Below are 57671 nucleotides of genomic sequence, written 5' to 3'. Positions count from 1 at the left end.
CGACGCCAGCCCGCTCACCATCGATGTGAGTCAGATCGCCGATATCGTGTCCGTGACTTCGGGCGTGCCGGTGTCCTCGCTTACCGAAAGCGAGAGCCGTCGCCTGCTGCAGGCCGAAAGCGTGCTCAAGACGCGCATTATCGGTCAGGATGAGGCTGTCGAGGCCGTTGCCAAGGCCGTGCGCCGCAGCCGCTCGCCGCTCAAGGATCCGCGTCGCCCCGGCGGCAGCTTTATCTTCTTGGGTCCCACCGGCACGGGCAAGACCGAGCTCGCCAAGACGCTCGCCGAGTACCTCTTTGGCAGCAAGGACGCACTCATCAGCTTCGACATGTCCGAGTTCGGTAGCGAGTTCGAGGTCTCCAAGCTCATCGGCAGCCCTCCGGGTTACGTCGGTCACGATGAGGGCGGCCAGCTCACCAAGGCCGTTCGTCGCCACCCGTACTCGGTCGTGCTGTTCGACGAGATCGAGAAGGCGCACCCCGATATCTTTAACATCCTGCTGCAGGTGCTGGAGGAGGGCCGCCTGACTGATAGCCAGGGCAAGACGGTCGACTTCCGCAATACCGTGATCATCATGACGTCCAACGTGGGCGCCCGCGAGATCGCACAGGATGCGAGCGTTGGCTTTGGCACCACCGGCGAGCAGGGTCTCACGTCGAGTGAGATCCGCGGCCGCGCGATGGGCGAGCTCAAGCGCCTGTTCCGCCCCGAGCTGCTCAACCGTATCGACGATATTGTGGTGTTCCAGAAGCTCTCGGGCGAGAATCTCACCAAGATCGCGCACCTGCTGGTGGACGATCTGCGCCAGCGCCTGATCGCTAACGGCATGAATATCAAGCTCACCGATGCGGCCTATGACAAGATCGTGGCCGAGGGCACCGACCTCACCAACGGTGCGCGTCCGCTGCGCCGTGCTATTCAAAAGCTCATCGAGGACCCGCTGTCCGAGGAGCTGCTGGCCGGCGAGTGGGGCGAGGGCGATACCGTCCTGTGCGACGTGGCCGATGGCAAGTTTGTCTTTAGCCACGGCACGGGCGAGATCCCGGCACCGCGTCCGGCGGGCACGCTCGGTGGTGATACCGCCCCGGCGGCACCGCACACTGGCAACGCCGCGCCCGTGAGCGGCGGCGTGACCTCGGGCCCCGGCGGCATGATGCAAGCCGGTTCCGGCGCGCTGTAGGGATTGAATATAACCTTGCATGATGGGGGCGTTTCCGATGGAGGTGCGCCCCTTTTCTTGTAGAGAAGAGTTTCCGGTAACGATAAAATAATTGAAAAAGTTCTGCTGGATTGCAAAAGGAGTTACTATGGCGAATAGCGCTCAAAGAATTGAGATGTCGTTCGATAACATGAGAAAAATCGGAATGGTTCTTTGTGCCGTGCTGGTACTTATTGCCATCGCTACCATCGCCGTCTTTGGTTCGGCATTTGTTGTTGCATGCCAAAGTATTTTGAACGGCGCAGTGGTAATCGAGGGGGTCGTTGAGCTTGGTAAGGGCGGCAGCATCGCGCTCCCAAACTTGGCGCTATGGGCGGTTTTGCTCCTTGCAGGGGAGTTCACATTGTTAAGCATCAGCTTCGATGTCGCCCGTCGTCAATCGCCTTTTACTATTCGACATGCACGGATGATTACCGTTATTGCTTGCCTATTTGCAATCAATGCCGTGATGGGCTCTCTACAGATTGGTAGCGATTTAAAAATAATGATGGGCAATTGTATGTTGAGCTGTCGTATGAATTCCGCTCTCCTTCAGATTGGTGACTCAGGCATCACGTTGGATGTGGGATCCATCATTGCAATGATGGTCGCTTTCGCTTTGTCAATCTTCTGGCGCTATGGGGCGCTTTTGCAGTCCCAGTCTGATGATTTGGTCTAGGTGATTGACCATGGATTATCTCATTATTGAGGTTGAGACACTTTTGCTTAAGACCGGGAAAACAAATGCCGATCTAATAAGAGCGACTGGGCATACGCCAGCTAACATTTCTAAAATCCGTAATGCAAAAATTAAGGCTATACGCTTGAAGACATTGCTCGATATCTGTGTTGAGTTGGATTGTCAGCCGGGAGATTTGATCCGTCGCGTGAGTGAAATAGAACTTGAGGAACTTACCATCGCGCGTGCGCGGAATAAGATTTTGCAAAGACGCAATCCCGACCCTTCCGAGATATTGCCTACAGAGGTTTACGTAGTAGATCTTTCTAAGGAATAACAAAACAGAATAAGAAGACAAGAAGACAAATACGTATGCATGCAAGGCTCCTACCGCAAACGATCGGTAGGAGCCTTAATTTATTTAGAAAAAAAAGTTCTTGAAATCATAAGGTTATCGATATACGATAACGGAGTATTAAAACAGACGATAAATCGAAAGTAGGTAATTATGAACTGGGTAATCGATCCGTGTAGCAACGTGCAGGGTGGCGGTGGTGGCTGCCGCAATTACCACCCGTGTTCGCGCTGTAGCTGTTTTGGCGTATATGTTCATTTCTAGCAACGCGAACGTTAATGCTGGTTAAGACAGCAGAGGGCAAGCAGCGTGGTCGATAACTGCCATCCATCGGCCGCGCTGCCTTTTAATGAGGTTCATGAAACATGGGTAATGTGATTTCAATCAAGGATCTATCAAAACGCTACGGCAAAAGTTGGGCGTTGTCTGATGTTTCATTTGATATAGATGAGGGCGAAGTGTGCGCTCTCGTTGGGGAGAACGGCGCGGGGAAGAGTACGTTGATTGATATTCTCCTCGGTTTGCTTAAGGCAACGAAAGGCTCAATCAGTTTTTTCGGCGAGTCTGGGAGAACAGGTCTGGCAAGAGCACGCAGAAATATCGGATTCGTCCCCGACGGCTGTGGGGCATTCTTGAACTTAACCGGTCGAGAAAACTTGATCTCACGCTGTATCGAGTGGGGGTTGCCGAAAAGTGAAGTTAATCGAGTGCTCACTGCCGTTGGCCTAGAAAATGCGGCGGATGCATCGGTAAAACAATACTCGCTCGGCATGAAGCGTCGTCTGGATATCGGAACGGCTCTTCTGGGCAACCCGCAGCTACTCATCATGGATGAACCCATAAACGGGCTCGATCCAGTGGGTGTGATTGAGGTGCGTGATCTCCTACTGTCGTTGAAGGACAAACGGGATAAAACGGTGCTCATCTCAAGCCATAACCTAGATGAATTGGAGAAAGTTGCGACATCTTTTGCTTTTCTCCATCAAGGCAGACTTCTCGTTAAGGAAGAAAACTCCTACAAAGACAGAAGTCTGGAAAAGCGGTTTTTGGATTTGATCGGGGAGGCAGATAATGCAACTTCTGCGACTGATTAGATGCGAAGCCCGTCGGTTGCTCAGAAATCCAGCCTTTTTCGTGTTGTTGATCTGGGGAATTTGGATTGTTAAAGATGTCTGTAATCCAAATATGTATGGGACTTATGGAACATCTGATTTAGGGGGAGTCAGCAAACAGATTGGTTTCTTTGCAAACATCCTCGACAAGACTGACCCGGCTGGTTCGGCGGTTCGGACGGCACTATTCATGACCTACGAGTGGTTTTTCGTTCTAGTCGGATGCATTGTTATTTCCTGCGCCATGGATTATCAAAGCAGGTCTTCTGAAGTGACGTATGCAAAAGGGACGGGTGTAGCAAAGGCCGTTGTCGCAAAGTGGCTTGTTCTGACGATTGCAACTTCAACAGCGTTCAACCTGTTTTCGGGATTCACTCTCTTCAAATCTCCGCTTGGCTGCTATGTGGATGGGCGGGTGTTTCTTGATAGATACTTGCCCGTGTTGCTTTTGATTGATGCTATTTTGGCTGCATTAGTAGCTCAGTCGATGGCAGTTTTCTATTTACTTAGAAATGCACCGCTTAGCATTATGTTGGTGTTGGTCGGGACGCTGCTCGCCTCCGATGAATATACGCTGGTGGTCTTTTCCAATCACGCATCGACGCTAATTCCCTGGTGGCTCTCAGTCGGACCATACTTACGCCATCTTGGAAATCTGTGCTTTCAAGGCCTAGCCATTAACCAGATCATTCTTTTCTCTGTTATTTGCACCGTTGTTTCGTTGCAGCTCGGGGTCATGGGAATCAAAGCGAGGAGGGGGTAGAAATGCGCTGCGAAGATATGATTAAGGCTGAAGCCTATCGAGTTATGAAGAGCAAAGCGCCTCTTCTGCTGATTGCGGCAGGTTTCGTACTCGCATTGCTTTATTCTGTGTCTTATGAACCATGGAGAGCCTACGGAACGAGCGATTGGCTTGGCGACGGTGTTATGGGCTTCTTTCCAAACCCACAATATGGTTTCGGGGGAATTCCGGGAGACCTCGTTAAAGATGGAGCTCGCTACCTTTCCGCTGTGGCACCGCTTGCCCATTCTCTGTTCTTTCCTATTGTTGCTGTTCTCGTCATCGGCTATGCGTTTCGAACTCCGATAACGGGATCTCAATGGCTTGTTTCCTATGCAAGGGGAATGAAAACAGTACAGTTGTTGGTTGCAAGGACTCTTGTCTCGATTGTCACGCTTGTCGGTGGTTTTGTTCTCTTTTCGATACTCGTTGGTGCGGTCCAAAGCGCGAGTGGCACAGGAATGACGATGGATATGATCGGAGAGTTTCTTCTTCGGCTGTCTCTTGCTGCCTTGATTTGCGCAACGTTATGCCTGCTGCTCGTCTTGGCCATCTCGCTCTTTGGAAATGGCGCGTTTGTTCTATCGTTCATCATCCTGCTGCTTTATTTGGGGTACGGGAATCCAAATATGCCACTGCACTTGACATGGCTGGCGACCCTTGCGTCCCCGCGGCCAATTCAATTCATCGTACCGGGGACGTTGCTATTTGTAGCGCTGGCAACAGTCGTTCCCATTGTCATCCTCGGACTTTGTTGGGCTATCAAGGGTGCTATCAGAAAACGGAGCATATAAATGAAAGAGTCTGAATTTAACGTTATTGAAGAGAATGATGTGAACGGTATCACTATCTACAATACCCAGTCTGGTGGCGTTCTCGACCTTGACGCCGCGCACACGAATGAGCTGAATTTATATCGCAAGGGTGCCGCCGCCTTGGATGGTGATTTCGAAGAGGCCCTTAAGATGGGTGGCATGTTGGTAGATGACGATGTTGACGAGCGGCGAATGTTGATGCTTGAGAGTTTGTCGGCAAGGTTTGCAAATGACTATTTAGGACTGACGATTGCTCCAACGCTGGCATGCAATTTTAGGTGTCCCTACTGCTATGAAAAGGGCTGCTCGCGCCCCACTATGTCAGAAGAGACAATGACGGATATCGCAGAATTCGTGCGTTCCGGCTATCCCGGGATCAACGATCTTCACGTTGACTGGTATGGAGGCGAACCCCTGCTCTGTGTGGACATGATCGAGCGACTGACAAAAGAACTGAGAGGGGTGATTAGGCCAGGCGCTACTTATTCTGCCGGAATGGTAACGAACGGATATCTCCTGACGCGAGAAATTGCTCAGAAGCTTGCTGATTGTCAGGTCGGTTCGGTTCAAATCACTATCGATGGCTCAAAGAGGGATCATGATTCGCGGAGGGTCCCGGCCGACGGTCGTCCGACATATGATGCCATTATCGACAATATAATCTCATGTGCCGATGTTCTTCAGATTACCATTCGCGTGAATGTCGATGAGTCCAATAGCAAAGAGGTCGATGCGTTGATTGACGAGCTTGACGCTAAAGGGCTTCGCGGTAAAGTCGCGATTTATCTTGCTGCGGTCGACAATGTTAACGAGACTTGCTCAAATGACATTCATTGTTTTTCTCAGCGTGGGTTCTCTCAAGTTGAAACGTTCTTTATGGATAAAGCTAGCGAGCGCGGATTCAACGTTATTCCGTTTACGCCGTATGAACCAGGTGTCTGCTGTGCGGTTTCCCTTAATTCGTTTGTCATCGATCCGCTTGGTAGACTTTTTAAATGTTGGGATGAGGTTGGCAAGGGCGAGTGCGCCGTTGGAAATGTTCGAGAAGGTGTGAAAGCCAATTCGAACTATTTGAAATGGATGGAGTATTTACCAAACGACCCAGTATGTGGCGAGTGTGTAATGTTTCCGGCTTGTATGGGCGGATGTCCCCACGCCGCGATGGAGGGTCAGAGAAAATGCGCGAGCGTTAAATTCAATGCTAGGCAGAGAATGCGGTTGGCTTGTAATTATCAGTATTCGCATGGGGCAAATCACGATGTTTAGATTTTGGAAGATATATCTCCTCCATAAGCCAAGGCTTTATGTCTATCTGTTTCTCGATGTCTTGTCTCAGCTTTGCAGCCTTGCTGAACCATATTTGTTGGGACTGACTGTAAATGTGCTGGCTGCAAAAAATGTCCTCGGTATTAGTTTGCGGACGCTAGCCTTATGTATTTTCGCGATTGGCGTGGTCGCCATTGTGGGGTCGGTGTTGGCCTATTGGACTTCCCTAATCTATGTCGACCTTCAAGCGCATGCGGGATATCAACTTAACGCTGACACACTTGAACACGTCAAGCGTTTGCCCCGGAAGTTTTTCATCGGATTTGATGCGGGCTATTATAATCAGCAAATCAATCACGATTCAAACGATCTCATAATATTCGGAATAACATCGGCGTCAAATATCATTGGCGGTGTTGCAACGATTATTTGTTCCTTGATTATGTTGATGAATATAAACATTGCGATGGCGATTGCTTGTCTAGCCTGCATCGTTACGGGGGCAATAGTTTATCGATTGTTTAGTGGGCTGCTGTTCAATCGAGGCTTTGAGTTTCAAGAAAAGACCGCTGCTTTCTATGGGACTCTCCAGAGCCAGCTGGAGAGCGTCTCCTTTCTTCGTCGCCATTCATTATTCGATTTCTATTCCTTGAGGCTGCAGAAGGCTTTTGATGGTCTTTATCCAGCTATATTGGCTAACCAAAAAGCCGGATCACGGTTCGAACTTGCGAATCAGTTGATTTTTTCCTTTGCGCAGTTCTGTTTGCTTGCGATTGGAGGCTGTGAGATTGTCGCAGGCAAAATGCCGGTTGGTTTTCTGCTGACGGCATTGAGCTATTACTCGAGCGCCAATTCTGCTCTGGTGAACTTGCTTTCTTGGGGCAAAAGCTACCAGGCGAGCAAGGTGAGCGCCCAACGCCTTAAGCGCCTTTGGGCAATGGATGAAGAGGCGAACGGTTCTGTCCGCATTGGTTCTCCTGTTTCACTTGTGTGCAAGGGCCTGTCGATTTGTCGCCCTGATACCGATCGAATCATAGATTATCCAGAGCTCATCTCGCTTAATCGAGGAGTCTTATACGGCGTGTCGGGTGCAAACGGAAGCGGGAAAAGCACGCTTCTCGATGGCATGGCTGGTCTATATCCCGATGATTGCGTTGGGACTATTGCTTATGACGAGGTTGATTTGAGCCAGATTGATTCTATAAATCTACGCTCGTATGTCGTTGGTATTGCCGAGCAAGAACCTGATATCGTTAACGGAACACTCAGAGAGAATCTGACGCTACTCGCGGGCGATAGTTGTCCAATTCTTGAAGTCGGGCGACTTGTAGACCAGTTTGGTCTGACCAAACTGGTCTCAACACTTCCCAATGGTCTTGATGGGGTGCTGGACGAGCAAAACCATAATATATCGGGTGGTGAGAAGCAGAAGATTGCGATTATTCGTGTATTGCTTAAGGACTCACCCGTCATGTTATTCGATGAACCGACGTCGGCTCTTGACGGAGCGAGTAGGGCAGCGTTCATTGATATTCTGCAACAGAAGAAAGAAGATCATATAGTGGTTGTTGTCTCGCATGATCCCGAGTTGCTTGAGGCTTGCGACGAAGTGATTGAACTGTAAAAGCTTGTGCATGGCGCTTCGTTGCGGGGCTTATTGCCTGTGGATAGCGAATTGCAGCTGATGTGGGCAGTTATCCCAAACATGTATCAGCTTATTTTATTGACTAATTCTACAACGGCAAAACCGGTCCAATAAGTGCTTCTGTGTCGAGACATCCAGTTGCTTGACAACTTGCTATACTTAATTCAAGAGGTTTGTATAGCACACAAGGAGGCAAGGTTATGGCAACGGCGTTGCTCGACAGACATTCCGCCCAGATGAATGTGCGCCTCGATTCTCAACTCAAGGAGGCGGGAGATGCGGTGCTTGCAAGCCTCGGCATGACGCCGTCCCAAGCGGTGAGGGAGCTGTGGCAGTACTTGACCGAGAACGGTCATATGCCCATCGCAAAAAGGAACAATGACGAAGTTCCGCCCGATGACATACGGTCGAAGGCGAGTTCGTCCCATGTCTCGGAAGGGGCTGCGTTAGTTTCGAATTATTACGAGCGGTTCTCGATTCAGAGGCCGAGCGCCGATGAAGCCTTCGATTACGACGAGCTATACGACCAAATGATGAGCGAGAGATTCAGCGATTGGATCGAATCATGAGCGGCGTCAGAGCGAAACGCACACTCAAACTGCTAATCGACACGAACGTCTGGCTCGACTACTTTCTCGGCTGCACGAATGCGACCGAGTCAATTGTCGAGCTCTTTTCTCGTGCGGCAGAAGCGGAAGATATCGTTCTCTTCTCGTCCTCCCTGTCTGTCAAAGATGTCTATTACATCTTGGGGAGGACGATGAAGGCCGACGCCCACCGCGTGGGAGCTCTCACTCCCGAAGCCATCGCCGCTGCCGACGAGACGGCGTGGGCGTGCGTTCGCCTGATTCGGCAAAAGTCGATTATCGCCTCGGTCGGAGCGGACGAGGTGTTCGATTCCTTTGTGTTCAAGCATCATCACAATGACTTTGAGGACGATCTTATATTGGGTGTCGCCAATCGTATTGATGCCGATTATGTGGTGACAGAGGATAAAAACCTAATCAAACATACCAACGGCGTATGCATTGACGCGCACCAAGCGCTGAGGTTAGTTGGAGAGGCCAGCGGACCTTCTACGATGCCCATCTAACCTACTTCATCTTGATAAAGTAGCGTTTCCCCGCCGTTAGCCGATGATGCGAGGGCGCTCGGCGTTTTCGACTGGTTTATGCACGCAAAGTCTGGGAATATACAAGTCGCATGTCTTACTGTCTAACCAGTTGCGCCAAGGAGGCACCATGGATTACAAGATCACCGGCTACGAGCCCGCCCAGCTGTTCCATTTCTTTGAGGAGGTCAGCGCGATCCCTCGTGGGTCTGGCAACGAGAAGGGCATCAGCGATTTCCTGGTTGCGTTTGCCAAGGAGCGCGGCCTCGATGTGTACCAGGACGAGGTCTACAACGTCATCATTCGCAAGCCGGCTTCTGCCGGCGCCGAGAATGCTCCGACCGTGATGCTGCAGGGCCACATCGATATGGTGTGCGACAAGTTGGGCTCTGTTGCGCACGACTTTACGACCGACGGTATCGACCTGGTCGTCAAGGACGGCGTCCTCACCGCTAACGGCACCACCCTGGGCGCCGACAACGGTATCGCCGTCGCTCTGATGCTCACTGTTCTCGATGACGATTCGATCGTTCACCCCGCCCTCGAGTGCGTATTCACCACCGACGAGGAGACTGGCCTGGTCGGCGCCGAGACGCTCGACAAGTCCCAGATTAGCGCCCGCACCATGATTAACCTTGACTCCGAGGAAGAGGGCGTTGCCACCGTCAGCTGCGCCGGCGGCGTCGTTGTTACCTACACCTGCCCCATCGTGCGCGAGCACAAGACCGGCAGCACCCTCACGCTCGACATCTCCGGCCTACTGGGTGGTCATTCCGGCAACGATATCAACCTGGAGCGCGGCAACGGCAACCTCATCATGGCCCGCATCATCGACCGCCTGATGGTCGCCGGCGAGCCCGCCATCGTCAGCTTTAACGGCGGCACTAAGGACAACGCCATCAACCGTGAGTGCAAGGCCGAGCTGGTTTACGCCGATCACGCTGCCGCCGAGGCCGCGGCCCAGATCGCAAAGGACATCATCGCCGACGTCACTGCCGAGCTCGAGGTCTTCGACCCCGGCTTTACCTGCAACGTCGAGATTGCCGACGACGCCGAGGTCGAGGCCATGGGCCAGAAGTCCGCGCTTGCCCTCATCCGCGCCCTGCGTCTTGCCCCTAACGGCGTGATTCGCCGCAACGTCGCCACCGATGGCTCCGTCGAGGTTTCCTCCAACATCGGCGTGGTTGCCACTTCTGACGACGAGGTCAAGATCATGCTGTCCCCGCGCTCCTCGATCACCTCGCTGCAGAACGAGTTCAAGGACCGCCTGCAGACGCTGGCCGATGTCTTGGGCTTCGACGCCAAGTTCGAGTTCGAGTATCCCGGCTGGAGCTATGCCGAGCATTCGCCGGTCCGCGACGTCTTTGTCGAGAGCTATCGCGAGCTCTTTGGCTCCGAGCTGCGCATCGAGTCCATTCACGCCGGCCTTGAGTGCGGCCTGTTTGCCGAGGCCCTGCACGGCCTGGACGCCATCGCCGTGGGCCCGACGCTCTCCGATGTCCACACCCCGGACGAGAGCATGGAGCTCGCTTCTGCCGAGCGCTTCTACGAGCTGCTCATCGACGTCCTCAAGCGCCTCGCTGCGTAAAGGTCGCCTTGGTTAAGCCGCTCTAAAACGGCTGGCTATGAAAACGGCCGCCTGGCGTAATGCTGGGCGGCCGTTATTCGTTACAGCGCCAAAATCCCCAGATGCTCAAGCAAGATCTTAAGCCCGATGAGGATGAGCACGACGCCGCCCACGATGGTGGCGGGCTTTTCGTATCGCGCGCCAAAGGTATGGCCAATTGCCACGCCGGCAACGGAGAAGATAAACGTTGTGACGCCGATAAGCGATACGGCGGGAACGATGTCGACCGAGAGCGCGGCAAATGAGATGCCAACGGCTAGGGCGTCGATTGAGGTGGCGATGGCGAGGATCATGTACTCGCCCAGGTCAATCTTTTCGGCATCCTTGCCGTCGCCTTCATCCTCGTCCTCGGTAAAGGCTTCCCACAGCATTTTGCCGCCGATAAAGGCCAAAAGGATAAAGGCAATCCAGTGGTCGATGGGGCCGATGATACCCATAAACTGGCTGCCAAGCGCCCATCCGATCACGGGCATGCCGGCCTGGAAGCCGCCAAAGAACAGGCCGAGCACCACGGCGACCTTAAGGTTGATCTTCTTCATGCCAAGGCCCTTGCAGATGGAAACGGCAAAGGCGTCCATCGAAAGGCCAATGGCGAGCAGCACGAGCTCTACGAGTCCCATAGTCTGGCTCCCTCTCTGCGGGCAGGCCCGCGTGTACCTCTTGGGGGAGCAACAAAAAGACTAACCTTGGCACATGGTTGATTGGGTAGTCAAAAGAGCCCGTCCCAAATTAGCTATCTTAGCGGTGTTCGCTCATTCTGTAAGCATCGGATTTCGCGAGCGCCGCGGGGACAAACCGTGAGAAACTATTTAGCGTTTATGGAGCGTATACGATGGGAGCGATGCTTTGGATAAGAACGAGCTGCAAAAGCGTATGGAACAGGCCATCCGCCTGACGGCACCTGGTCAGCCGATCCGCACCGCCCTCGACATGATCATCGCCGGTCACCTGGGCGCACTTATCTGCGTTGGCGACACCGAAAACGTGCTTGCTGCCGGCAACGACGGCTTCCCGCTCAACATTTCGTTCACCTCGAACCGTCTGTTCGAGCTCTCCAAGATGGACGGTGCCATCGTCATCGACGGCGACCTCACCCAGATCCTGCGCGCCAACTTCCACCTCAATCCCGATCCCTCGCTCGCCACGAGTGAGACGGGCATGCGTCACCGCACCGCCGCTCGCATGTCGGTGCTCACCGACGCCATCGTGATCTCGGTCTCGGCCCGTCGTGCCGTCGTCAACGTGTACGTTCACGGCAAGAGCTACGAGATCCAGCCCGTCACCACCATCATGAGCTCGGTCAACCAGCTAGTCGCCACGCTCCAGACCACCCGTCAGTCGCTCGACCGCTCCCTGCTGCGCCTGACAGCCCTCGAGCTCGACGATTACGTTACGCTCGCCGACATTACCGGTATCTTCTCGAGCTTCGAGATCATGCAGCAGGCAAAGACCGAGCTTAAGGATTGCATCGTCAAGCTGGGTAACCAGGGCAAGCTCGTGCAGATGCAGCTCGAGCAGCTCGCCGGCTCCAGCATGGATACCGAGTACGACCTGATGATCCGCGACTACGCGAGCGATTCTTCCGAGGCCAATGCCGAAAAGATCCGCGCCAACCTGAGCCGTATGACGCCCAAGGACTTGTCCGACCCGCAGCATGTGGCGGCGGTTCTGGGTTACGACGACCTGGACGAGGACTCCGTCATGACACCGCTGGGCCTGCGCACGCTTTCGCGCGTGTCCGTCGTGCGCGACGGCGTGGCCGAGAAAATCGTCGACGAGTATGGATCGCTGCAGGAGCTCATGGACGACATCAGCGAGGATCCGGAGCGCCTGGGCGACTTTGGCGTCAACAACCCTGCCATTCTTGCGGATTCCCTGTACCGCATGAAGGGCACCAAACAGGGGAACGCATAATGGCGCCCGTATGCGCCGTGGTCGTTGCCGGTGGCAGCGGCCAGCGCTTTGGTAACCCCGGTGGTAAGCAGCTCGTCAATGTAGCGGGCCGTCCGCTTATGAGCTGGTCCATCCGCGCATTTGACCGTAGCAATAAGGTCGGCCACATCGTCGTGGTTTGCCCTGCCGAGCGTCGTGCCGAGATGCGCCGCCTGGCCATCAGCCCGTATTCGTATAGCACGCCCATCAGCTTTGCCGATGCCGGCGAGACCCGCCAGGATTCCACCCGCGCCGGCGTGCACGCGGTGCCGGCGGGCTTTGAATATGTCGCCATCCACGATGGCGCCCGTCCGCTCATTACGACCGAGGCTATCGACCACGCTATCGACGCGCTCGTGAGCGACCGTGCCCTCGACGGTGTCGTGTGCGGTCAGCCCGCGATCGATACGCTCAAGATCGTCGATGGCGACAACATCGTCGAGACGCCGCCGCGCGAGCTCTATTGGGCCGCGCAGACGCCGCAGATCTTTAGCGTCGACGCCATGAAGCGCGCTCACGCCGCTGCTATCGCCGAGGGCTTTATCGGTACCGACGATTCATCGCTGGTCGAGCGCATGGGTGGGCGCGTCCGCTGCGTCCAGAGCCCACGCGACAACCTAAAGGTGACGGTGCCCGAGGACCTTCGTCCCGTAACCGCGATTCTGCTTGGCCGTATGGCCGAGGGAGAGGACCTTCCCCATGTTCAGTAACCTGCGCATTGGCCATGGCTACGACGTCCACCGTCTGGTGGAGGGGCGTCGATGTATCATCGGCGGTGTTGACATTCCCTACGAGCGCGGCCTGCTGGGCCACTCGGATGCCGATGTGCTCGCGCACGCCTTGGCCGACGCCATTCTGGGCGCCTGCCGCGGGGGAGACATCGGCAAGCTATTCCCCGATACCGACCCCGCCTATGAGGGTGCCGATTCGATGGTGCTGCTCGCTCGCGTGATGGACTATGCGCGCGAGCTGGGCTTTGAGTTTGTCGATGCCGATTGCACCATTGCCTGTCAGCAACCCAAGATCACTCCGCACCGCGATGCCATGCGCGCCAACCTTGCCCATGCCCTGGGCGTCGACGTCGAAAACGTGGGCGTCGCCGCCACCACGACCGAAAAGCTCGGTTGGGAAGGCCAAGGCGAGGGAATTGGCGCCTGGGCCGTCTGCCTGCTACAGAAAACCGTTAAGGAGTAACGAATGCGTATCTACAACAGCGCTACCCATAAAAAGGAAGAGTTCCAGCCCATCGAGTCCGGCAAGGTCCGCATGTACGTGTGCGGCCCCACGGTCTACGACAACATCCACATCGGCAATGCCCGCACGTTCATCAGCTTTGACGTGATTCGTCGCTGGCTCATCGCGAGCGGCTACGAGGTCACGTTCGCCCAGAACCTCACCGATGTCGATGACAAGATCATCAAGCGCGCCAACGAGCAGGGCCGTACGGCTGCCGAGGTCGCGACGGAGTTCTCCGACAAGTTCATCGGCGTCATGCGTGCCGCCAACGTGCTCGATCCCGATGTGCGCCCCCGCGCCACCAAGGAGATCGGCCCCATGATCGCTATGATCAAGACGCTTATCGAGCAGGGCCATGCCTACGCCGCCGATAACGGCGACGTGTACTTTGCCGTGCGCAGCGATCCCAACTATGGTCAGGTCTCGGGTCGCAACATCGACGATCTGATGGTTGGCGCGCGCATCGAGGAGAACGAGGACAAGAACGACCCGCTCGACTTTGCCCTGTGGAAGGCCGCCAAGCCCGGCGAGCCCAGCTGGCCGAGCCCCTGGGGCGAAGGCCGTCCCGGTTGGCACACCGAGTGCGCCGCCATGGTGCATCGCTACCTGGGCACCCCGATCGACATCCACGGCGGCGGCTCCGACCTTGCCTTCCCGCATCACGAGAACGAGTGCGCCCAGGCCACCTGCGCCTGGCACCAGGGTTTCTCCAACACCTGGATGCACACGGGCATGCTGCTGGTCGACGGCGAGAAGATGTCCAAGTCGCTCGGAAATTTCTTTACGCTGGCCGAGGTGCTCGAACAGCACTCTGCCGCGGCCCTGCGCCTGCTAATGCTGCAGACGAGCTATCGCTCGCCGCTTGACTTCTCCTGGGAGCGCCTGGATGGTGCCGAGAACTCGCTCACGCGTATCGCCGGTACGGTCGAGAACCTGCGCTGGGCCGCGAACCATGCGACGGCTGATGCCGACGAGGCGGCATCCGAGGCGTTTGCCGCCAAGGCCGCCGAGACCCGTGCCACCTTTAAGGAGTGCATGGACGACGACTTTAATACCGCCGGTGCCATGGGCGCCGTCTTTGGCTTTGTGACCGAGTGCAACCAGTACCTGGAGCAGGCGGGCGACGCTGCCGACAAGGCCGCCGCGCTTGCTGCCGCCGATACGCTGGTTGAGTTGCTCGACACATTTGGCGTCGAGCTTCCCGAGCCCAAGGTCGAGCTGCCGCTGGGACTGCTAGGCGTTGCCGCCGGCCTGGTCGCCTACACGGGCGACGACGTGGACGAGGCCGCTGCCAAGATTCTCGAGGCTCGTGCCGAGGCCCGTGCCGCCAAGAACTGGGATCTGGCTGATGCCATCCGCGATCAGCTCAAGGACCTGGGCCTGACGATCGAGGATACCGCCGCCGGCACCCGTATCAAGTCTCTCTAATCCTTACGGGTTTCCCAAGCACCCGACCTTGCCGTTCAAACCGTCGCTCGCGTACTCAAGTACGCGTCGCTCCTCTTTCACGGCAATCTCGGGCACTTGGAAAACCCGTACCGACCGCTTGAGCTATTCGTCTTAAGCGGTCGCTTCTTTTATCTTGTTTGAAAAATGTTTTTAAGGAGGCCGTCTTATGGCCGACAATCGCAAGCGTGCACCGCGTGGAGGCAAGCAGACTGCTTCTGGCTCGCGTCCGATTCGCCGCAACGACCGCGCTGCCACTCCCAAGGGCCAGCGCGAGCGATCACAGGCTGTTCGCCCGCAGCGCGAGCGTAGCCGCGATAACGTCCAGGTTCCCAAGGGCGAGTTTATCGAAGGTCGCCGTGCCGCCGCCGAGGCGCTGCGTACCGGCTTTCCCGTCAAGTGCGCGCTCATCGCCGAGGGCGGGGAGCGCGATGCCGCCCTGTCTCGTCTGGTCGATGACCTCAACGCCGCGGGCGTCCGCATTAAGTATGTGCCGCGCGCGCAGCTCGATGCGCTGTCGAGCCATGGCGCTCACCAGGGCATCGCGCTCGAGGTGGGTAATTTCCCCTATGCCGATGTCGCCGATATCCTCGATCGCGCGGGTGACGGACCGGCGCTCGTCGTCGTGCTCGACCATGTGACCGACGATGGCAACTTTGGTGCGATCGTGCGCTCCGCCGAGGTCGTGGGCGCGGCGGGCGTCATCATTGCCAACAAGCGCGCCGCCGGTGTGACCGTGGGCAGCTACAAAACCTCTGCTGGTGCCGTTATGCATCTGCCCATCGCACAGGTTCCCAACATCGCTCGAGCGCTCGACGACCTCAAGGCCGCCGGCTTTTGGGTGGGCGGTGCTTCCGAGCACGCCGAGGGCAGCTGCTGGGATGCTCCCTTCGAGGGCCGCGTTGCGCTCGTCATGGGCTCCGAGGGCGACGGCATCTCGCGCCTGGTGCTTGAGAAATGCGACTTTTTGACCAAGCTTCCCCAGCGCGGCATGACCGAGAGTCTCAATGTTGCCCAGGCGACCACCGCGCTGTGCTTTGAGTGGCTGCGCCGCAATGCCGGCGAGCTCATGGGGGAGGAGTAGCGCATGTCCAAGAAGAACCGCGCCAAGTCCAAGGCCAAGCGCTTTGGCGAGGGCTCGGCCAAGCCGATTGTTTCGGCCGCGACCTATGGCGTGGGCGGCAATGCGTTTGCGCAGGCCATCGCCGATCCGGTCTCGACGGTGCACTCCAATAAGCCTGAGCTTTTGGTGGTCGACGGCTACAACGTGATCCACTGCACGCCGCGCTACGAAAAGCTCGTGTACGACCATTCCGACGATCCGTATTCCAGCGACGTCCACGATATGGCGCGCACGGCGCTCATTAATGACGTAGCTGCGTTTGCCCAGGGCCGTTACGAGGCCGTGATCGTGTTTGACGGTGCGGGTAATATCTCCAGCGAGCGCCCCAACCTGCCAGCTCGCGGCGTGCGCATTGAGTTTTCGCCGACGGGCGTCTCTGCCGATACCGTGGTGCAGAAGCTCTGCATCGAGGCACGTGAGGAGGGCCGCGCGTGCTCCGTGGTATCGAGTGACGGCACAATTCAAGCCGTCGTCATGGGCAAGGGCGTTACGCGCATCTCGAGCCGTATGCTGGTGGACGAGATCAAACAGATCGATAACGACGTTCACGAGGCAGAGGAAGCTCCGCAGATCAAGATGACTCTGGGCAGCCGCCTGAGTCCCGATGCCCTGGCCAAGCTCAAGGCCCTGCGCGGGAGGTAGGTAACCCTTCTATGGGGAGTTGCTTTCTCGATTGACCAGCCAACTGGTTTGTAATCAGTGGGTTGCAGGTCGGTCTCGCCAAAACGAATAGTTTTTTGTTTTGGCGAACAGATAAAACTATTCGTTCTGGCGAATAGTTTTGAGATGTGGTCGGTCGAAGGGTCTGTTGCGCCCCGTCCGTAATTCCTTTATTCTTAACTGGCTTCGCGCGAAAGCGCCAAGTGTGCCAGTGTGGCGCAACGGTAGCGCAACTGATTTGTAATCAGTGGGTTGCAGGTTCGATTCCTGTCACTGGCTCCATGAAAGTTTCGGGCTCTGTCTCTATATGGGACAGGGCCCGTTTCTTTTTTGTCGATAAGTCAGCGGGTTTGGCGCCAACCATGCTTCAGGTTTGTCTCGATCTGTAACACGGGCGGGCTGAAAACCCTCCTTATAGTTACAGATCGAGACAATGCCAAGGGATGGTCGATAACATCTCGATCTATAACACGAAGAGGCTGAAAGCCGTTCTTGCTGTTATAGATTTAGATAAACAGACAAGCCGCCAGGGAAACATCTCGATCTGTAACAGATAGAGGAGGAATAACCCTCTTACTGTTACAGATCGAGACAGAAGCCAGGGCGAGGTTGGTCATCGTCATCGAGCGAGGATTTTCGGACACACGAGAGTGGAAAATCTCCCGCCTGGAGAATGAGCGTGGATAATCTGCCACTTTGGCCTTGGGGCCATGCCAAAAGTGGGAGATTATCCACGCTCGATTTCAAACGGGAGAAAATCCACGCTCGAATTTGCCGCGGAAGCCCGATCTCGACCTATATATAGGTGCAAATAGGCTGTTATCGAAGTAATAATCCGCAGGCTTACTCCACTATGCCAAAGTGTTCCCTTGGGAAATGTCACCGCTACATGCAAATCCACCATCCTTCATATCCAAACTCAACAAAACCGCAGGTCAAAAGAATATAGATACGCCCGGCACCGTGTATCTAGAGGTTTTCGTTGACAGCCCCCAAGGTGGCATCGTATTATCTTCTTCGTTCGCGGGGGCGGCGGTCCAAAAGACCAAAGAACCTGCGGATACTTGAACGATTGGGAGTTTGCCCGAGTGGTTAATGGGGACGGGCTGTAAACCCGTTGGCTCTGCCTACATAGGTTCGAATCCTATAGCTCCCACCCGTCAAGTGCCTGTATAGCTCAGTCGGTAGAGCACTTCGTTGGTAACGAAGAGGTCACCAGTTCAAGTCTGGTTGCAGGCTCCATCCGGCGGTGTAGCTCAGTTGGTTAGAGCACACGGTTCATACCCGTGGCGTCACTGGTTCGAATCCAGTCACCGCTACCATAGGTAACACGGTGGCTTCTCAATAGTATGTTGAGAGGCCACTATGGTATAAAGGCAAAGTCCCGTCCGGGGACGACCTGTTTAGAGGAGGGCTTTATGGCCAAAGAGAAGTTTGAGCGCACTAAGCCGCATGTTAACATCGGCACCATTGGTCACGTCGACCACGGCAAGACCACGCTGACCGCTGCCATCACCAAGGTTCTCTCCGAGACCGAGGGCTGCAAGGCTGACTTCACTGCGTTCGAGAACATCGACAAGGCTCCCGAGGAGCGCGAGCGCGGCATTACGATCTCCGTCTCCCACGTCGAGTACGAGACTGCTGCCCGTCACTACGCTCACGTTGACTGCCCGGGCCACGCTGACTACGTCAAGAACATGATCTCCGGTGCTGCTCAGATGGACGGCGCTATCCTGGTCATCGCCGCTACCGACGGCCCCATGGCTCAGACCCGCGAGCACATCCTGCTCGCCCGTCAGGTCGGCGTTCCCTACATCGTCGTCTTCCTGAACAAGTGCGACATGGTCGACGATGACGAGCTCATCGACCTCGTCGAGATGGAGACCCGTGAGCTCCTCTCCGAGTACGATTTCCCCGGCGACGACATCCCCGTCATCCGTGGTTCCGCTCTGGGCGCTCTCGAGGGCGACGCCAAGTGGATGGACGCCATTCGCGAGCTCATGAACGCTGTCGACGAGTACATCCCGACGCCTGCTCGTAACAACGACCTCCCGTTCCTGATGGCCGTTGAGGACGTTATGACCATCTCCGGCCGTGGTACCGTTGCTACCGGTCGTGTCGAGCGCGGTGAGCTCAAGCTCAACGAGCCCGTCGAGATCGTCGGCATCAAGGATACCCAGAACACCGTCGTTACCGGTATCGAGATGTTCCGTAAGTCCATGGACTTCTGCGAGGCTGGCGACAACGTCGGTCTGCTGCTCCGCGGCATCAAGCGCGAGGACATCGAGCGCGGCCAGGTTCTCTGCAAGCCCGGTTCGGTTACCCCGCACACCAAGTTCACCGGTGAGATCTACGTTCTGACCAAGGAGGAGGGCGGCCGTCACACCCCGTTCTTCGATGGTTATCGTCCTCAGTTCTACTTCCGTACCACCGACGTTACCGGTACGGTCAAGCTCCCCGAGGGCACCGAGATGGCTATGCCTGGTGACCACATCACCATCGAGGGCGACCTCATCCACCCGATCGCCATGGAGGAGGGCCTGCGCTTCGCTATCCGTGAGGGCGGCCACACCGTCGGTTCGGGCATCGTCTCCACGATCATTGAGTAAATTAGCTCTTTGATATAGCTGACTTAGAGAACCCGGCACTTATATGGGTGCCGGGTTCTTTTCTGCAATGGATGTTGAGCCGTTGCTGGTGTCGAGAGGATCGATAATGGTCCTGGATGCACCGTCGATTAGCTCTCGATGGCTTCATTGATGTGTTCCAAATATGAATGGATCCACCGAGAACCAATTGACTCGAGGTTTTCATTGACAGCACTTACGTGGAGCTGATAAAGTAACAACTCGTGCCCGTACGGGGCGGAAATGAAAGGTTCAGGATACATGCGTACTCTAGTTACTCTTGCGTGCACTGAGTGCAAGCGCCGCAACTATACGACCACCAAGAACAAGTCGACCATGCCTGATCGTATGGAGATCAAGAAGTATTGCCCCTGGTGCCGTCACCACACGCTGCACAAAGAGACTCGCTAGTCTCTAGTCACATACGCCAGTAGTTCAATTGGTAGAGCATCGGTCTCCAAAACCGAGTGTTGAGGGTTCGAGTCCTTCCTGGCGTGCCAGTCATTATTCCGTAAGCTCCCACTTGGGGGCTTACGGTTTACTCATGTATAAGCGCATTGCGCGGAGGTAACCCAAATGGCCAACAAGAAGAACAAGAAGAAGGCACAGCAGCCGGCACCTGCCAACAACGCTGCCGCCAACTCCAAGGTTGAGGCCAAGAAGGCCGTTGCCAAGAAGAACGAGAAGGCTGCGAAGTCCAAGAAGAACGAGAAGCCTGGTTTCTTCGCCCGCACCAAGAAGTATTTCGCCTCGGTCAAGTCCGAGATGAAGCGTGTCACGTGGCCCGATAAGAAGGAGCTCGTGAACTACTCGGTCGTCGTTTGCGCTTCTCTGATCGTCGTCGGCGTCGTCATCGCTCTGCTCGATGCTGGCTTTAGCGAGGCTCTTGCTCTGTTCTCTGGATTGAGGGGCTAAACCATGTCTAAGCGTTGGTACGTCGTTCACACTTACTCTGGATACGAGAACCGCGTTAAGTCCGATCTCGAGCATCGCATCGAGACCATGGGCATGCAGGACCGTATCTTTGATATCGAGATTCCTATGGAGCGCGTCACCGAGATCAAAGAGGGTGGCAAGCGCGAGACCAAGGATTCCAAGATCTTCCCGGGTTATGTCCTGGTCCGCATGGAGATGGATGACGATGCTTGGACGTGTGTTCGCAACACGCCCGGCGTCACCGGTTTCCTAGGCGGCAACGGCAAGCCCGCTCCGCTTTCCCGCGACGAGTACAACAAGATGACTCGTCGTCCCGGTAAGGGCGATTCGCCCAAGCGCACCTCGGTTGATATTCAGGTCGGCACGTCCGTCCGCGTCACCGATGGCCCGCTTACCGACTTTGATGGCAAGGTCTCCGAGGTTAACACCGAGGCTGGCAAGCTCAAGGTCACGCTGATGATCTTTGGCCGCGAGACGCCGGTCGAGCTCGACTTTAACCAGGTCGCTGTCATCGCTTAAGTTTTCGTCCGTTCGCGCGAGCGTGCTTCTTCTGTGACTGCTCATCTCAGGAGTGCTTCTAACACGTGCGTGCTTACGATATAGCAAGTACTTCACACTCGTGATTCGAAAGGAATGACCATGGCTGAGAAGAAGGTTGCCAACGTCATTAAGCTCCAGATTCCTGCTGGTGCCGCTAACCCCGCTCCTCCCGTCGGCCCCGCCCTGGGCGCTGCTGGCGTGAACATCATGCAGTTCTGCCAGGCCTTTAACGCCGAGACGCAGGACAAGAAGGGTGACATCATCCCCGTTGAGATTTCTGTCTACGAGGATAAGTCCTTCTCCTTCATCACCAAGACCCCGCCGGCGGCTCACCTCATCAAGAAGGAGCTGAACCTCAAGTCTGGTTCCGCTAAGCCCCAGGCCGACAAGGTCGGTCAGCTCTCCCAGGAGCAGCTCACCAAGATCGCCGAGATCAAGATGCCGGACCTCAATGCCAACGACATTGACGCCGCTAAGAAGATCATCGCCGGTACCGCCCGCTCCATGGGCGTCACCATCGCTGAGTAGCGATTTCTTTAGGTAATGACGGGTGCTCCGACCGGGGTGCCCGTTATATGTGTGCAATAGGGCACACGATACGATGTGGGAGGGCTCACGCCCGTTTAACCACAGGAGGTAATGCACATGGCTAAGCATGGTAAGAGCTATAACGCCGCTGCCGAGAAGATCGACCGCGCCACGCTCTACACCCCCCTTCAGGCTGCCAAGCTCATCAAGGAGCTCGACACCGCCAAGTTCGACGAGACCGTCGAGGCCCACTTCCGTCTGGGCATCGATACTCGTAAGGCTGACCAGAACATTCGTGGTTCCATCTCCCTGCCCCACGGCACCGGCAAGACCGTTCGTGTTGCCGTCTTCGCCGAGGGCGAGAAGGCCCGCGAGGCCGAAGCCGCCGGCGCCGACATCATCGGTTCCGACGAGCTCGTCGCCCAGATCCAGAAGGGCGAGATCAACTTCGACGCTGCTATCGCAACGCCGAACATGATGGCCAAGGTTGGCCGCATCGGTAAGATCCTTGGTCCCCGTGGCCTCATGCCGAACCCCAAGCTCGGCACCGTGACCATGGACGTCGCCAAGATGGTCTCCGAGCTCAAGGCTGGCCGCGTTGAGTACCGCGCCGACCGTTACGGCATCTGCCACGTGCCCCTGGGCAAGAAGTCCTTCTCTGAGCAGCAGCTCGTTGAGAACTACGCTGCCCTGTACACCGAGATCCTGCGCGTCAAGCCCTCTTCTGCTAAGGGCAAGTACGTCAAGTCCATCTCCGTGTCTTCCACCATGGGCCCTGGCGTCAAGGTCGATCCCGCTGTCCAGCGCGACTTCCTGGCTGAGTAACTTTTAGTTACTGCCTGAGCAAAGCAAGCATTGCTAAAGAAACCCGGTTCTGCCTCGTGCAGGACCGGGTTTCTTGCTATCTCGGGGTAAAACCACCCCAAAGGGGAAAGTGACCTCTTTGAGGTGGTTACCAGGGTGTTCTGGCGGTAGAGGACTCGATGGCCTCGTGGCGTTTGAGCTCGCGGCGCATGGTTTGCGAGTTGAGCCAGGCTGCCTGCCAGCCACGGATGGGGTAGCGCGTCTGGTCGAGCTCAAACTGCGTATAGCCGCAGGCGTTGATGATCGTCGTTCCACACACATGCTGCCGCTCGCGCTGAAAATCGTAACCGTAGCTTTGGTGTACATGCCCATGCACCATGTAGTCGGCCCCCCAGGACTCAAGCGCTGTGTTAAAGCACTCAAACCCTCGATGCGGCAGATCATCCAGATCACCCATACCGGCGGCGGGTGCATGGGTAAGCAGAATGTCGCACCCGCCGACCATCCTAACCTTACGCGACAGCTTACGCATGCGCTTGGACATCTCGCGTTCGGTGTACATGTTGGCGCCGTCGCGATAACGCATGGACCCGCCAAGGCCCGCAATGCGAATCCCTCGGTACGTGTACACGCTGTCTTCCACGCAGATACATCCGCCCGGTGCATGACGTGCGTAGCGGTCGTCGTGGTTGCCGCGAACGTAGATGAGCGGTTTGTTGATGACGGTGACCAAAAACTCAAGATAGTCCGGGTCCAGATCGCCGGCAGACAGAATCAGGTCGACACCCTCAAAGCGCTCCTTGCGAAAGCACTCCCAAAGGCATCGTTCTTCGGTATCTGCTATGGCAAGGATCTTCATAGGGCGGTAACTCCCGGCTCATCGTCGAGCTGCGGAATGGTGCCTACCACGTTGTCCGCCAGCCAATTCATCTCGACAATCTGCGCGCTCGGCAGTGGGGGAAAGCCCTCGATCTGCACCACGCCGTCTTGGCTATGAAGCTCGCCGCCAAAGGGATTGATGGAGCCCTCGACGATGCCATTGCGGAGCAGCTGCACCAGTTTGCGCGTCTGATAGGGCAGGCCCGGAGCGTAGCGAATGTCGATGACGCCCGAGCTCATGCCATACCAGTAGTTGACGGCGCGAACCTGGCTGTCGTCACTGGTCTCATCCCAGGTGCCATGCAGCAGGCTTCGCACGATAAGCTCGTAGTAACGGCCCCAGTTCCATACGGGCATGGCGATGCCGGCGACTTTGCCGTCGACTAGGCGGTGGAGTCCGTAGGCCGTAGGGTCTACGAGCGACTTTGACATGTCGGCGCCGGTCATGACGCTCACGCCTTCGCGGCACATGGCCTCGGCAAGGCCTCCGGCGGGCACATCGCCCCAGGTCAGGATAATTTGCGCACGGGGGTCGAGCAGCGAGGCGCCAATCGCAAAGGCGTTGATCTCGCTGAGTGCGCCCGAGGCGAAGACCGACGCGTGGTAGCCGATACGGTGGTTGTCCGCCATACTGGCGGCAAGGGCGCCCAGGAGGAACTTGGCCTCGTACATCTTGCCAAAGTACGAACGGACGCTTTGGTGGGGAAGGCCGATAGAGCAGTTAAGGAACCGCACCTGGGGATACTCAACGGCAGCTCTGAGCGTGTATTCCATCAGGCGGTGCGAGGTCGAGAAGATGACGTTAGCTCCATGTTTGACAGCCGTTTCCACGGCGGCGTAGAACACGTCCGGATTGTGACAGTCCTCGAACGCCTCGGTGCGCACGATACCGCCAAAATGCTCATCGAGATACTGACGCCCTTGGTCGTGCAGGCTGTCCCAGCTCGACGTCGCACAGGGGAACTCATGGATAAAGGCGATGCGCAGGGGGTTGGCCGCCGAGTAGACGGTCTTGCCCATAAAGAAGTTGAGCACGCCGGAGGTGGACTTGGCGGGCGCCTCTTCCTCATCGACACTCGGCGCCTCGACAAGATCGACCTTGTCCTCGTCACTTTTGCCGGCAATGACCAGCTCGCGCCAAATCTTGCACAGGCGGTTTACGACGATGTCCGTCGGCGTATCCAGCAGACGGTCCTGGTTGTACACGTTGAGGTAGACGAGCATGGCGTCGGCGGGCGTAATGTCCAGGTGGTCGCCGCCTGCGCGAAGGTAGGCGCGCTTAAAGAGTAGGAAGGTGTGGCGCAGGTAGTCGACCTTTTTCTGTGGCCACTTTTCGACAAGGTCCTGGCCGAGCATCTTGGCGAGCGTCTCGTAGCTTCCCTCGCGCGAGAACTCGATCTCGTATAGGGGGCAGACGCGCCAAAACGCGCAGAACTCGCCGTATAGGCGACTTTCGACGGAATCCCATGTGCCGGGGTAGAGACGGGTGACCTTGGCTGAAACCGTCGGGGCGTCCAGGAATTTGAGGACGCTGACGCGCTTGTTGCCCTCCTGGACGTAGAACCGATGCATGAACTCGGTGACGATGATGGGGTCGCGATAGCCCTCGGTCACCTGGATGTCGTAGAGGTTGGACCACTTGCGGGCGAACTCGGTGTTAAACGGCAACAAGGGCATAAAGTTACACGAAAAGGCGGACTGACGGCCCTTGGTGACCGTGCCGACGACCATTTCGAGCGGAATATCCCGCAGGCCGACGCTCTCTCGCTGACCTAAGGGGAGCTGAGCAACCAAACTGTCGAGGTCCGTGAGGTACGGATGCTCGCTTTGGCTGATGGCGCGACGGCGTCCCTGCTCGCCGCGCTTGCGTGCTTGACGATAGGCCTCTTCCATGGTGTCTACTCCCTTAGTCGTTTAAACAACGATATGAACCATGGTACCACGATGCGAAACCACCACAAAGGTGCCTGTCCCCTTTGTGGTGGTCTAGGCGATGATGGGGGCGATGGCACGAATGCAGGCGTCGGCTGCCGTAAAAGTGGTGCTATCGTCGCTGACGATAAAGATGATTTTGCCCTTGACGCCAAAGTCGCCGATCTCGCTAAAGAGCACGTACGGCTCCTTGTCAAAGCCAGAGATGGGAAGCACCGCGGCCTTGGTGGCGTCGGTAAGCTCATCTGCCAGCGCGTCCAGCGAGGCCCACTTAGACGTGTCCTTTACGGCAACGGGCACGGCCACGCGCCCAAAGGGCATCAGATGCACGAGCGTGTTCTTGGAGATGTTGGAGTTGGGCACAATGATGGTCTGCCCGCAGGCGTCCTCGATGGTCGTGTGACGCCAGGTGATATCTTGGACCACGCCCGACACGCCGCCGACCTCGATATTGTCGCCGGGTTTGATAATGCCCATAAAGGTCACCTGCATACCGCCGATAAGGTTCGACAGCGTGTCCTGAAAGCCGAGCGAGATGGCGATGCCGCCGACGCCAAGAGCGGCGACGAGGGCGTTTGCATTAATGCCAAAACAGTTGTCGAGGATAAAGCTGCCGCCGATCATCCAGATGACGGCGCGCGCGATGTTGATGAAGATGCTCGATGCTGGGAGCGGGTTATCATCGCGGTTAAGCAGGTGGTGCAGGGTCTTGGACGCGATTTTGGCGGCAACGGCGGTGCCGATGGCCAAGATACCGGCCCAGATGATGTTGTGGACCCATCGTTGTGCAAAGAAATGAAGAATTGGCTCAAACAATTCCATGTAGGGAAACCTCCTCATGATCATCCAACCATGATACCCACCAAGAAGCCCGTCCGATCAAATTCGGACGGGCTTCTGTGCTCGATATAAGGTTTACGCGGCGGGGCTGCAAGGCCCGGCGGTGTAGCTTAGCGTCGACGCTTCCAGATAATGCCGAGAATGATGATGACGATGCCGCCGATGAGGCATGCGCCGATCACGGCTAGCGTGCGGTCTCCCGTTGCGGCGAGCTTGCCGGTCGTCTTCTTGGTGATGACCTTCGTGGTCGTCGCGTCCGTCTTAGGCGAGGGTTCAGGCGTCGGGGCCGGTGTGGGCGTGGGGTCCACGGCAGCGGATCCAAAGCTGATGGTGCCCGCGAGCGAGGCCATCTTGCTCTCCCAGCCGTTCTGCCCAATTAGCGCCCTTAGCGCTGACTCGCAGGTACCCCACTCGGTGTGCTTGGTGGCGTTTGCGAAGGTGGGGAAGTCGGTCGTGTTGGTGATGATGTAGTTGTTGGTGGCGACGGTATAGGTCTTGGCGGGGTCGAGCGTGCTGCCATCCTTGGTGAGCGTGGCGCTCACGATGCGCTTGCCTTCGGGCTGCGTCCAATCGATTGTCACGTTGATTCCGCCGAAGGAAAGGACGCTGCCGGAGTCGTCGCGCCACTTGTACATGTCTTGCGCCTCCTGCTCGGTGTGGCCGGCCGCTACGTAGGCTTGCTGAAGCTCGTAGCTGTGATTGCACTCGTCGCTGATCTGCAGCGAGTGCTCGAGCGCTGCCAGGAAGTCCGCACCGGTCATGGTCCAGGTCTCCACGGTGTTGCCGTAGGGCGAGATAGCGATGACGTTGCCGGCGGTCACATCGCCCGCAGCGATGCCGCCGCGGATGCCGCCCGCGTTCTCGATGGCAAGGTCCGCGCCCGTCAGGTCAAGATAGGAGCCGCAGATCACATGTCCGATGGTCTGGGCCTTGGTGGTGTCGCCCTCCTTGCTAGGGCGGAAATCGGTGGTGCGCACCATCTCCCAGCCGTGCGTGCCAGATGCGTTCTCGCCGTAGAAATAATTGGTAGAGCTCGTGCCGAGCACCTCGCTCGATGCGGCGCTAAAGGCATCGTCGAGCGGCTTGATCTTGTTGTCGTGGACCTCATCAAGGATGCTCTGATAGGTGGAGCCCTTGTTGGTGTCGGTCAAAAGAACGTTTACGTCCTTGGCGGTATAGAGCTTCTCGTCGCTTTTGTCTGCGTATACCGCCACCGTGTCATCGTCGGTGCTTTCGGTGCCCTTGGTGTCGTACTCGTAGGGGACGGAAAGCAGTCCCACTTCGGCAAAGGCGCTGCCCGCCTCGACAACGTGGATTGTCTTGCCGTCGGCTCCCGTCACCTTCTCGTTAAGGTTGATGTGCTCGTGGCCTGCGATAAGGGCATCGACGCCACGGAGCCGCGTGGCAAAGGTCTTGGCGTCGAGTGTGTGCGCGATACACACAACAACATCGCAGCCCTCCTTGCGCAGCTGCTCTGCCTCGGCATTGATGGCGTTCGCGGCACTCGAGAAGCTGGTGCCCGCGACCAGGTCCGCGCGCAGCGAGGATTCCAGCGACTCATCCATGGCACCCACGACGCCGACCTTGATTTTGTAGTCGAATGTGGAGTGATCTTCGCTATCCTCCCAGGTGCGATCGAGCGTCTTGGTGATACTCGAGCTCCATACGCCGCTCGTAGACTTCGCGTTCGCGCAGAGCATGGCGAAGGGCGTGCCGGTGGGGCTGTAGCCGGTCATGGTGCGGAGCTTGTCCGCGCCGTAGCTCCAGTCGTGGTTGCCCGGCGTGGTCGCGTCGTAGCCGTCTGCATAGAAGGTGTCCATGAGCTCGGCGATGCTCTTGCCCTCGCTCATGGTGGCAAAGGACTGCCCGTGGAAGGTATCGCCCGCATCGAGCAAAAGATCGGGGGCGCTGCTTTGGGCGCTATAGAGAACCGCCAGTCCGTCAAAGCCCACAGTGCCGGTGCCCTTGCTTGCGTTGTAGCTGTACTTGTAGCTGCCGTGGATATCGTTGGTGTGCATGACGGCCACGGAGCCGTCAATAGCGGCGGGCAGGTTCCCCGCGAAAGCGAGGCTTGGGATGCCTGCGAGCGAGCCGGCAAACAACGCGGCGGCTAACGCAAGGCGGGGGAGTCTTTTCATGGCAGTTTCCTTAGTCCTTAGCCAGAAAGTCTGGTTGAATATCGGATTATCGACATAATATGCGAAAACCGCCGCAAGGGCGTCTGTCCCTTTGCGGCGGTTTTGACGTTTGCGCAGATAAAACCTGCCAAAATAAACCTGTCCCTTTTTGGTAGGTTTAGCTCAGCAGCATGCGGTCGTTGGCGAGCTCGCCGCCCGAGACCTCCTCGAACTTCTGCAGCAGGTCGGCTACGGTGAGCGACTTCTTCTCGTCGCCGGCCACGTCGTAGATCACATGGCCCTCGTGCATCATGATCAGACGGTTGCCCAGACGGATAGCGTCATTCATGTTGTGCGTAACCATGAGCGTGGTCAGATGGTTTTCGTCGACGATCTCCTCGGTCAGGTTGAGCACCTTAGAGGCCGTCTTGGGGTCGAGGGCCGCGGTGTGCTCGTCGAGCAGTAGCAGGCGCGGCCTGGTGAGCGTGGCCATCAGCAGGGTGAGTGCCTGGCGCTGGCCGCCCGAGAGCAGGCCGACCTTGGCGTTGAGACGCGTGTCCAGACCAAGGTCCAGGCGCTTGAGCAGCTCAACGTACTCATCTTTCTCGGCCTTGGTGACGCCCCACGAAAGGCCGCGACGCTGGCCGCGACGCTTGGCGAGGGCCAGGTTCTCGGCGATCTGCATGTCGGCAGCGGTACCGCGCATGGGGTCCTGAAACACGCGGCCCAGGTACTTGGCGCGCTGCGACTCGCTCAGGCGCGAGATGTCGGTGCCGTCGAGCTCAATAACGCCCGAATCGAGCGGGTACACGCCGGCGATCATGTTGAGCAGCGTGGACTTGCCGGCGCCGTTGCCGCCGATCACGGTTACAAAGTCGCCGTCATTCAGGGTGAGGTCGACGCCGGTGAGCGCGCGCTTCTCGGTGACGGTGCCCTTGTTAAAGGTCTTCTTGACGTGCGAGAGCTTAAGCATCTGCCTCATCCCCCTTCGTGTAGGAGCTGCGGAGCTTATAGCGCTCCCAAACCACGGGCACGCACAGGGCCACAGCGACAATTACGGCGGAGAGCAGCTTCATGTCGTTGGCGTCCATGCCCAACTGCAGCACGATGGCGCGGATAAGGAAGTACACCACGGAGCCAAAGACGGCGGAGGCAAGGCGGACGCTAAACTGCGTGAGGCCGCCGGGCAGCAGACGGCCGAGCACCTCACCGATAACAATGGCGGCAAGACCGATAACGATGGCACCGGTGCCCATACCAATGTCGGCATACTTTTGGCTCTGGCAGATGAGCGCGCCCGAAAGGCCGATGAGGGCGTTGGAGAGCACGAGGGCGATCATCTTGGTGGAGTTGGTGTTGACGCCCAGAGCGCGGATCATGTACTCGTTATTGCCGGTGGCGCGCAGCGCCGAGCCGATCTCGGTGCCAAAGAACCAATACAGGATGGCAACGATAGCCACGGCGAGCAGGATGCCCAAGATGATGGCAACGGTGGACTGCGGCAGACCGGTCATATTGCTGACGGCCGAGAACACGGTGCCCTTGGCAAGAATGGGCGTATTGGACTTGCCCATGATGCGCAGGTTGATGGACCACAGACTGATCTGGGTAAGGATTCCGGCGAGGATTGCAGGAATCTCAAAAACGGTGGTCAAGATGCCCGTGACAGCGCCCGCGATGGCGCCGGCGCACATGCCAGCCAGCACGGCGAGCAAGGGGTCGACGTTATTGTTGACGATGAGCACGGCGCAGACGCAGCCGCCGAGGGCAAAGCTGCCGTCGCAGGTCATATCGGGGATGTCGAGCAGGCGGAACGTGATAAACACGCCAAGTACCATAATGCCCCAGAGGACGCCCTGCGAAACGGCGCCCTGCAATGCAATGAGCATGCTTCATACCTCCTAGGATAGGGTGGACACGTGAGTCACCATGATAGCGGTAACAATGCATAAAAGAGCTGCGGCCGGATGTTTTGTCTCATCCGTAACAAGCAGGGCGAACGCCGGTCTTTTGCGTTCGCCCCTGTGGCTCAGATATTGAATAACACGGCAACGGCGCGAGTGCGTGCCCTAGACGCGCTACCGCGCATGGCGCTACTCGTCCAGAGCGGAAAGGTCGATGCCTAGGGCCTCGGCCATCTCGTCGTTCTTGACGACGACCAGGTCCTTGCTCGAGAGGTGCTTGATCGGCATATCCTCGGGCTTGGCCTCGCCCTTCAGGATCTTAACGGCCATCTCGCCCGCGGCGTAGCCCAGGTCCTTATAGTTGATGGAGAGGGTGAACAGGCCGCCGGCCATGCACATACCCTCCTCGCCGGTCACGAAGGGGAGCTTATTCTCCTTGCAGATCTGGCCGACCTGCGAAGCGCCCGCGGCGATGGTGTTGTCAGTGGGGGAGTACAGCGCGTCGACCTTGCCCACGGCAGACTCGACGACGGACTGAATCTCGTTGGAGCTCGAGACGGTGAAGTCAGTGTACTCGAGGCCCAGCTTGTCGAGTTCCTTCTTGGCGGCCTTGATCTGGACGTCGGAGTTGGACTCGGCGGTGCAGTAGAGCAGGCCGACCTTTTTAACGTCGGGCAGGACCTTCTGCATCATCTCGAGCTGCTCGGCGACCGGGGTGAGGTCGGAAGCGCCCGTGACGTTGGTGCCGGGCTTGTCGTTGTCCTGGACCAGGCCGGAGGCGGCGTAGTCGGTGATGGCACAGCCCACGATGGGGATATCGGCGGTGGCGCCAGCGGCGGCCTGCGCGGCGGGCGTGGCGATGGCATAGATCAGATCGACGCCATCGCCTACGAACTTGTCGGCAATGGACTTACACGTGGACTGGTCGTTCTGGGCGTTCTTCTGGTCGATCTTGACCTTAAGGCCGCTCTCCTTGATGGCCTTGACAAAGCCATCGTTGGCGGCGTCGAGTGCGGAGTGCTCGGTGAGCTGCAGAACGCCGATGGTGTAGTCGGAACCGGCGGCAGCAGAGCCGGAACCAGAGTTGCCGCCGCATCCGGCGAGCGGGGCGAGCGCGAGCAGGCCGGCGGAGACCAGAAGGCTCCTGCGGCTGATGGTGATGTCCTTCATATCATTACCCCCAGTATAAAAATGGCTGGAAACACTGCACTGGGACAAAGTGCAAGTGGGACTATAGTAGCGCTGATGTCCATTTTTACAACAGCCTGGCGGGTTTTTTAATACAGAATCGGATGGGCGGTACGGGTAGTCGAATGGGCGGCGGAGGGTCTTATGCGGCGGAGGAGGCGTCGTCCTCGTCCAGGGCGGCGAAGAGCTTCTTGCCGTCGAGGAGACGTGTGGTGACGTTTCTCATTCGGCCGATCTCTACGGTACGCAACGTGTCATCGGCGCCTCGCGCGTCATAGACCGTTCCCAGCAAATACGAGATGCCGTCTCGTTGCTTGATGGCAAAGGGCCGGAGTGTCATCCGCGCCACTTCGACCTCTCCGCGTGCCGTGACACTCGAAATATCAAAACTCACCGTGGTTCCGTGGTCGATGGCCTGCTCGATGAGCTCGCAGGCATCGATGCGCTTGACGGGCGTGCGTGTGGCCTTGGTGGATTTGCCGTCTGCGCTTGGAGCAGGCTCGGGCGCATCGAGGTAGCCGCGAACGTCGGCACTCGCCATGGCGACCAGGTGCTGCGCCATGCTTTTTCGAATGGCGATGGGTGTAGAGCGGTTGCGCATGACCATGCCGTGGAGCCGGATGATCTCTTCGTCGGTGAGCGGACGGGTCAAGAGCCGATAACCCACGCCGCGCTTGTACTCAATTTCGTATCCGGCATGGCGAAGTGCGGAGATGGCGGTGTAGATGCTGCGCCGCGCCGCCGAGATGGGCATGCGGGCGGGGTCGTCGGGATGGGCGAGGCGCCGGATCAACTCATCGGAAAGCATGGCCTTGTCCTCGCCGGTGTTTTCGCTTAATAGTTGCAAGATACGAACGGCGCGATAGGCTGCCATCGAGGCGGCGCCCCTCGTCGTGGTCTCGTAAGTTTCAACAGCGGTTTCGGTCATGGCGCCCACGTCCTTTCCGTTTTGGGTGGCGACGGTATGGAGCCTAGGACGCGGGGCTTTCCCAGGGGTGCAGGACGCCCTGGGCGGTCGGTAGCCGTCGGCAAGCGGCGGGTCGAGTTTTCAACAGCCCTGCCCAACTGACCAAAAACTTGCCAAAAGCTTGACGGATGCTGTTGAAAAAAGCGCCCCTCGGCTTGCCAAGAGGCGCTGGCGTGATGCGCTGGAACGCGTTTGGTGACGCTGTGGCGATTAGAAGTCGGCGTTGCCCACGGTGCGCGGGTGCGGCAGGACGTCGCGGATGTTGCCCACACCGGTCAGATACATGACCAAGCGCTCGAAGCCCAGACCGTAGCCGGCGTGCTTGCAGGAACCGTAGCGGCGCAGGTCAAGGTAGTACTTGTACTGCTCGGGATTCATGCCCAGGTCCTTGATGCGGGCTTCGAGCAGATCCAGGCGCTCCTCGCGCTGGGAGCCGCCGATAATCTCGCCGATACCCGGCACCAGGCAGTCGGCGGCGGCGACGGTCTTGCCGTCCTCGTTCATGCGCATGTAGAAGGCCTTGATCTCGGCCGGGTAGTCGGTCACGAAGGTCGGGCGCTTAAAGTGCTCCTCGGTCAGGAAACGCTCGTGCTCGGTCTGCAGGTCAATGCCCCAGCTCACGGGATAGTCAAACTTGTGACCGGCGGCGACGGCCTGCTCCAGGATCTCGACGGCCTCGGTGTAGGTGACGCGGGCAAAGTCGGAGTTGGCGACATGGTCCAGGCGCTCGAGCAGACCCTTGTCCACAAACTTGTTGAGCATATTGAGCTCGTCGGGGCAGGTTGCCATGACGTCCTTGAGGACATACTTGAGCATGGCCTCGGCGTTGTCCATGTAGTCGTTGAGGTCGGCGAAGGCCATTTCGGGCTCGATCATCCAAAACTCGGCGGCGTGGCGCGTGGTGTTGGAGTTTTCGGCGCGGAAGGTGGGGCCAAAGGTGTACACGTCGCCAAAGGCCATGGCAAAGTTCTCGGCATTGAGCTGGCCGGACACGGTGAGGCTCGCATGCTTGCCAAAGAAGTCCTGGCTCCAGTCGACCTCGCCGGCCTCGGTGAGGGGCGGGTTTTTGGGGTCGAGCGTGGTCACGCGGAACATCTCGCCGGCGCCCTCGCAGTCACTCGTGGTGATGATGGGGGTGTTGACGTAGACAAAGCCCCGCTCCTGGAAGAAGCGGTGGATGGCGGCAGCCGCGACAGAACGGATGCGGAACACGGCGCGGAACAGGTTGGTGCGCGGGCGCAGGTGCTGCTGGGTGCGCAGGAACTCGACGGTTGCGCGCTTCTTCTGCAGCGGGTAATCCGGGGCGCTGACGCCCTCGACCTCGATGGAAGTGGCAGAAAGCTCGAAAGGCTGGGGCGCATCGGGGGTCAGCTTGACGGTGCCGGTGCAAATGAGTGCGGCCGAGACGTTTTGATGGGCGATCTCGTCGTAGTTGTCGAGTGCCTCGCGGTTCATGACGACTTGCAGGTCGCGGAAGCAGCTGCCGTCGTTGAGCGTGACAAAGCCAAAGTTCTTCATGTCGCGGACGGACTTGACCCAGCCGGCGACGGTGACGGTCTGGCCGCCGAGCGACTCGGCATCGGCATAGAGCTGCGCGATTTTGGTGCGGTTCACGTATCCTCCCATAACGGTTGAATGATAGTTATCCATACAGTTCAATATTCTAGCAGCTCGGCTCATTTGGGCTATACAGATAAGGCATTGGCGGGATGGTTTTTCAAACGAAAAGCGCCCGCGGCCAAATGGTCGCGGGCGCTTGACGAGGTGCCTTTTGGCTGTGTGGCGCGGGGCCTGGCTACTTGGTCTTGGCTACCAGCAGCGGGTCGCCCAGCTTGACGAGCGGGTTGCCGCCGATAAGCGTTCCGGACTCGCCGACATGGTCGATGCTCTTAAGACGATCGAGCTCGGAGACGATGACGGTCACGATGTCCTCGTGGCCGGCGGCCTTGATGGCCTCGCGATCGAAGCTGATGAGCGGCTGGCCGGCCTTGACCGTGTCACCCATCTCGACAAAGCGGGCAAAACCCTTGCCGTTCATTTCCACGGTGCCCAGGCCAACATGGATGAATACGCGCAGACCGTCCTCGGTAATCATGCCGATGGAGTGGTTGGTGACGGTGGTGGCGCCGATGCGGCCGTTGGCGGGCGCATAGATGGTGCCGGTAATGGGCTCGATGCCATAGCCCTGGCCAAGCATGCCCGAGGCGATCGTCTCGTCGGGAACCTCGTCCAGGTTGACGAGCACGCCGTTGACGGGGGCATAGATGACGCCTTCGCGGGTGGCGAAGCTTGCTGCGGGCGGAACGGACGCCTCGCCGGTCGAGGTGAAGGTGGACTTAAGCGAATCGAGCAGACCCATAGTTGCCTCCAACTTAAATAGGCGCATATCGCGCGTTTGGTTTGCCGGAAACGTTTCATATCTGTTTCGCGGCTTGGTCAACACCCCCTATTCTACGCTGCTCAGCGATACCTCTGAGCTGGGATTATGTGATATATCAGTTGAAGGGAAACTTATTGCTGGCGTGTTTCTGCGTCACGGGTTCAAGTGGGGTACGCTTGAAGGCGAAAAACAAGGGCGCTTAATTTGCGCGAAGGGAGCACATATGATTGTCGAGAACCATGCACTGTGGGGCGAGGAGCCGACCGAGGAATATCCGGCGACGTTTACGTATTTGGGTGCCGAGCCGCTGCCTGATAAACCGAATGGCCGCCGCCCTGCCGTGATTATCTGCGGCGGAGGTGCGTTTACGCATATCGCTCCGCATGAGCAGGATCCCGTGGCGTTTGCGTTTTTGGATCACGGTTACCAGGCCTTTGTGCTCAACTATGTCACGAGTTCTACGGGTGACGTGAGCTTTCCGCACCCCCAGGCAGATCTCGCCAAGATGGTCGCCACGGTGCGTGCGAATGCCGACGAGTGGCATGTCGATCCCAAGCGCGTGTGCGTCGTGGGCTTTTCTGCTGGCGGCATGATTTGCGCCTCGCTGGCAACACAGTGGAAGACCGGCCCCTTTGCGGCACTTGCCGGGGCGCGTCCGGACGACATTCGTCCCGATGCCGTGGTGCTGGGCTATCCATTGCTCGACTTTGCCTATGTGCGCGACATGCAGACGCGCGATCCGCGCATCGACTTGCGTGTGCCCAAGACGGGCGGCAAGACGGGGCGCGATTTGCTCAACGACTACCTGTCGATGGTGACGGGCGGCGAGGCAACTGACGAGCATTTGGCCGATATCTGCCCCACCACGCATGTTTCGCGTCAGATGCCGCCGACCTTTGTGTGGGGCGTGTCCGACGACAAGACGGCGCCGATCGCGCAGGTCTATCCGTTTGCGCAGCGCATGGCCGAGGAGGGCGTCGCTTGCGAGATGCACGTCTTTGACCAAGGCGGTCACGGGCTTTCGCTCGGCAACGCCAACACCGCGGTCGACAATGAGGACAAGCAGGCGGCAGTCCGTCCCTGGATTCGCCTAGCCTTCCGCTTCCTGGAACGCCACGGGTTTTAGTTACGGCGTTTTACCAAACGCCGTAACCACTTGACGCTGCAAGCCCGCCAGGGCGGCAATCTGCCTTTCAACTTCGGCGGCATGACCAGAAGGTCAATGCCGCCTCGTTTCAAGGCACCTTGCTCGCTCTGGCGGGCTTTCGCTGTCGGTTCCAAGACATCGGCATCGCTCTAGCTCTCAAGGGCTTGGTGCAAAGTAATCCGTCCCCTTTGCACCAATCTGTTGATTGAACGTCGCTGTGTGTTCGCGCTATCATGCATGGTTACAATTGGTTAGCCATGGCAAACGGTTAGCCAAGGTAAACAAAATGCAACGCCCTGTGGGCGCCGGGGGAGGAACACGGACGTGAAGCTCGATACACTCGAGATCGGAAAGGACGCCGTTGTCGCATCGGTGACATCCGATGATCAGGCGCTCCGACAGCATATTTTGGACATGGGCCTAACGCCGGGCACCGAAGTCACCATGATGAAATACGCCCCTATGGGAGATCCGCTCGAGATCCGTCTGCGTGGCTACGAGTTGACACTGCGCAAGGACGATGCCGCTCGCATCGAGCTTGTGGGTATTCACGACACCGATACGGGTCCGCGCGCTAACGCTGCAATCGGCACGACGGAGCATCCGGCACTCGGCGAGGGGACGTATTCGCCCCGTGCGGCAAAAACGGCCGTGCCCGAGGACGCACCGCTGCACTTTGCCCTCGCCGGCAACCAAAACTGCGGTAAGACCACGCTGTTCAACCAGCTTACGGGCTCCAACCAGCACGTCGGTAACTTTCCCGGCGTGACGGTCGACCGCAAGGACGGCACTATCCGTAACCACCCCGAGGCGAGCGTTACCGACTTGCCCGGTATTTACTCGTTGTCGCCGTACACGGGCGAAGAAATCGTCAGCCGCCAATTCATCTTGGACGAAGACCCCGACGCCATCATCGACATCATCGACGCCACCAACATCGAACGTAACCTGTACCTGACACTGCAGCTCATGGAGCTCGACCGCCCCATGGTCATCGCGCTCAACATGATGGACGAGGTGACCGCCAATGGTGGTGCCGTAGACGTCAACCTGCTCGAGAGCCTGCTGGGCGTGCCTGTTGTTCCCATTAGCGCTGCCCGCAACGAGGGCATTGGCGAGTTGGTGGATCATGCCTTGCACGTGGCGCGGTTCCGCGAGCGCCCCGGTCGCCTGGACTTCTGCGCGCCCGATGGTCCAGACGGCGGCGCGCTGCATCGCTGCATCCACGGCATTGCCAACCTGATCGAGGACCATGCCGCGACGGCGCATATCCCGGTGCGTTTTGCGGCGACCAAGCTGGTTGAGGGCGACGAGCTGGTGACCGAGGCGCTTCATCTGGACCGTAACGAACTTGACGCCATCGAGCACATCATTACCCAGATGGAGGGTGAGGCCGGTACCGACCGTCTATCTGCACTGGCTGACATGCGCTTCGGCTTTATCGGCGACGTGTGTGGGCGCTGCGTCGTCAAGCCGCACGAGAGCCGCGAGCACGTGCGTTCCGTCAAGATCGACCGCATCCTGACGGGTCGCTACACGGCCATTCCAGCGTTCCTGGTGATCATGGGTCTCGTCTTTTGGCTGACGTTTGGCGTGATCGGCGCGGCGTTGCAGGGACTTATGGAGGACGGCATCGCTGCCATCATCACCTCGGCCGATGCGGGCCTCAAGGCGTTCGGCACCAACGACGTGGTGCGCTCGCTGGCTGTCGACGGCGTGCTTACGGGCGTGGGCAGCGTGCTGACCTTCCTGCCGATTATCGTCGTGCTCTTTTTGTTCCTCTCCATTCTGGAAGACTCCGGCTACATGGCGCGCGTGGCCTTTGTCATGGATAAAGTGCTGCGTCGCTTTGGCCTGTCGGGCCGCAGCTTCGTGCCTATGCTCGTCGGTTTTGGCTGCACCGTGCCGGCTATCATGTCGACCCGTACGCTCCCATCCGAGCACGACCGCAAGATGACGGTCATGCTCACGCCGTTCATGAGCTGTTCGGCCAAGTTGCCGGTCTACGGTCTGCTGTGCGGGGCGTTTTTCCCGCAGGCGACAGTTCCCGCCATGGTCTCGCTCTATCTGATTGGCATTGCGGTCGGTTGCATCGCGGCTTTGGTGCTCAACCGCACGGCATTTAAGGGCGACCCGGTACCGTTTATCATGGAGCTCCCCAATTACCGTCTGCCGAGCGCCAAGACGACGGTGATGCTGGCATGGGATAAGGCCAAAGACTTTATTACCAAGGCCTTTACCATTATCTTTGCCGCTACGGTGGTCATCTGGTTCCTGCAGACGTTCGACATTCGCTTTAATGTGGTCGCCGATCAGTCGCAGAGCCTACTTGCCGGTCTGGGTAGCATTATCGCGCCGGCGCTGGCGCCGCTTGGCTTTGGCGACTGGCGTGCATCCACGGCGCTCGTCACCGGACTTATCGCCAAGGAGAGCGTCATCTCGACCCTCACCGTACTTTTGGGTGCAACGTCACCCGCGGCGCTGTCGACCATGTTTTCGCCGTTTACCGCTTACGTGTTCCTGATCTTTACGCTGCTGTACCCGCCCTGCGTGGCGGCCATCGGTGCCGTCAAGAGCGAGCTGGGTGCGCGCTATGCCGTTGCCGTGTTCGCGTTTCAGGTGACGGTCGCCTGGATCGTGGCGTTTGTCGTGCATTCGGCGGGCATATTGTTGGGGTTGGCTTAGCTATTTATTGACGGCGCAACCCCTGTGTATTGAGTTGATTGCGGTCCCGCATCTGTACTGACGGATGCGGGGCCGTTGCTATATAATCGCCCACCGCCCAAGACAATCGGAGAGGTTTCCTACATGACCCAGGCAAGACAAGATGGCATCTCGCTCAAGCAGTGGCTCCCGCTTATCGGGCTCGCCTGCTGTTCGTTCGTGTTCAACACATCAGAGTTCATGCCCATCGGCCTTCTGACTGATATCGCCGCGTCGTTCTCGCTCACCGAGGCCCAGGCAGGCATCATGATTTCGGTCTATGCCTGGGGCGTCATGCTGCTGTCGCTGCCGCTTATGGTGTTTGCCTCGCGCTTTGAGTTCAAGCGGATGCTGTTGGGCGTTTTGGCCGTGTTTTCGCTCGGCCAGTTCCTGTCCGCTGTGGCGCCCACCTATCCTATTTTGGTTTGCGCGCGTCTGGTGGTCGCCTGCGCGCATGCCGTGTTCTGGTCAGTCGCTTCAATCATGGCCTCGCGCCTGGTCGACAGTCGCCACGGGGCGCTCGCCATCAGCATAATCGCCACGGGCTCGTCCATCGCGCAGATCTTTGGCCTGCCGATCGGCCGCGCCATCGGACTAGCTGTGGGCTGGCGCATGACGTTTGCCGTGGTCGGTGCCTTCTCTGCCGCCGCGGTGGTGTACCAGGCCGCGGTGTTCCCGGCCATGCCGGTGGGCGAGCGCTTTACCGTTAAGCAGCTGCCCGAGCTGCTCAAGAATCCATTCCTCATCGCGCTTTATGCGGTCACGGTCTTTATGGCGACCGGCTACTACGCGGGTTACAGCTATATCGAGCCCTTCCTGGCGCAGGTCGCCCATGTCAACGCAAGCGCCATCACCATGACGCTGACGGCGTTTGGCTGCTCCGGTCTGCTCGGAAGCTGGCTGTTCGGCCGACTGTTCGATGGGCATCGCTTTCCGTTCTTGGCTATCACACTCTCCGGCGTGCCGGTGGCTCTGCTGCTCATGGGTCCGGTTGCACCGTCGCTCGTTGCCGTTCTCGCTGTTTGCGCGCTATGGGGCTGCTGCTCCACGGCCTTTAACGTGGCGTTTCAGGCCGAGCTCATCAAGTACACGCCGGCGGACTCGTCGGCTGTCGCCATGTCGATCTTCTCGGGCCTGTTTAACCTCGGCATCGGCACGGGCACCGCGATCGGCGGCGCCGTGGTTTCGGGTCCCGGTATCACCTGGATTGGCTTCGCGGGCGGGGCGATTACCGTCGTGGGCGTCATCCTCGCCATTACGGTGCTGTTCCCGGCCATACGCCGCGCAAAGCCCGTCGCCTAATCACGTTCCCTCATCAGTTGCGGTGGAATAGAGACTGTTTGCCCGGTTTATTGGTCTCAACAGTCCCTATTTCACCGCAACTTATTTTGGGGGAGGGGATGCGCGGCGGGCATACAATGGATGGCGTTGCGTGAAAGATTACCGGGAGGTTGCTATGTGGGCATACGAGATGACGTTCTACCAGATCTATCCGCTGGGCTTTTGCGGAGCTCCGCGCGAAAACGCCGCGCCCGTTGCCGAAGATGAGCTCGCCCAGGCTGCCAACGCAGCGCCCAACCCCGATGCGCCCATCATGAAGATCGCCCAATGGGCCGACTACCTGCAAGAGCTCGGCATCGGTGCTGTGCTCATTAACCCGCCGCTCGAATCCGACAGCCATGGCTACGACACGCGCAGCCTGCGCCATATCGACCGTCGCCTGGGTGGGGATGCCGATTTTGCCGCCGTGTGCGAGACGCTGCACGCCCATGGCATCCGCGTGGTGCTCGATGCGGTCTTCAACCATGTGGGCCGTGGCTTTTGGGCCTTCCGCGATGTGCAGGAGCGCAAGTGGGACTCGCCCTACAAGGATTGGTTCCACATCAGCTTTGACGGCGACTCCTGCTATGGCGATGGCTTTTGGTACGAGGGCTGGGAAGGCCATTTTGAGCTCGTGAAGCTCAACCTGCAAAACCCCGCCGTGGTTGATTACCTGCTCGAGTCCGTGCGCCGTTGGGCCGACGTCTTTGGCGTCGACGGCCTGCGCCTGGACGTTGCCTATATGCTCGACCGCGACTTTATGCGCCGCCTGCACGCCTTTGCCCGTGAGCTCAAGCCTGACTTTGTGCTGATCGGCGAGACGCTCCACGGCGACTACAACCAGATCGTCAACGACGAGATGCTCGACTCCTGCACCAACTACGAGTGCTACAAGGGCCTGTACTCCAGCTTTAACTCGGTCAATATGTTCGAGATCGCGCACTCGCTGCACCGCCAGTTTGGCGGCGACCCCTGGTGCATCTACCGCGGCAAGCACCTGCTGTCGTTTGTCGACAACCACGACGTGCCGCGCCTGGCAAGTATCCTCACCGACAAGTCGTGCCTGCGTCCCGCCTATGGCATGCTCTTTGGCATGCCGGGCATCCCGTGCGTCTACTATGGCAGCGAGTGGGGAATTGCCGGTGAAAAGGGTGGCCCCGATGGCGACTGGGCGCTGCGACCTGCGCTCGATGAGCCTGCGCCCAACGAGCTGACGGCCTTCATCAAGCAGCTCGCGCACCTTCGCTCGGCCGACGACGCGGCGGCCCGTGCTCTCAACTACGGTGCCTATCGCAACGTGGTGATCCAGAACAAGCAGCTGCTGTTCGAGCGCGCCTGTGACGGCGCGACGGTGCTCGTGGCGGTCAATGCCGTGAACGAGCCCTATACCTTTGGAGCCGGCGAGCTCAACGGCTCCTTTGTCGACCTGCTTGCCGACGATGCGCCCACGGTCGAGCTTACGGGTACCCTCGAGCTTGCACCCTATGAGGTGCGCTATCTGCTGAGGGCCTAGCCCATGCCTGTGTCTGACGAGGGCTATCAGCATATTGAGCATGGGTTTGAGCCCGTGTTCGACCGGCGCTCGCGCGTTTTGGTGCTGGGGTCGTTTCCCTCGGTGCTCTCGCGTGCCAATGCCTTCTACTATGGCAATCCGCAGAACCGCTTTTGGCGTGTGATGGCCGCGTGCCTTGGTGCGCCCGTGCCGCCCAACGAGGGAGACTCTTTGGCGAGCGGCGAGCCCGCGACGCTCGCCGCCTCGATTGCTGCCAAGCGGGCTATGCTGCTCAACGGCGGTGTGGCCCTGTGGGACGTGATCGAGAGCTGCGACATTAAGGGCTCGAGTGACGCTAGCATCAAAAACGTTGTGCCGGCACATATTGAACGCATTGTGGATGCCACGCCGATCGAGATCGTTGTTTGCAACGGCGGCACGGCCGGACGGCTCTACAAACGCTATCTACAAGAGCGGACGGGGCTACCCGCCATCGTGCTGCCGTCGACGAGTCCTGCCAACGCGGCGTGGCGTTTGGAGCGGCTTGTCGAGCGTTGGAGTGAAGCCGTTGACTGGGCAGCTCATTAATTTAGATTATTGATTGAGTGCGGGCGCCGAGGTGTTTCAGAACGCCTCGCCAGATCGGCACGGGCACGGCTGGCTCGGCGCAAGCCATGCCGTCGGCGTCGACGTCCTCGGCATTACCACCACCAAGTCGCTGCGCATGCTCAACCGAACAGCCCATACGAACGGCGCCTACGAGCTTGTCCATCGCTTCCGAAAACGGTCGCCGCAAGAGTCCCATGCGCGGTGAGTGACGAAGCGCCGCGAAGCCGCTGCCGGTACAGGCGACAACGCCGCCGCACCATGACAGCCCACGAAGGTCGCACGCCGCTCGCAGACGCACGACGAGCCCGTGTGCTCGCTCCAGGCCGCCGATGTCGGCCTGGACAACAACGTAGGCACGCGTCCCTGCGCCGCCAAAGCGGTCGAGCACCTGCTCAATGGGCGCCATCGCTTCATCATTGGGTGCATCTTCAACGGCGAACACAATGCCATCGGCGGTACCGGCAACGCTGCCGGCATCATCCGCCTCCAAGTCGACTGGATGGGGGAGTGCGGTGCCGGAAATCTGTGCATAGGCGGCGATGGCATCCTGCAGGTCCCAGAGCAAAAACTCAAGATCGGCGCTCTTGGGAATACTGATATACGCAATGGTTTGCAGCGTTTTTGGTACATCGCCGCGTGCGGTCGTCTCCATGCCGCCTCCTTTCCGGTTGGTTTCCGTTTAGGTTACACCGTCCGGCGGCGTTCCGCCGCGCTATCCTAGTGCAACCCTTACGAAAGGAACGTCATGCGTCTGCCCATGAACACCTCGCTTGCCACGCTCAAGCCCTCCGGCATCCGTCGGATTAACGCACTCGCCGCGCAGCATCCGGGATGCATTGCGCTTGCGCTCGGTGAGCCCGATTTTCCCACGCCCGATGTGGTTAGCGCCGAGGTGACTGCTTCGTTGGACCGCGGCGACACGCACTATCCGCCCAACAACGGTCGCCCCGCCCTGCGCGAGGCACTGTCCGAATATATGGGTGACGCGGGTCTGGAGTTTTCCGCCGATGAGGTCATCCTGACCGACGGCGCGACCGAGGCCCTGTCGGCAACATTCATGGCCATGCTCAACCCCGGCGACGAGGTCATTATCCCCACGCCGGCTTTTGGCCTGTACGAGAGCATCGTCGTAGCCAATCACGCCAAGGCGGTCTTTTTGGATACAGAGCCTGCGCAATTTCAGATTGACGAGGATGCGCTTCGCGCCTGTGTGACCCCGGCGACCAAGGCCATCGTTATCTGCTCGCCCAACAATCCCACGGGCTGCATTCTCAACGCGGCATCGCTCGACGTCGTGGCGCGCGTGGCAGAGCAGGCGGGCATCTACGTAGTCTGCGACGACGTATACAACCGCCTCGTCTATGTGGACGGCTACGAGCGCTTCGCCCAGCGACACCCGGAGCTGCGCGAGCAGACGGTGATCATTGAGAGCTTCTCCAAACCTTGGGCCATGACCGGCTGGCGCTTGGGCTGGCTTGCAGCCGCAGCCCCCGTCATCGCCGAGATCGCAAAAGCCCACCAATACCTAGTATCGAGCGCCGTCTCCTTTGAGATGGACGCCGCAGCCCGAGCCCTGACCGTCGACCCAACCCCCATGCTCAAAGTCTACCGAGCCCGCCGCGAACGCGTACTCGCAGCCTTAAACGCCATGGGCCTCGACGTAGTAGAGCCCGCAGGAGCCTTCTACACTTTCCCGAGCATCAAAAAGTTCGGCCTAACCAGCGAAGACTTCTGCATCAAAGCCATCGAAGAGGCAAACGTAGCCCTAGTCCCGGGCGACTGCTTCGGCACCGAAGGCCACGTCCGCCTCAGCTATTGCGTTTCCGATAAAGACCTGGACGAAGGCCTCCGCCGCCTGTCCACCTTCCTTTCAACCTTGTAGCCATCAGGGACGCAACATATCAGCCCACCGACTTAAGGCTTATGAGTGGGGGCGCCGGCCAGCGGGAAACCGGGCTGCCCCAAAGTCACCGCAGGCCGCGCCGCCGAAGGCCAGGCGCAAGGTTTTCGTAGATTCCGCACGAGCCGAAGAGCACTTAATGTGCTCTTCGTGCGAGCCCAGGACCTGACCGAGCGAAAACCTTGCGCCTGGCCTTCGGCGGCGCGGCCGGATGGTGGAATTGTGTGCAGCCCGGTTTCCCGTTGACCGACGCCGGGGTCCCCGCCATAATACTTTCGGTTCACGCACGAATCCGCTGCCAGAGACAGCCGGCGCAAACGGGCTTTGCCCGCGAGCTTAATGGGATATCCCGCCAGCCGAGGTGGTCGAGTAGATATGTCTTCTCGCCCCCGTCGCTCATGCAGCGCGGGGGCTTTCTTTTTGGACATGCCCCCGTCACGTCCTTGTGGCGGACCGTGCCCGGAAAGAATTCGAGGAGGTGTAATTCATGCCCCAGCAGTACAAAATCGACAAGGTTGCAGAGATCGAGTCCCGTATCGCCGAGAACGCCGGTCTGTTCGTCGTCAACTACAACGGTCTGACGGTTAAGCAGGCTCAGGAGCTGCGTCATCAGCTTCGCGAGTGCGGCGCCGAGATGAAGGTCTACAAGAACAACCTGGTCAAGATCGCTCTCAAGAACCAGGAGCAGCCCGAGATCGACGAGATCCTCGCCGGCCCCGTCGCTTATGTGTTCTACGAGACCGAGCCGGTCGAGGCCGCTAAGGCCCTTAAGGACTTCTCCGCTAAGTCCAAGGGCGTCCTTGAGATCAAGGGCGGTATCTCCGACGGCAAGGCCGTTTCCGCTGATGATGTTAAGGCTATCGCCGAGCTGCCCACCAAGGATCAGCTTCTCGGCCAGATCGCCGGTCTCATCTCCGGTTTCGCTCGCGACATCGCTGTCTGCGTCAACGGCGTTTCCTCTGGTCTCGCTCGTTCGATCCAGCAGGTCTCCGAGCAGAAGGCAGCCTAGTCGCTGTTTTCACCCGCGGCGGCAACGCCGCACCCCTGGCGCATTCGCGCCGTGTTTTAACTGATCTCCGTGCATCCGCACGGAAACCGAAAGGACTTAGAAATGGCTAAGCTTACCACCGATGAGATCATCGATGCTCTTAAGGAAATGACCCTTCTCGAGGCTTCCGAGCTCGTCAAGGCTATCGAGGACACCTTCGGCGTTTCCGCCGCTGCTCCTGCCGCTGTTGTCGCCGCTCCCGCTGCTGGCGCTGCTGAGGCCGAGGAGAAGACCGAGTTTGACGTCGTGCTCGAGGGCTTCGGCGACAACAAGATCCAGGTCATCAAGGCCGTCCGTGAGCTCACCAACCTTGGCCTGAAGGAGGCCAAGGAGGTCGTCGAGGGCGCTCCCAAGGCTGTTCTCGAGGGTGCCAAGAAGGAGGACGCCGAGGCTGCCAAGGAGAAGCTCGAGGCTGCTGGCGCTGCTGTCACCCTCAAGTAATCAGGCTTTCTCGCCAGATTCCTTTGCAGACGGGGTTCGCATTGCGAGCCCCGTCTTTTTATTTTTCGGTCCCTCGGCATCGGTTGCTCAAACTGCCATGTTCTGTGATTTGCGTCGTATCGGGTGCCCTGCCGTTGGGCAATAAAATTGCACCATTCGAGCAATAATTTGCGTTGACCTGCTGAAGAATTGTCTCTGCCTTGTAGCGACATATAGTTCCAGCGGTAAGATGCTTGGGTATCGCAATTTGGTCTGCGGCTGTGTGCCGCACACATGGGGCGCTTTTGCGCCTGCGAAAGGATCTTTGAATAACATGAAGGCAATCATCCCCGCCGCCGGTCTTGGCACGCGTTTTCTGCCTGGCACCAAGTGCACGCCCAAAGAGATGCTGCCGGTGCTCGACAAGCCCGTCATTCAGTACGTCGTCGAGGAGGCACTCGACCCCGAGGAGGTCGACGACGCCATCATCGTTACTTCTCCCGGCAAGCCCGAGCTGCTGAACTACTTCCAGCCCGACCGTTCGCTCGAGAACCTGCTGCGCGAGCGCGGCAAGAACGCCTATGCCGATGCCGTCGCCCACGCTGGCGGTATGCCGGTCGACTTCCGTTATCAGTACGAGCCCAAGGGCCTCGGCCATGCTATTCGCTCTGCTGCCGACGCCGTGGCAGGGGAGAACTTCCTGGTTCTTCTGGGCGACTACGTTGTGCCTAACCGCGATATCTGCGACAAGATGCTCGCCGTTTCCAAGGAGCACGGTGGCGCTTCGGTTATCGCCGTCGCTGCTTGCTCGCCCGAGGAAGTCAGCCGCTACGGCGTTATCGCCGGCGAGCGCGTCGGTTCGCTCGAGGGCGCCGAGGACGTTGCCGATGCCGAGCCGGGCGCTGTCTGGCGTATCGGCGGTCTGGTTGAGAAGCCCGCTCCCGAGGCTGCTCCGTCCAACCTGTACATCGTCGGTCGCTACCTGCTGAGCCCGCTGGTCATGGACCTGCTGGCAGATCAGCAGGCCGGCAAGGGCGGCGAGATCCAGCTCACCGACGCCATGGCCCGTTCGCTCGACCGCGAGGCCATGTACGCCGTCGTCATCGACCCGCTGTCGGGCTACGACACCGGCACTCCCTCTGGTTGGATGGCCACTAACGCCCTCATGGCTGCAAACGACCCCCGCTTTGCCGACGCCTTCTGGGACGCCATCGACGAGCGCGGCGGATTGATGCGCAAGTAAGCCTTCGGGCACCGACATTTACGGGCGTGGACCTCGGTTCGCGCCCGTTTTTTATAAGAGCTGCGATTGCCGGCCCTCTGTTCACAGAAAATATATGAACAGGTGTTCGATGCACACCTATCTACCTGCGTATTTTCTGTCGAAAAACTTTGCTACTCCAAAAACTCAATCGCGTCAAGGCTTTTCTTGCCCAACGGTCGGTACCTGATAAACTATTAGGTTGCGATAACTGGCGAAGCTATGCCTCGCCAACCCACCGAGCATTTCCGTGAAGGAGGAAAAACCTGGTGACCTACGCATACACTGCCACTGAGCGCAAGCGCGTCAGCTTCGGGAAAATCCCGGAGGCCATGGAGCTCCCCAACCTTATCTCTGTTCAAAGGGAATCCTTTGAGCGTTTTAAGGACGAGGGCCTTCGTGAGGCGTTCAAGGAATCCAGCCCCATCCAGAGCCAGAACCATGTTCTCGAGGTTACCTTCGGCGAGCATCAGTTCGGCGACCCCGCGCACACCGTCGAGGAGTGCCGCGAGAAGGATATGACCTATCAGGCTCCGCTTCTGACCGACGTCCGTCTCACCAACAAAGAGACCGGCGAGATCAAGGAACAGCTCGTCTTCATGGGCGACTTCCCCATGATGACCGATCAGGGCACCTTCATCATCAACGGTACCGAGCGTATCGTCGTCTCGCAGCTCGTCCGCTCCCCGGGCGTGTACTACAGCTCCGAGATGGATTCGGGCAAGCAGATCTACAAGGCCCAGATCATCCCGTCCCGCGGTGCCTGGCTCGAGTTTGAGGTCGACAAGCGCGACCAGCTCATGGTCTCCATCGACCGTAAGCGCAAGCAGAGCGCCACGATGTTCCTGCGCGCCCTTGGTATCGCCGTCACCAACGACGACATCATCGAGCTGCTCGGCAACTCCGATGTGATCAAGCGCACCCTAGAGCGCGACACCGCCCTTACCCGCGAGGACGCCCTCATCGAGATCTACCGTCGCCTGCGCCCGGGCGAGCCTCCCACCGTGGACGCTTCCCGCAGCCTGCTCGAGGGCCTGCTCTTTAACCCGCAGCGCTACGATCTGGCCCGTGTCGGTCGTTACAAGGTCAACAAGAAGCTCAACCTCACCACCGAGGAAGAGGTCACGGTGCTCACCGACGAGGATATCGTCGCGACGCTGCGCTACCTGCTGTCCCTCGCTGCCGGCGAGCAGGGCTTCAAGGTCGACGACATCGACCACTTCGGCAACCGCCGTATCCGCACCGTCGGCGAGCTCGTCGCCAACCAGTTCCGTATCGGCATGAGCCGTATGGAGCGCGTCGTCCGTGAGCGCATGAGCTCCCAGGACATTGACGAGATCACCCCGCAGTCGCTCATCAACATCCGCCCGATCGTGGCCTCCATCAAGGAGTTCTTCGGTTCCTCGCAGCTCTCGCAGTTCATGGACCAGGCGAACCCCCTGACCGGTCTGACCCACAAGCGCCGTCTGTCCGCACTCGGCCCTGGTGGTCTTGCCGGCCACAAGTCCGGCTCCAGTCGCCGCACCAACGTGCCGACGGCCGTCCGCGACGTTCACAACTCGCACTACAGCCGCATGTGCCCGATCGAGACCCCCGAAGGCCCCAACATCGGCCTGATCGGCTCGCTCGCCCTCTACGCCCGTGTCAACGAGTATGGCTTCATCGAGGCCCCGTTCCGTCGCGTCGAGAACGGCGTTGCCACCGACCAGATCGACTGGATGACCGCTGACGAGGAAGAGAAGCACGTCATCGCGCCGGCCAACACGCCGCTCGATCCCAAGACCAACGAGTTCATCACGACCGATGCCGAGGGCAAGATCGTCCGCCCGCACACCGTGATCGCCCGTACCCGCGACTTCGACGGCTCCTTCGGCGCTCCCGCCGACGTGCCCGTCGAGGACGTCGACTACATGGACGTCTCGCCGCGTCAGATGCTCTCCGTCGCAGCCACGCTGATCCCGTTCCTCGAGCACGACGACGCCAAGCGTACGCTGATGGGCGCTAACATGCAGCGTCAGGCTGTGCCGCTGGTTCACCCCGCCGCTCCCTATGTCGGTACCGGCATGGAGCGTCGCGCCGCCCTGGACTCCGGCGAGGTCACCCTGGCCAAGAACGCCGGCGAGGTCATCTTTGCCGACGCCGCCAAGATTATCGTCAAGCATGCCGGCGGCATGGACGAGTATCACCTGGCCAAGTACCAGCGCTCCAACCAGTCCACCTGCATCAACCACCGTCCGCTCGTGCGCGTCGGTGACACCGTTGAGCAGGGCGAGCCCCTGGCTGACGGTCCTTCGACCGATCATGGCGAGCTCGCACTGGGCCAGAACCTCACCGTGGCCTACATGCCGTGGGAAGGCTTCAACTACGAGGACGGTATCGTCGTGTCCGAGCGCCTGGTGGCCGAGGACCTGCTGACGACCATCAACATCACCCGTCACGAGATCGACGCCCGCGACACCAAGCTCGGCCCCGAGGAGATCACCCGCGAGATCCCGAACCTCTCCGAGGACATGCTTGCCAACCTCGACGAGGACGGCATCATCCGCATCGGCGCCGAGGTCGGCCCTGGCGACATCCTGGTCGGTAAGGTCACGCCTAAGGGCGAGAGCGCTCTGACCGCCGAGGAACGCCTGCTGCGCGCCATCTTCGGTGCCAAGGCCCACGATGTCCGCGATACCTCCCTTAAGATGCCTCACGGCGCTTACGGCCGCGTTATCGACGTCGTCCGCTTTAGCCGCGAGAACGGCGACGACCTGGCCCCCGGCGTCAACGAGCAGGTGCGCGTCTACGTCGCCCAGCGTCGTAAGATCCAGCAGGGCGATAAGATCGCCGGCCGCCACGGCAACAAGGGTGTTATCTGTAACGTTCTGCCGGTCGAGGACATGCCCTACATGGCTGACGGTACCCCGATCGACGTTATCCTCAACCCGCTGGGCGTTCCTTCGCGTATGAACGTCGGCCAGCTGCTCGAGTGCCACCTTGGCTGGGCTGCTGCCTGCGGTTGGGATACCGAGCAGGCCGACTCCGACAAGTACGTCCCCGGTCCGTTCTTCACCGCCACGCCCGTCTTCGACGGCGCCAAGGAGGACGAGATCGCCGAGGTCATTCGTCGTGCCAACAAGAACATGCTCAACAAGGCCACCGCTGCCTTTGGCGATCACATGCGCCCCGAGTTCGTCACCCAGCTTGACGAGCGCGGCAAGACCCGTCTGTTCGACGGCCGTACCGGCGAGGAGTTCCGCGAGCCCATTACCGTTGGTACGTCCTACATCCTCAAGCTCGGCCACATGGTCGACGACAAGATCCACGCCCGTTCGACTGGCCCTTACAGCTTGGTTACCCAGCAGCCTCTGGGCGGCAAGGCCCAGTTCGGCGGCCAGCGCTTCGGCGAGATGGAAGTTTGGGCACTGTACGCTTACGGTGCTTCCAACGTCCTGCAGGAGATCCTGACCGTCAAGTCCGACGATACCGTGGGCCGCGTCAAGACCTACGAGTCCATCGTCAAGGGCGAGAACGTTCCTGTCCCGGGTATCCCCGAGTCCTTCAAGGTTCTCGTCAAGGAGATTCGCTCCCTCGCACTGGACATCGAGCCCATGCACGATGCCGACGAGGACGCCTCCGCCCCTGTGACCGCCGAGGAGACCTCTGCTCTCGACGACCTGGCTGCGCTCGCCGGCGTTAACACCGACGTCGAGGCCGAGGATGCCGAGACCGCCGAGGCACCCGAGGCTGTCGCCGCCACGACCACTGATAAGGAGTAGTTGACTGTGGCAGATTTCGAAGCTACTGATTTTGACTCGGTAAAGATCTCCCTTGCCTCCGCCGACCAGATCCGTTCCTGGTCGCACGGTGAGGTCAAGAAGCCGGAGACCATCAATTACCGTACCCTCAAGCCCGAGAAGGACGGCCTGTTCTGCGAGAAGATCTTCGGTCCCGCCAAGGACTGGGAGTGCTCCTGCGGCAAGTACAAGGGCATCCGCTTTAAGGGCATCGTCTGCGAGCGCTGCGGCGTCGAGGTCACCTCGGCCAAGGTGCGTCGCGACCGCATGGGCCACATCGAGCTCGCCGCTCCCGTGTCCCACATCTGGTACTTCAAGAGCCCCACGAGCTTCCCGATGAGCCGTATGCTCGACATCAAGTCCAAGGACCTCGAGAAGGTTCTGTACTTTGCCAGCTACATCATCACCGAGGTTGACTATGAGGCCCGCGAGGCCGACGCCGACGACCTGCGCGAGGAGCTCGCCGCCGATCTGGAAGAGATCGATGCCGAGTGCGCCCGCCAGATCGAGTCCCTCAAGGAGCAGGGCGACCCCGAGAACTTTGACGAGTTCTCCGACGAGGAGCCGCTGACCCCCGAGGAGATCGCCTCCGGCATCGTCGACATCGAGGAAGAGTGCAAGGATGAGAAGCAGCTCCGCACGGATGCCTTCAACGCCTTCATGAAGCTCACCGAGCGCGACCTCATCTCCGATGAGCCGCTGTTCCGCGAGATGACCCGTTACTACTCCATGTACTTCAAGGGTGGCATGGGTGCCGAGGCCGTTCGCGACCTGCTCGCTGCCATCGACCTCCCCTCCGAGGCCGAGAAGCTCAAGGCCATCATCGCCGACGAGGATTCCCAGAAGCAGAAGCGCGAGAAGGCCGTCAAGCGCCTTGAGGTCGTTGACGCCTTCCTGAAGGGCGGCAACAGCCCCGCGAACATGATCCTGGACGTCATCCCGGTCATTCCGCCCGATCTGCGCCCGATGGTCCAGCTCGACGGCGGCCGCTTCGCCGCGTCCGACCTCAACGACCTGTATCGTCGCGTGATCAACCGTAACAACCGACTCAAGCGCCTGCTCGACCTGGACGCCCCTGCGATCATCGTGAACAACGAGAAGCGCATGCTCCAGGAGTCCGTGGACGCCCTGTTCGACAACGGCCGTCGTGGTCGCCCGGTCTCTGGCCGTGGCGGTCGCCCGCTCAAGTCGCTCGCCGAGGCCCTCAAGGGCAAGCAGGGTCGTTTCCGTCAGAACCTGCTGGGCAAGCGTGTCGACTACTCCGGCCGTTCGGTAATCGTTACCGACCCCAAGTTGCTGCTGCACCAGTGCGGTCTGCCCAAGACCATGGCGCTGGAGCTCTTCAAGCCCTTCGTCATGAAGCGCCTGGTCGAGCTCGGCAAGGTCGAGAACATCAAGGGCGCCAAGCGCGCTATCGACCGCGGTGCCACCTTTGTGTGGGATATCCTCGAAGAGGTCATCGACGGCCGCGTCGTGCTGCTCAACCGTGCACCGACCCTGCACCGTCTGTCCATCCAGGCCTTTGAGCCGGTGCTGGTCGAGGGCAAGGCTATCCACCTGCATCCGCTGGTCTGCTCGCCCTTCAACGCCGACTTCGACGGCGACCAGATGTCTGTCCATGTGCCGCTGTCCAGCCAGGCTCAGGCCGAGGCTCGCGTGCTTATGCTCTCTGCGAACAACCTGCGCTCGCCGGCATCCGGCAAGCCGGTTAACATCCCCTCGCAGGACATGATCATCGGTGTGTACTACCTGACCCAGGTCCGCGACGGTCTGCCGGGCGAGAACCACGTGTTCGCCAGCTTCGACGACGCGCTGCACGCCTATGACTGCCGCTCCGAGGTCGACATGCAGGCCAAGATTCAGGTCCGCGTGTCCGCTGCCGACGCCAATGTCATCAACGAGGACGGCACCCGTATCTTCCGCGTCAAGAACGGCAAGAACGAGTTTGTCGACTACGACGTCACCGGCAACAAGACCGCGCGCTTCGAGACCTCTATCGGCCGCATCATCTTCAACCGCCAGTGCCTGCCCGAAGACTACGAGTTCATGAACTACAAGATGGTCAAGGGCGACGTGGCCAAGCTGGTTGCGGACTGCTGCGATCGCTATCCCGAGGCCAAGGTCGGCCCGATCCTCGACGCCATCAAGTACTCCGGCTTCCACTACGCTACCCGCGCCGGCCTCACCATCTCGGTGTGGGACGCTCTCATCCCTGCCGAGAAGCAGGAGCTGCTCGATCGCGCCCAGGCCAACGTCGACCAGATCAACGAGTACTTCGAGGAGGGCTTCATCAACGAGACGGAGCGCCACATCGAAGTCGTTAACGAGTGGACCGCTTGTACCGATAAGGTTGCAGCGCTCATGCTCGACTTGTTCGACGAGGAGAACCCGCTCTACATGATGGCCGACTCCGGCGCCCGTGGTTCTAAGACCCAGCTGCGTCAGCTCGGCGGCATGCGTGGCCTGATGGCAGACATGTCCGGCGAGACGATCGACCTTCCCATTAAGGCGAACTTCCGCGAGGGCCTGCTGCCGCTCGAGTACTTCATTTCGACCTACGGCGCCCGTAAGGGCCTGGTCGATACCGCATCCCACACCTCAGACTCTGGTTACCTGACCCGTCGTCTGGTCGACGTGGCCCAGGACGTCATCGTCCGCGAGGAGGACTGCGGTACGCACGAGGGCGTCACCTACAACCTCATCATCCCCGGCACCACCGACCTCAACACCGACCTCGTCGGCCGTTGCTTCATCGAGGACGTCGTGGCCCCCGATGGCACCGTGCTCTTTGAGCAGGACGGCTACATCGAGAAGGTCGCCGACATCCAGAAGATGGTCGATGCCGGCCTCAAGAAGGTCAAGCTTCGCGCACTGCTCACCTGCCGCTCCAAGTACGGCGTGTGCCAGAAGTGCTACGGCTGGGATCTTTCCACCCGTCGTCCGGTCGCCATCGGTACTGCCGTCGGCATTATTGCTGCCCAGTCCATCGGCGAGCCCGGTACGCAGCTTACGATGCGTACCATTCACTCCGGCGGCGTCGCTGGCGTCGACGATATTACGCAGGGTCTGCCTACGGTCAGCCGTATGTTCGATATCGTCGGCAACGTCAACGAGAAGATCCTGGGCCGCGAGGCCGAGCTGGCTCCGTACTCCGGCCACCTCTCGATTAAGCCCGAGAAGTCCGAGTACGTGCTGACGCTCACCGACTCCGAGGATCACACCCGTGTCCTCGACGAGCGTCGCGTCCCCGCATCGGTGCGCTTTATGCCCGAGATCGAGGACGGCTGCGAGGTTCGCGCCGGCGACCAGATCACCAAGGGCTTCGTCAACTTCCGCAACCTGCGCAAGCTGACCGACATCGAGTCGACGATGCACACCTTCGTCGAGAGCGTCAAGGACGTCTACACCAGCCAGGGCGTCGACCTGAACGACAAGCACATCGAGGTGCTCGCACGTCAGATGCTGCGTCGCGTTCAGATCACCAACCCCGGCGACTCCAAGTACCTGCTTGGTCAGTACGTCGATCGCTACGAGTTCGCCGACGAGGTCGAGCGCGTTGCCCGTCTGGGCGGTCAGGCTCCCGTGGCCGAGCCCGTCATCCTGGGTACGCTCAAGGTCGCGTCCAACATCGACTCCTGGCTGTCGAGTGCTTCGTTCATCCGCACCGCCGGCGTCCTTACCGAGGCTGCCATCGAGGGCAAGGTCGACCACCTGCTCGACCTTAAGTCCAACGTCATCGTCGGTAAGAAGATCCCGGCTGGTACTGGCCTCAAGCCGTACGCCAACGCCAAGCTGACGTATCGCACGGCCGACGGCTACGTGGACATCGACGGCCCGGCTTCGCCCAACGCCAAGTCACTGCCCGAGTGGGCTCCTGTGGAGCTCAAGGACCTGGACGAGCAGCTCCCGCAACAGCTCGACTGGGCCGGCTACGACGAGTTCGGTGGTGCTGACGGTTCGTTCACCCGCAACGGCCACACCATCTCCGCCGAGAAGGCTCGCCTATACCTGTTCGACGACCTGGGCGTGTCGCAGCGCTGGACCAACAAGTTCAGCGAGGTCGGCATCGAGACGGTCGGCGACCTGGTCGGCAAGTCCGAGGAGGATCTGCTGCGCATCGATGGCATCGGTGCCAAGGCGATCGAGGAGCTCCGTGACGGCCTCGAGGCCCACGACCTGCTCTACATCCTCGAGAACAACGACGACGTTGCCGACGAGGAAGACCTCTCGCAGCTGCTGCAGATGGTCTTTAGCCCCGACGGTCCGGACGACATCCTGCTGGGCACCTCCGCCACGCCGACGCATCACGCCGACGCCGACGAGGAGCTCCTGGGCGCCCCGATCGACGACAAGAAGGCTCCCGCCAACGGTGCCATCAACGAGGACATGGCTTCCCTCGACGAGCTGCTCAACCAGCTCGTGGACACCGATGACGCCGAAGAGGCAAAGGACAACGACGAGGAGTAATTTCCTAGTACGTTAACCGTCCTTCCAAAGACCCGCTTCCCAACAGGGGAGCGGGTCTTTTTTGGTGAGGAACGTTGCCCCGACGAGCACGTCGGATTCCCGGAACGGGCCGCCCGCTGTTTAAGTTTGTCGCGAGTTCCGCACGCAAAGGAAAGCACTTAATGTGCTTTCCGTCTTGCGCAGGACTGTAGAGCAGCAAACTTAAACAGCGGGCGGCCCGTTCCGGGAATCTGCCCCCGCGCACAGAAGGGGATTCCTTTTGCCAAAAAGGGACGGATTAATTTTGGTAGGTTTTTCCTGCTTGAATTTGAAACATTCTGTTCGGTCAAAGCGTATCTATGGTGAGGGCCTCATCGAGAACCATTAACGTCACCGGGAGGTGATTATGGAAGAACAAACATTTAGACAGGCAGTCGAAGATCACCGGGATGTCGTGTTTCGGATCGCGTTGACGTACCTGCGTGATCGCGCCGACGCCGACGATGTCGCTCAAGACGTCTTTCTGAAGTTACTCAAAAGCGATGCGCAATTTGAAAGCTGGGAACATCTTCGTCGATGGCTTATCCGGGTCACGATCAATGAATGCAAATCTCTCTTTCGAAAGCCATGGAGGCGTGTGGAGGACATTGAGAACCTGGCCGATTCGCTTTCGACGGCGCAGGATGAGACCAAGGCCGTCCTATTAGACGTCATGCGGCTTCCGGAACGATTCCGTATCCCCATCGTGCTCTATTACTATCTGGGCTTCTCGACTTCAGAGATTGCCGAGTTATTGCATGTGCCAGCCGCGACCGTTCGAACGCGTTTAGCTCGCGGCAGATCGAAACTCAAGTTCATCCTAGAGGAGGGCGACCGTGAAATCCAACCAAATCAAGCAGGCCTTCGAGTCCGTCCAAGCCGATAGCGATCTTGCTGACCGTGTTCTTTATGCCGCTGCTGGTGAGCCGCTTCGCCGAAAGGGTCACGCGAAGCCTCTGTATGTTGCCGTGATCGGATGCCTTACCGGAGTGCTGGCGACCGGAGGGGTCGCCTACGCCGTCGTCAATTCCAGTTATTTTGCCTCTGCCTGGGGAAACCATGGCAACGGAGAGTCCATTACCTGGACTCAAGGTGGCTCGTCGGGGACTAAATATACCTACACCAGAGAGTTTGGTGATGGTATCGCGCCCCAAAGCTTGGAGGGTTCAGTACAGAAGGTCAATCTGTCCGTCGAGGGCAACGGCTATACACTCGACATTCATGATATGGCTATCGATAAAAACGGTTGCGGTGCCGTGACGTTTACGTTGTCCAATCCAAATGGTGTTAACTACTACAAGCCGGCAGCAGAGACTGGCGAACTTGTTCTCTATGGTGAAGAAGAACAAGGCATCGGCACGCCCGACATGAAGTTCGGCGAGGAATGGGCTGACACACGCAGCACAATTGATAAGGACACATCAAGTGACACGGTCATTAATGGCACGATGTACTTTGCCGCTATGGATCGCGAGCGAGATTTTCAACATGCGGTCACCTGGAATATCCACTGGACCGAGGGTGAAGGTGGGAGTGCGAGGCAGTTTGAGGCGTCGACACCCGAGTTCAATATTGGAGCGTACGTCGATACAAAGGAACTCCGCTCCGGTGACTCGCCTCTCGAGATCAGCCCGTTTTCCATCCAGACGCACATTGATGATTTGGGCTATGAAGCAGTTGATAATAAGCTGACCGTCAGCTACAAGGATGGATCGGAGCAGATTGTCGAAGATGACGACGCAGGGGTGTTCAACTTATATTTTTCTTATGCGCGCAATAGCGGAGAGAACATCTGGGTGCCAACGAAGTTGATTGATGTCGACCAAGTGGTCTCGGTAACCCTCGAGGGAACGAGATACACATCAACAGGAGAGACCGAAACAGAAGTACCCTTTACCATCGTCTATTCGTAAGGTCTGGGGCCGCTTCCCTCGTGGGAAGCGGCCCTTGCGCACAGGAGGGGATTCCTTTTGTGTAGGCTTTGCGGAAATGTGCATATTTTGGGATACGCCCGGCGGCGTGGTCTGTTGACGGCACAGCTAACGCCACGTATCCTATCGAACTGCGTGTTTCGTAGGGGGATGCTGACCCCTCGATTCAAGCCGTTGCACTTTACAGAAAGCTGGAATCATTCGAGAAGGAGTACGCTTTGCCTACTATTAACCAGCTGGTTCGCCAGGGCCGTCGTTCCGTGCCCAAGAAGTCCAAGAACGCTGCCCTGCAGCACAACTCCCAGAAGCGCGGCGTGTGCACCCGCGTCTTCACCACGAGCCCCAAGAAGCCGAACTCGGCTCTTCGTAAGGTTGCCCGTGTTCGCCTCGTCAACGGCATCGAAGTTACTGCTTACATCCCGGGTGAGGGCCACAACCTGCAGGAGCACTCCATCGTGCTCGTCCGCGGCGGTCGTGTCCGTGACCTCCCTGGTGTCCGTTATCACGTCATCCGTGGCGCCTACGACGCTGCTCCGGTCCAGAACCGTATGCAGGCCCGTTCCAAGTACGGTGCTAAGCGCCCCAAGGCTAAATAAGCCAGATAACGTTTTGATACTTTCGCCGTGTTCCGCCTAAGCGCCGCACGGTAGACACTTAAGGAGATTTCACATGCCGCGTCGTGCAGCAGCTAATCGTCGTGAGGTTCAGCCTGACGCCGTTTACAACAACCGCCTGGTGACTCAGCTCATCAACAAGGTCCTTCTTGACGGCAAGAAGGCCACCGCTGAGCGCATCGTTTACACCGCTTTCGAGATTGTTGCCGAGAAGTCCGAGGGTGGCGACGCTCTCGCTACCTTCAAGAAGGCTATGGACAACGTCAAGCCCACGCTCGAGGTTAAGCCCAAGCGTGTCGGTGGCGCTACCTATCAGGTCCCGATGGAGGTCAAC

50 protein-coding genes and 5 tRNA genes (2 of these 55 only partly in view) are annotated in these 57671 nt (G+C 58.9%); 43 read left to right on the top strand and 12 right to left on the bottom strand.

Features of this window, described 5'->3' with window-relative positions:
- The 11 genes from I2H81_RS01035 to I2H81_RS00985 form a co-directional block, all read left to right on the top strand.
- Window positions 1-1180, top strand: the final stretch of a protein-coding gene (locus tag I2H81_RS01035) for an ATP-dependent Clp protease ATP-binding subunit (RefSeq protein WP_195644201.1). Its footprint begins 1463 nt before the window's first position; 1180 of the gene's 2643 nt are visible here — the last part of the coding sequence; the start codon falls outside the window, past its left edge; the stop codon is at window positions 1178-1180.
- 127 nt (window positions 1181-1307) lie between these two features.
- The gene (locus I2H81_RS01030; RefSeq protein ID WP_118260136.1) at window positions 1308-1877 is read left to right on the top strand and encodes a hypothetical protein; all 570 of its coding nucleotides are present in this window, start codon (window positions 1308-1310) and stop codon (window positions 1875-1877) included.
- A 10-nt stretch (window positions 1878-1887) separates the two neighbouring features.
- On the top strand, window positions 1888-2214 hold the full coding sequence (locus I2H81_RS01025) for a helix-turn-helix domain-containing protein (RefSeq protein WP_117629262.1): 327 nt from the start codon (window positions 1888-1890) through the stop codon (window positions 2212-2214).
- Window positions 2215-2597: 383 nt separating this feature from the next.
- Window positions 2598-3326 carry an ABC transporter ATP-binding protein gene (locus tag I2H81_RS01020; protein ID WP_195644200.1) on the top strand — a complete coding sequence of 243 codons (729 nt, stop codon included), beginning with the start codon at window positions 2598-2600 and terminating at the stop codon, window positions 3324-3326.
- Window positions 3304-4107 carry a hypothetical protein gene (locus I2H81_RS01015; protein ID WP_195644199.1) on the top strand — a complete coding sequence of 268 codons (804 nt, stop codon included), beginning with the start codon at window positions 3304-3306 and terminating at the stop codon, window positions 4105-4107. Before I2H81_RS01020 ends, I2H81_RS01015 begins: the two co-directional genes overlap by 23 nt.
- A gap of 2 nt (window positions 4108-4109) precedes the next feature.
- Window positions 4110-4919 carry a hypothetical protein gene (locus tag I2H81_RS01010; protein ID WP_195644198.1) on the top strand — a complete coding sequence of 270 codons (810 nt, stop codon included), beginning with the start codon at window positions 4110-4112 and terminating at the stop codon, window positions 4917-4919.
- The gene (locus tag I2H81_RS01005; RefSeq protein WP_195644197.1) at window positions 4920-6206 is read left to right on the top strand and encodes a radical SAM/SPASM domain-containing protein; all 1287 of its coding nucleotides are present in this window, start codon (window positions 4920-4922) and stop codon (window positions 6204-6206) included. It begins immediately after the preceding gene.
- A complete protein-coding gene (locus I2H81_RS01000) occupies window positions 6199-7830 on the top strand; it encodes an ATP-binding cassette domain-containing protein (RefSeq protein WP_195644196.1) in 1632 nt (543 codons plus the stop codon). The genes I2H81_RS01005 and I2H81_RS01000 overlap by 8 nt, the downstream gene beginning before the upstream one ends.
- Before the next feature lie 221 nt (window positions 7831-8051).
- Window positions 8052-8420: a type II toxin-antitoxin system RelB/DinJ family antitoxin gene (locus tag I2H81_RS00995; RefSeq protein ID WP_195644195.1), complete on the top strand. Its 369-nt coding sequence runs from the start codon at window positions 8052-8054 to the stop codon at window positions 8418-8420.
- Window positions 8417-8944, top strand: coding sequence for a type II toxin-antitoxin system VapC family toxin (locus tag I2H81_RS00990; protein WP_195644194.1), 528 nt, complete (start codon window positions 8417-8419; stop codon window positions 8942-8944). Before I2H81_RS00995 ends, I2H81_RS00990 begins: the two co-directional genes overlap by 4 nt.
- Window positions 8945-9092: 148 nt before the next feature.
- A complete protein-coding gene (locus tag I2H81_RS00985) occupies window positions 9093-10550 on the top strand; it encodes an aminoacyl-histidine dipeptidase (RefSeq protein ID WP_195644193.1) in 1458 nt (485 codons plus the stop codon).
- Between the two features lie 80 nt (window positions 10551-10630).
- On the opposite strand, the gene I2H81_RS00980 is transcribed toward I2H81_RS00985, so the two are convergent.
- Complete coding sequence (locus I2H81_RS00980; protein WP_195644192.1) at window positions 10631-11209, bottom strand: manganese efflux pump MntP; 579 nt, start codon at window positions 11207-11209, stop codon at window positions 10631-10633.
- A 253-nt stretch (window positions 11210-11462) separates the two neighbouring features.
- Between I2H81_RS00980 and disA the strand changes: the two genes are divergently transcribed.
- The 17 genes from disA (at window position 11463) to rplA (ending at window position 22442) form a co-directional block, all read left to right on the top strand.
- Complete coding sequence (gene disA / locus I2H81_RS00975) at window positions 11463-12503, top strand: DNA integrity scanning diadenylate cyclase DisA (protein WP_369831362.1); 1041 nt, start codon at window positions 11463-11465, stop codon at window positions 12501-12503.
- Window positions 12503-13231 (top strand): 2-C-methyl-D-erythritol 4-phosphate cytidylyltransferase, encoded by a 729-nt coding sequence (gene ispD / locus I2H81_RS00970; protein ID WP_195644191.1) that lies wholly within the window; start codon window positions 12503-12505, stop codon window positions 13229-13231. Before disA ends, ispD begins: the two co-directional genes overlap by 1 nt.
- Window positions 13221-13715, top strand: a complete 495-nt coding sequence (gene ispF, locus I2H81_RS00965) for a 2-C-methyl-D-erythritol 2,4-cyclodiphosphate synthase (RefSeq protein WP_006234975.1) — start codon at window positions 13221-13223, stop codon at window positions 13713-13715. Before ispD ends, ispF begins: the two co-directional genes overlap by 11 nt.
- 3 nt (window positions 13716-13718) lie before the next feature.
- Window positions 13719-15185: a cysteine--tRNA ligase gene (cysS, locus tag I2H81_RS00960; protein ID WP_195644190.1), complete on the top strand. Its 1467-nt coding sequence runs from the start codon at window positions 13719-13721 to the stop codon at window positions 15183-15185.
- Window positions 15186-15372: 187 nt separating this feature from the next.
- Window positions 15373-16287 carry a 23S rRNA (guanosine(2251)-2'-O)-methyltransferase RlmB gene (rlmB, locus tag I2H81_RS00955; RefSeq protein ID WP_195644189.1) on the top strand — a complete coding sequence of 305 codons (915 nt, stop codon included), beginning with the start codon at window positions 15373-15375 and terminating at the stop codon, window positions 16285-16287.
- 3 nt (window positions 16288-16290) lie between these two features.
- The gene (locus I2H81_RS00950; protein WP_006234978.1) at window positions 16291-16968 is read left to right on the top strand and encodes an NYN domain-containing protein; all 678 of its coding nucleotides are present in this window, start codon (window positions 16291-16293) and stop codon (window positions 16966-16968) included.
- Window positions 16969-17193: 225 nt separating this feature from the next.
- Window positions 17194-17268: transfer RNA gene (locus I2H81_RS00945), tRNA-Thr, on the top strand.
- Window positions 17269-18060: 792 nt separating this feature from the next.
- A tRNA-Tyr gene (locus I2H81_RS00940) sits at window positions 18061-18142 on the top strand.
- A gap of 10 nt (window positions 18143-18152) precedes the next feature.
- Window positions 18153-18228 (top strand) — tRNA-Thr (locus I2H81_RS00935).
- A gap of 3 nt (window positions 18229-18231) precedes the next feature.
- Window positions 18232-18308: transfer RNA gene (locus I2H81_RS00930), tRNA-Met, on the top strand.
- 96 nt (window positions 18309-18404) lie between these two features.
- Entirely contained in the window at window positions 18405-19595 is a 1191-nt protein-coding gene (gene tuf / locus I2H81_RS00925) for an elongation factor Tu (RefSeq protein WP_117563790.1), read from the top strand.
- 279 nt (window positions 19596-19874) lie between these two features.
- Entirely contained in the window at window positions 19875-20024 is a 150-nt protein-coding gene (gene rpmG / locus I2H81_RS00920) for a 50S ribosomal protein L33 (protein ID WP_022093895.1), read from the top strand.
- A 13-nt stretch (window positions 20025-20037) separates the two neighbouring features.
- Window positions 20038-20113: transfer RNA gene (locus I2H81_RS00915), tRNA-Trp, on the top strand.
- 76 nt (window positions 20114-20189) lie between these two features.
- On the top strand, window positions 20190-20528 hold the full coding sequence (gene secE, locus I2H81_RS00910) for a preprotein translocase subunit SecE (RefSeq protein ID WP_195644188.1): 339 nt from the start codon (window positions 20190-20192) through the stop codon (window positions 20526-20528).
- A gap of 3 nt (window positions 20529-20531) precedes the next feature.
- Window positions 20532-21068, top strand: a complete 537-nt coding sequence (gene nusG, locus I2H81_RS00905; protein ID WP_006234984.1) for a transcription termination/antitermination protein NusG — start codon at window positions 20532-20534, stop codon at window positions 21066-21068.
- A gap of 120 nt (window positions 21069-21188) precedes the next feature.
- Window positions 21189-21617: a 50S ribosomal protein L11 gene (gene rplK / locus I2H81_RS00900; RefSeq protein WP_022093893.1), complete on the top strand. Its 429-nt coding sequence runs from the start codon at window positions 21189-21191 to the stop codon at window positions 21615-21617.
- A gap of 117 nt (window positions 21618-21734) precedes the next feature.
- Window positions 21735-22442 carry a 50S ribosomal protein L1 gene (rplA, locus tag I2H81_RS00895; RefSeq protein WP_022093892.1) on the top strand — a complete coding sequence of 236 codons (708 nt, stop codon included), beginning with the start codon at window positions 21735-21737 and terminating at the stop codon, window positions 22440-22442.
- 127 nt (window positions 22443-22569) lie between these two features.
- Here rplA and I2H81_RS00890 read toward each other — a convergent pair whose 3' ends face one another.
- From I2H81_RS00890 to I2H81_RS00845, 10 genes are all read right to left on the bottom strand, one after another.
- Window positions 22570-23280: a metallophosphoesterase family protein gene (locus tag I2H81_RS00890; protein WP_117563789.1), complete on the bottom strand. Its 711-nt coding sequence runs from the start codon at window positions 23278-23280 to the stop codon at window positions 22570-22572.
- On the bottom strand, window positions 23277-25193 hold the full coding sequence (locus tag I2H81_RS00885; protein WP_195644187.1) for a BMP family ABC transporter substrate-binding protein: 1917 nt from the start codon (window positions 25191-25193) through the stop codon (window positions 23277-23279). Before I2H81_RS00885 ends, I2H81_RS00890 begins: the two co-directional genes overlap by 4 nt.
- Before the next feature lie 93 nt (window positions 25194-25286).
- The gene (locus I2H81_RS00880; RefSeq protein ID WP_195644186.1) at window positions 25287-26054 is read right to left on the bottom strand and encodes a mechanosensitive ion channel family protein; all 768 of its coding nucleotides are present in this window, start codon (window positions 26052-26054) and stop codon (window positions 25287-25289) included.
- Between the two features lie 128 nt (window positions 26055-26182).
- Window positions 26183-28210: a bifunctional metallophosphatase/5'-nucleotidase gene (locus I2H81_RS00875; protein WP_195644185.1), complete on the bottom strand. Its 2028-nt coding sequence runs from the start codon at window positions 28208-28210 to the stop codon at window positions 26183-26185.
- A gap of 157 nt (window positions 28211-28367) precedes the next feature.
- The gene (locus I2H81_RS00870; RefSeq protein ID WP_055250279.1) at window positions 28368-29162 is read right to left on the bottom strand and encodes an ABC transporter ATP-binding protein; all 795 of its coding nucleotides are present in this window, start codon (window positions 29160-29162) and stop codon (window positions 28368-28370) included.
- Window positions 29155-30078, bottom strand: coding sequence for an ABC transporter permease (locus tag I2H81_RS00865; RefSeq protein WP_006234992.1), 924 nt, complete (start codon window positions 30076-30078; stop codon window positions 29155-29157). Before I2H81_RS00865 ends, I2H81_RS00870 begins: the two co-directional genes overlap by 8 nt.
- Before the next feature lie 204 nt (window positions 30079-30282).
- On the bottom strand, window positions 30283-31263 hold the full coding sequence (locus tag I2H81_RS00860) for an ABC transporter substrate-binding protein (RefSeq protein ID WP_118094667.1): 981 nt from the start codon (window positions 31261-31263) through the stop codon (window positions 30283-30285).
- Window positions 31264-31423: 160 nt separating this feature from the next.
- Complete coding sequence (locus I2H81_RS00855) at window positions 31424-32209, bottom strand: hypothetical protein (protein WP_195644183.1); 786 nt, start codon at window positions 32207-32209, stop codon at window positions 31424-31426.
- 249 nt (window positions 32210-32458) lie between these two features.
- On the bottom strand, window positions 32459-33862 hold the full coding sequence (asnS, locus tag I2H81_RS00850) for an asparagine--tRNA ligase (RefSeq protein WP_271817465.1): 1404 nt from the start codon (window positions 33860-33862) through the stop codon (window positions 32459-32461).
- A gap of 181 nt (window positions 33863-34043) precedes the next feature.
- Window positions 34044-34607, bottom strand: a complete 564-nt coding sequence (locus I2H81_RS00845) for a PTS sugar transporter subunit IIA (RefSeq protein WP_229057941.1) — start codon at window positions 34605-34607, stop codon at window positions 34044-34046.
- A gap of 244 nt (window positions 34608-34851) precedes the next feature.
- Between I2H81_RS00845 and I2H81_RS00840 the strand changes: the two genes are divergently transcribed.
- The 5 genes from I2H81_RS00840 (at window position 34852) to I2H81_RS00820 (ending at window position 41878) form a co-directional block, all read left to right on the top strand.
- Window positions 34852-35754 carry an alpha/beta hydrolase gene (locus I2H81_RS00840; RefSeq protein WP_195644181.1) on the top strand — a complete coding sequence of 301 codons (903 nt, stop codon included), beginning with the start codon at window positions 34852-34854 and terminating at the stop codon, window positions 35752-35754.
- A 345-nt stretch (window positions 35755-36099) separates the two neighbouring features.
- Complete coding sequence (gene feoB, locus I2H81_RS00835) at window positions 36100-38460, top strand: ferrous iron transport protein B (RefSeq protein ID WP_195644179.1); 2361 nt, start codon at window positions 36100-36102, stop codon at window positions 38458-38460.
- A gap of 123 nt (window positions 38461-38583) precedes the next feature.
- On the top strand, window positions 38584-39780 hold the full coding sequence (locus tag I2H81_RS00830) for an MFS transporter (RefSeq protein ID WP_195644178.1): 1197 nt from the start codon (window positions 38584-38586) through the stop codon (window positions 39778-39780).
- 154 nt (window positions 39781-39934) lie between these two features.
- On the top strand, window positions 39935-41311 hold the full coding sequence (locus I2H81_RS00825; protein ID WP_195644373.1) for an alpha-amylase family glycosyl hydrolase: 1377 nt from the start codon (window positions 39935-39937) through the stop codon (window positions 41309-41311).
- 3 nt (window positions 41312-41314) lie between these two features.
- A complete protein-coding gene (locus tag I2H81_RS00820; protein WP_117797407.1) occupies window positions 41315-41878 on the top strand; it encodes a DNA-deoxyinosine glycosylase in 564 nt (187 codons plus the stop codon).
- Window position 41879: 1 nt separating this feature from the next.
- Here I2H81_RS00820 and I2H81_RS00815 read toward each other — a convergent pair whose 3' ends face one another.
- A complete protein-coding gene (locus tag I2H81_RS00815) occupies window positions 41880-42551 on the bottom strand; it encodes a hypothetical protein (RefSeq protein WP_124785985.1) in 672 nt (223 codons plus the stop codon).
- A 93-nt stretch (window positions 42552-42644) separates the two neighbouring features.
- Between I2H81_RS00815 and I2H81_RS00810 the strand changes: the two genes are divergently transcribed.
- The 10 genes from I2H81_RS00810 to rpsG all read left to right on the top strand — a co-directional run.
- Window positions 42645-43781: a pyridoxal phosphate-dependent aminotransferase gene (locus I2H81_RS00810; protein WP_195644176.1), complete on the top strand. Its 1137-nt coding sequence runs from the start codon at window positions 42645-42647 to the stop codon at window positions 43779-43781.
- A 505-nt stretch (window positions 43782-44286) separates the two neighbouring features.
- Complete coding sequence (rplJ, locus tag I2H81_RS00805) at window positions 44287-44808, top strand: 50S ribosomal protein L10 (RefSeq protein ID WP_055250258.1); 522 nt, start codon at window positions 44287-44289, stop codon at window positions 44806-44808.
- A 102-nt stretch (window positions 44809-44910) separates the two neighbouring features.
- Window positions 44911-45288 (top strand): 50S ribosomal protein L7/L12, encoded by a 378-nt coding sequence (rplL, locus tag I2H81_RS00800; RefSeq protein ID WP_006235005.1) that lies wholly within the window; start codon window positions 44911-44913, stop codon window positions 45286-45288.
- Window positions 45289-45601: 313 nt separating this feature from the next.
- Window positions 45602-46510 (top strand): UTP--glucose-1-phosphate uridylyltransferase, encoded by a 909-nt coding sequence (locus I2H81_RS00795; RefSeq protein ID WP_117806112.1) that lies wholly within the window; start codon window positions 45602-45604, stop codon window positions 46508-46510.
- Window positions 46511-46797: 287 nt separating this feature from the next.
- Complete coding sequence (gene rpoB, locus I2H81_RS00790) at window positions 46798-50289, top strand: DNA-directed RNA polymerase subunit beta (protein ID WP_271817463.1); 3492 nt, start codon at window positions 46798-46800, stop codon at window positions 50287-50289.
- A gap of 6 nt (window positions 50290-50295) precedes the next feature.
- The gene (locus I2H81_RS00785) at window positions 50296-54774 is read left to right on the top strand and encodes a DNA-directed RNA polymerase subunit beta' (RefSeq protein WP_195644174.1); all 4479 of its coding nucleotides are present in this window, start codon (window positions 50296-50298) and stop codon (window positions 54772-54774) included.
- A 385-nt stretch (window positions 54775-55159) separates the two neighbouring features.
- A complete protein-coding gene (locus I2H81_RS00780; RefSeq protein ID WP_195644172.1) occupies window positions 55160-55678 on the top strand; it encodes an RNA polymerase sigma factor in 519 nt (172 codons plus the stop codon).
- Window positions 55629-56705, top strand: a complete 1077-nt coding sequence (locus tag I2H81_RS00775; protein WP_195644169.1) for a DUF4179 domain-containing protein — start codon at window positions 55629-55631, stop codon at window positions 56703-56705. The genes I2H81_RS00780 and I2H81_RS00775 overlap by 50 nt, the downstream gene beginning before the upstream one ends.
- A 236-nt stretch (window positions 56706-56941) precedes the next feature.
- Complete coding sequence (gene rpsL / locus I2H81_RS00770; protein ID WP_006235012.1) at window positions 56942-57319, top strand: 30S ribosomal protein S12; 378 nt, start codon at window positions 56942-56944, stop codon at window positions 57317-57319.
- 73 nt (window positions 57320-57392) lie between these two features.
- A protein-coding gene (gene rpsG, locus I2H81_RS00765) for a 30S ribosomal protein S7 (protein WP_006235013.1) crosses the window boundary here: on the top strand, window positions 57393-57671 show its 5' portion. 195 nt of this gene lie beyond the right edge of the window; 279 of the gene's 474 nt are visible here — the first part of the coding sequence; it begins with the start codon at window positions 57393-57395; the stop codon falls past the right edge of the window.

It is taken from the genome of Collinsella aerofaciens (genome assembly GCF_015561195.1).
In the GTDB taxonomy this organism is placed as follows: Bacteria; Actinomycetota; Coriobacteriia; order Coriobacteriales; family Coriobacteriaceae; genus Collinsella; species Collinsella aerofaciens_AC.
This window is presented reverse-complemented; position numbering and strand designations above follow the sequence as displayed.

Bases quoted from the DNA above. Each gene is read 5' to 3' on its own strand.
- I2H81_RS01020 (WP_195644200.1), top strand. From the start codon at position 2,598: ATGGGTAATGTGATTTCAATCAAGGATCTATCAAAACGCTACGGCAAA.
- rplK (WP_022093893.1), top strand. From the start codon at position 21,189: ATGGCTGAGAAGAAGGTTGCCAACGTCATTAAGCTCCAGATTCCTGCT.
- rplA (WP_022093892.1), top strand. From the start codon at position 21,735: ATGGCTAAGCATGGTAAGAGCTATAACGCCGCTGCCGAGAAGATCGAC.
- I2H81_RS00995 (WP_195644195.1), top strand. From the start codon at position 8,052: ATGGCAACGGCGTTGCTCGACAGACATTCCGCCCAGATGAATGTGCGC.
- I2H81_RS00875 (WP_195644185.1), bottom strand. From the start codon at position 28,210: ATGAAAAGACTCCCCCGCCTTGCGTTAGCCGCCGCGTTGTTTGCCGGC.
- I2H81_RS00845 (WP_229057941.1), bottom strand. From the start codon at position 34,607: ATGGGTCTGCTCGATTCGCTTAAGTCCACCTTCACCTCGACCGGCGAG.
- rlmB (WP_195644189.1), top strand. From the start codon at position 15,373: ATGGCCGACAATCGCAAGCGTGCACCGCGTGGAGGCAAGCAGACTGCT.
- I2H81_RS00990 (WP_195644194.1), top strand. From the start codon at position 8,417: ATGAGCGGCGTCAGAGCGAAACGCACACTCAAACTGCTAATCGACACG.
- I2H81_RS00865 (WP_006234992.1), bottom strand. From the start codon at position 30,078: ATGCTCATTGCATTGCAGGGCGCCGTTTCGCAGGGCGTCCTCTGGGGC.
- I2H81_RS00780 (WP_195644172.1), top strand. From the start codon at position 55,160: ATGGAAGAACAAACATTTAGACAGGCAGTCGAAGATCACCGGGATGTC.
- I2H81_RS00985 (WP_195644193.1), top strand. From the start codon at position 9,093: ATGGATTACAAGATCACCGGCTACGAGCCCGCCCAGCTGTTCCATTTC.
- ispF (WP_006234975.1), top strand. From the start codon at position 13,221: ATGTTCAGTAACCTGCGCATTGGCCATGGCTACGACGTCCACCGTCTG.
- nusG (WP_006234984.1), top strand. From the start codon at position 20,532: ATGTCTAAGCGTTGGTACGTCGTTCACACTTACTCTGGATACGAGAAC.
- cysS (WP_195644190.1), top strand. From the start codon at position 13,719: ATGCGTATCTACAACAGCGCTACCCATAAAAAGGAAGAGTTCCAGCCC.
- I2H81_RS01000 (WP_195644196.1), top strand. From the start codon at position 6,199: ATGTTTAGATTTTGGAAGATATATCTCCTCCATAAGCCAAGGCTTTAT.
- I2H81_RS00870 (WP_055250279.1), bottom strand. From the start codon at position 29,162: ATGCTTAAGCTCTCGCACGTCAAGAAGACCTTTAACAAGGGCACCGTC.
- I2H81_RS00815 (WP_124785985.1), bottom strand. From the start codon at position 42,551: ATGGAGACGACCGCACGCGGCGATGTACCAAAAACGCTGCAAACCATT.
- rplJ (WP_055250258.1), top strand. From the start codon at position 44,287: ATGCCCCAGCAGTACAAAATCGACAAGGTTGCAGAGATCGAGTCCCGT.
- I2H81_RS00880 (WP_195644186.1), bottom strand. From the start codon at position 26,054: ATGGAATTGTTTGAGCCAATTCTTCATTTCTTTGCACAACGATGGGTC.
- rpmG (WP_022093895.1), top strand. From the start codon at position 19,875: ATGCGTACTCTAGTTACTCTTGCGTGCACTGAGTGCAAGCGCCGCAAC.
- I2H81_RS00855 (WP_195644183.1), bottom strand. From the start codon at position 32,209: ATGACCGAAACCGCTGTTGAAACTTACGAGACCACGACGAGGGGCGCC.
- I2H81_RS00820 (WP_117797407.1), top strand. From the start codon at position 41,315: ATGCCTGTGTCTGACGAGGGCTATCAGCATATTGAGCATGGGTTTGAG.
- ispD (WP_195644191.1), top strand. From the start codon at position 12,503: ATGGCGCCCGTATGCGCCGTGGTCGTTGCCGGTGGCAGCGGCCAGCGC.
- I2H81_RS00950 (WP_006234978.1), top strand. From the start codon at position 16,291: ATGTCCAAGAAGAACCGCGCCAAGTCCAAGGCCAAGCGCTTTGGCGAG.
- rplL (WP_006235005.1), top strand. From the start codon at position 44,911: ATGGCTAAGCTTACCACCGATGAGATCATCGATGCTCTTAAGGAAATG.
- tuf (WP_117563790.1), top strand. From the start codon at position 18,405: ATGGCCAAAGAGAAGTTTGAGCGCACTAAGCCGCATGTTAACATCGGC.
- disA (WP_369831362.1), top strand. From the start codon at position 11,463: ATGGAACAGGCCATCCGCCTGACGGCACCTGGTCAGCCGATCCGCACC.
- I2H81_RS00890 (WP_117563789.1), bottom strand. From the start codon at position 23,280: ATGAAGATCCTTGCCATAGCAGATACCGAAGAACGATGCCTTTGGGAG.
- I2H81_RS00840 (WP_195644181.1), top strand. From the start codon at position 34,852: ATGATTGTCGAGAACCATGCACTGTGGGGCGAGGAGCCGACCGAGGAA.
- I2H81_RS00885 (WP_195644187.1), bottom strand. From the start codon at position 25,193: ATGGAAGAGGCCTATCGTCAAGCACGCAAGCGCGGCGAGCAGGGACGC.
- I2H81_RS01030 (WP_118260136.1), top strand. From the start codon at position 1,308: ATGGCGAATAGCGCTCAAAGAATTGAGATGTCGTTCGATAACATGAGA.
- I2H81_RS01015 (WP_195644199.1), top strand. From the start codon at position 3,304: ATGCAACTTCTGCGACTGATTAGATGCGAAGCCCGTCGGTTGCTCAGA.
- I2H81_RS01010 (WP_195644198.1), top strand. From the start codon at position 4,110: ATGCGCTGCGAAGATATGATTAAGGCTGAAGCCTATCGAGTTATGAAG.
- I2H81_RS01025 (WP_117629262.1), top strand. From the start codon at position 1,888: ATGGATTATCTCATTATTGAGGTTGAGACACTTTTGCTTAAGACCGGG.
- I2H81_RS01005 (WP_195644197.1), top strand. From the start codon at position 4,920: ATGAAAGAGTCTGAATTTAACGTTATTGAAGAGAATGATGTGAACGGT.
- I2H81_RS00795 (WP_117806112.1), top strand. From the start codon at position 45,602: ATGAAGGCAATCATCCCCGCCGCCGGTCTTGGCACGCGTTTTCTGCCT.
- I2H81_RS00860 (WP_118094667.1), bottom strand. From the start codon at position 31,263: ATGAAGGACATCACCATCAGCCGCAGGAGCCTTCTGGTCTCCGCCGGC.
- I2H81_RS00810 (WP_195644176.1), top strand. From the start codon at position 42,645: ATGCGTCTGCCCATGAACACCTCGCTTGCCACGCTCAAGCCCTCCGGC.
- I2H81_RS00830 (WP_195644178.1), top strand. From the start codon at position 38,584: ATGACCCAGGCAAGACAAGATGGCATCTCGCTCAAGCAGTGGCTCCCG.
- secE (WP_195644188.1), top strand. From the start codon at position 20,190: ATGGCCAACAAGAAGAACAAGAAGAAGGCACAGCAGCCGGCACCTGCC.
- I2H81_RS00825 (WP_195644373.1), top strand. From the start codon at position 39,935: ATGTGGGCATACGAGATGACGTTCTACCAGATCTATCCGCTGGGCTTT.
- I2H81_RS00980 (WP_195644192.1), bottom strand. From the start codon at position 11,209: ATGGGACTCGTAGAGCTCGTGCTGCTCGCCATTGGCCTTTCGATGGAC.